At 65.1% G+C, this 53,484-nt stretch carries 60 protein-coding genes and 2 tRNA genes (2 of these 62 only partly in view); 30 read left to right on the forward strand and 32 right to left on the reverse strand.

Going from position 1 to position 53,484, the window contains the following annotated elements; all coding sequences use genetic code 11:
• A protein-coding gene (locus AC3ANW_RS18575; RefSeq protein WP_488342312.1) for a tripartite tricarboxylate transporter substrate-binding protein crosses the window boundary here: on the reverse strand, positions 1–326 show its beginning. 661 nt of this gene lie to the left of the window's left edge; only the first 326 of its 987 coding nucleotides appear in the window; its start codon is at positions 324–326; its stop codon lies beyond the left edge, outside the window.
• A gap of 30 nt (positions 327–356) precedes the next feature.
• A complete protein-coding gene (locus AC3ANW_RS18580) occupies positions 357–1,031 on the reverse strand; it encodes an HAD family hydrolase (protein ID WP_488342313.1) in 675 nt (224 codons plus the stop codon).
• A 72-nt stretch (positions 1,032–1,103) separates the two neighbouring features.
• On the opposite strand from AC3ANW_RS18580, the gene AC3ANW_RS18585 reads away from it, so the two are divergent.
• The 4 genes from AC3ANW_RS18585 (at position 1,104) to AC3ANW_RS18600 (ending at position 4,313) form a co-directional block, all read left to right on the forward strand.
• Positions 1,104–2,057, forward strand: coding sequence for a LysR family transcriptional regulator (locus tag AC3ANW_RS18585; RefSeq protein WP_488342314.1), 954 nt, complete (start codon positions 1,104–1,106; stop codon positions 2,055–2,057).
• A gap of 278 nt (positions 2,058–2,335) precedes the next feature.
• On the forward strand, positions 2,336–3,331 hold the full coding sequence (locus tag AC3ANW_RS18590; RefSeq protein ID WP_488342315.1) for a hypothetical protein: 996 nt from the start codon (positions 2,336–2,338) through the stop codon (positions 3,329–3,331).
• 68 nt (positions 3,332–3,399) lie between these two features.
• Entirely contained in the window at positions 3,400–3,663 is a 264-nt protein-coding gene (locus AC3ANW_RS18595) for a hypothetical protein (protein WP_488342316.1), read from the forward strand.
• Complete coding sequence (locus AC3ANW_RS18600; RefSeq protein WP_488342317.1) at positions 3,660–4,313, forward strand: hypothetical protein; 654 nt, start codon at positions 3,660–3,662, stop codon at positions 4,311–4,313. Before AC3ANW_RS18595 ends, AC3ANW_RS18600 begins: the two co-directional genes overlap by 4 nt.
• A 136-nt stretch (positions 4,314–4,449) precedes the next feature.
• Here the strand turns inward: AC3ANW_RS18600 and AC3ANW_RS18605 are convergent, their stop codons facing one another.
• On the reverse strand, positions 4,450–4,782 hold the full coding sequence (locus AC3ANW_RS18605) for a hypothetical protein (RefSeq protein WP_488342318.1): 333 nt from the start codon (positions 4,780–4,782) through the stop codon (positions 4,450–4,452).
• Between the two features lie 182 nt (positions 4,783–4,964).
• Between AC3ANW_RS18605 and AC3ANW_RS18610 the strand changes: the two genes are divergently transcribed.
• Positions 4,965–5,297 carry a hypothetical protein gene (locus AC3ANW_RS18610; protein ID WP_488342319.1) on the forward strand — a complete coding sequence of 111 codons (333 nt, stop codon included), beginning with the start codon at positions 4,965–4,967 and terminating at the stop codon, positions 5,295–5,297.
• Positions 5,298–5,314: 17 nt separating this feature from the next.
• On the opposite strand, the gene AC3ANW_RS18615 is transcribed toward AC3ANW_RS18610, so the two are convergent.
• The 6 genes from AC3ANW_RS18615 to AC3ANW_RS18640 form a co-directional block, all read right to left on the reverse strand.
• A tRNA-Ile gene (locus AC3ANW_RS18615) sits at positions 5,315–5,391 on the reverse strand.
• 35 nt (positions 5,392–5,426) lie between these two features.
• Positions 5,427–6,584 (reverse strand): acyl-CoA dehydrogenase family protein, encoded by a 1,158-nt coding sequence (locus AC3ANW_RS18620; protein ID WP_488342320.1) that lies wholly within the window; start codon positions 6,582–6,584, stop codon positions 5,427–5,429.
• A 4-nt stretch (positions 6,585–6,588) separates the two neighbouring features.
• Positions 6,589–7,659, reverse strand: a complete 1,071-nt coding sequence (locus AC3ANW_RS18625) for an enoyl-CoA hydratase/isomerase family protein (protein ID WP_488342321.1) — start codon at positions 7,657–7,659, stop codon at positions 6,589–6,591.
• A 2-nt stretch (positions 7,660–7,661) separates the two neighbouring features.
• Entirely contained in the window at positions 7,662–8,561 is a 900-nt protein-coding gene (mmsB, locus tag AC3ANW_RS18630; protein WP_488342322.1) for a 3-hydroxyisobutyrate dehydrogenase, read from the reverse strand.
• A 50-nt stretch (positions 8,562–8,611) separates the two neighbouring features.
• Entirely contained in the window at positions 8,612–9,388 is a 777-nt protein-coding gene (locus AC3ANW_RS18635; RefSeq protein WP_488342323.1) for an enoyl-CoA hydratase, read from the reverse strand.
• A 25-nt stretch (positions 9,389–9,413) separates the two neighbouring features.
• Positions 9,414–10,943, reverse strand: coding sequence for a CoA-acylating methylmalonate-semialdehyde dehydrogenase (locus AC3ANW_RS18640; protein ID WP_488342324.1), 1,530 nt, complete (start codon positions 10,941–10,943; stop codon positions 9,414–9,416).
• Between the two features lie 120 nt (positions 10,944–11,063).
• On the opposite strand from AC3ANW_RS18640, the gene AC3ANW_RS18645 reads away from it, so the two are divergent.
• On the forward strand, positions 11,064–11,975 hold the full coding sequence (locus tag AC3ANW_RS18645) for a LysR family transcriptional regulator (protein ID WP_488342325.1): 912 nt from the start codon (positions 11,064–11,066) through the stop codon (positions 11,973–11,975).
• Between the two features lie 3 nt (positions 11,976–11,978).
• On the opposite strand, the gene hrcA is transcribed toward AC3ANW_RS18645, so the two are convergent.
• The gene (hrcA, locus tag AC3ANW_RS18650; protein WP_488342326.1) at positions 11,979–12,983 is read right to left on the reverse strand and encodes a heat-inducible transcriptional repressor HrcA; all 1,005 of its coding nucleotides are present in this window, start codon (positions 12,981–12,983) and stop codon (positions 11,979–11,981) included.
• A gap of 37 nt (positions 12,984–13,020) precedes the next feature.
• Here hrcA and AC3ANW_RS18655 point away from each other — a divergent pair, with 37 nt between their 5' ends.
• Genes AC3ANW_RS18655 through rapZ form a run of 3 tightly spaced genes read left to right on the forward strand, consistent with a single transcriptional unit; the run spans position 13,021 to position 16,476 of the window.
• On the forward strand, positions 13,021–13,911 hold the full coding sequence (locus AC3ANW_RS18655; RefSeq protein WP_488342327.1) for an NAD kinase: 891 nt from the start codon (positions 13,021–13,023) through the stop codon (positions 13,909–13,911).
• Between the two features lie 4 nt (positions 13,912–13,915).
• The gene (gene recN / locus AC3ANW_RS18660) at positions 13,916–15,613 is read left to right on the forward strand and encodes a DNA repair protein RecN (protein WP_488342328.1); all 1,698 of its coding nucleotides are present in this window, start codon (positions 13,916–13,918) and stop codon (positions 15,611–15,613) included.
• Positions 15,610–16,476: an RNase adapter RapZ gene (gene rapZ, locus AC3ANW_RS18665; RefSeq protein WP_488342329.1), complete on the forward strand. Its 867-nt coding sequence runs from the start codon at positions 15,610–15,612 to the stop codon at positions 16,474–16,476. The genes recN and rapZ overlap by 4 nt, the downstream gene beginning before the upstream one ends.
• Here rapZ and mutY read toward each other — a convergent pair.
• The 3 genes from mutY to mutM form a co-directional block, all read right to left on the reverse strand.
• Positions 16,473–17,552, reverse strand: coding sequence for an A/G-specific adenine glycosylase (gene mutY / locus AC3ANW_RS18670; protein ID WP_488342330.1), 1,080 nt, complete (start codon positions 17,550–17,552; stop codon positions 16,473–16,475). The two genes, rapZ and mutY, sit on opposite strands and share 4 nt — an antisense overlap.
• 22 nt (positions 17,553–17,574) lie before the next feature.
• A complete protein-coding gene (locus AC3ANW_RS18675; RefSeq protein WP_488342331.1) occupies positions 17,575–19,482 on the reverse strand; it encodes a dynamin family protein in 1,908 nt (635 codons plus the stop codon).
• 68 nt (positions 19,483–19,550) lie between these two features.
• Entirely contained in the window at positions 19,551–20,366 is an 816-nt protein-coding gene (mutM, locus tag AC3ANW_RS18680) for a bifunctional DNA-formamidopyrimidine glycosylase/DNA-(apurinic or apyrimidinic site) lyase (protein ID WP_488342332.1), read from the reverse strand.
• A 121-nt stretch (positions 20,367–20,487) separates the two neighbouring features.
• On the opposite strand from mutM, the gene AC3ANW_RS18685 reads away from it, so the two are divergent.
• The 6 genes from AC3ANW_RS18685 (at position 20,488) to AC3ANW_RS18710 (ending at position 25,662) form a co-directional block, all read left to right on the forward strand.
• Positions 20,488–22,368, forward strand: a complete 1,881-nt coding sequence (locus AC3ANW_RS18685) for a tetratricopeptide repeat protein (protein WP_488342333.1) — start codon at positions 20,488–20,490, stop codon at positions 22,366–22,368.
• Positions 22,369–22,382: 14 nt separating this feature from the next.
• Positions 22,383–22,874 (forward strand): lipoprotein insertase outer membrane protein LolB, encoded by a 492-nt coding sequence (locus AC3ANW_RS18690; protein WP_488342334.1) that lies wholly within the window; start codon positions 22,383–22,385, stop codon positions 22,872–22,874.
• 14 nt (positions 22,875–22,888) lie between these two features.
• Positions 22,889–23,746, forward strand: coding sequence for a 4-(cytidine 5'-diphospho)-2-C-methyl-D-erythritol kinase (ispE, locus tag AC3ANW_RS18695; protein ID WP_488342335.1), 858 nt, complete (start codon positions 22,889–22,891; stop codon positions 23,744–23,746).
• Positions 23,747–23,782: 36 nt separating this feature from the next.
• Positions 23,783–23,859: transfer RNA gene (locus AC3ANW_RS18700), tRNA-Gln, on the forward strand.
• Positions 23,860–23,933: 74 nt separating this feature from the next.
• Entirely contained in the window at positions 23,934–24,905 is a 972-nt protein-coding gene (locus AC3ANW_RS18705) for a ribose-phosphate pyrophosphokinase (protein WP_488342336.1), read from the forward strand.
• Between the two features lie 124 nt (positions 24,906–25,029).
• Entirely contained in the window at positions 25,030–25,662 is a 633-nt protein-coding gene (locus tag AC3ANW_RS18710; RefSeq protein ID WP_488342337.1) for a 50S ribosomal protein L25/general stress protein Ctc, read from the forward strand.
• A 92-nt stretch (positions 25,663–25,754) separates the two neighbouring features.
• Here the strand turns inward: AC3ANW_RS18710 and AC3ANW_RS18715 are convergent, their stop codons facing one another.
• The 4 genes from AC3ANW_RS18715 to AC3ANW_RS18730 all read right to left on the reverse strand — a co-directional run bounded on the left by AC3ANW_RS18715 (position 25,755) and on the right by AC3ANW_RS18730 (position 28,083).
• Positions 25,755–26,744: an NAD(P)H-dependent glycerol-3-phosphate dehydrogenase gene (locus AC3ANW_RS18715; RefSeq protein WP_488342338.1), complete on the reverse strand. Its 990-nt coding sequence runs from the start codon at positions 26,742–26,744 to the stop codon at positions 25,755–25,757.
• Between the two features lie 6 nt (positions 26,745–26,750).
• Positions 26,751–27,215, reverse strand: a complete 465-nt coding sequence (secB, locus tag AC3ANW_RS18720) for a protein-export chaperone SecB (RefSeq protein WP_488342339.1) — start codon at positions 27,213–27,215, stop codon at positions 26,751–26,753.
• A 139-nt stretch (positions 27,216–27,354) separates the two neighbouring features.
• On the reverse strand, positions 27,355–27,615 hold the full coding sequence (gene grxC, locus AC3ANW_RS18725) for a glutaredoxin 3 (RefSeq protein WP_488342340.1): 261 nt from the start codon (positions 27,613–27,615) through the stop codon (positions 27,355–27,357).
• A 57-nt stretch (positions 27,616–27,672) separates the two neighbouring features.
• A complete protein-coding gene (locus tag AC3ANW_RS18730) occupies positions 27,673–28,083 on the reverse strand; it encodes a rhodanese-like domain-containing protein (protein ID WP_488342341.1) in 411 nt (136 codons plus the stop codon).
• A 100-nt stretch (positions 28,084–28,183) separates the two neighbouring features.
• On the opposite strand from AC3ANW_RS18730, the gene gpmA reads away from it, so the two are divergent.
• The 3 genes from gpmA to AC3ANW_RS18745 all read left to right on the forward strand — a co-directional run bounded on the left by gpmA (position 28,184) and on the right by AC3ANW_RS18745 (position 31,351).
• Complete coding sequence (gene gpmA, locus AC3ANW_RS18735; RefSeq protein WP_488342342.1) at positions 28,184–28,927, forward strand: 2,3-diphosphoglycerate-dependent phosphoglycerate mutase; 744 nt, start codon at positions 28,184–28,186, stop codon at positions 28,925–28,927.
• Positions 28,928–29,043: 116 nt separating this feature from the next.
• On the forward strand, positions 29,044–30,483 hold the full coding sequence (locus AC3ANW_RS18740) for a S41 family peptidase (protein WP_488342343.1): 1,440 nt from the start codon (positions 29,044–29,046) through the stop codon (positions 30,481–30,483).
• A gap of 70 nt (positions 30,484–30,553) precedes the next feature.
• A complete protein-coding gene (locus AC3ANW_RS18745; RefSeq protein WP_488342344.1) occupies positions 30,554–31,351 on the forward strand; it encodes a HesA/MoeB/ThiF family protein in 798 nt (265 codons plus the stop codon).
• Here the strand turns inward: AC3ANW_RS18745 and AC3ANW_RS18750 are convergent.
• Both AC3ANW_RS18750 and AC3ANW_RS18755 read right to left on the reverse strand, forming a co-directional pair.
• Entirely contained in the window at positions 31,348–33,360 is a 2,013-nt protein-coding gene (locus tag AC3ANW_RS18750; protein ID WP_488342345.1) for an AsmA family protein, read from the reverse strand. The two genes, AC3ANW_RS18745 and AC3ANW_RS18750, sit on opposite strands and share 4 nt — an antisense overlap.
• Positions 33,357–33,968 (reverse strand): lipocalin family protein, encoded by a 612-nt coding sequence (locus AC3ANW_RS18755; protein WP_488342346.1) that lies wholly within the window; start codon positions 33,966–33,968, stop codon positions 33,357–33,359. The genes AC3ANW_RS18750 and AC3ANW_RS18755 overlap by 4 nt, the downstream gene beginning before the upstream one ends.
• Positions 33,969–34,254: 286 nt before the next feature.
• Here AC3ANW_RS18755 and AC3ANW_RS18760 point away from each other — a divergent pair, with 286 nt between their 5' ends.
• Positions 34,255–34,683: a response regulator gene (locus tag AC3ANW_RS18760; protein ID WP_488342347.1), complete on the forward strand. Its 429-nt coding sequence runs from the start codon at positions 34,255–34,257 to the stop codon at positions 34,681–34,683.
• A 94-nt stretch (positions 34,684–34,777) separates the two neighbouring features.
• Here the strand turns inward: AC3ANW_RS18760 and AC3ANW_RS18765 are convergent, their stop codons facing one another.
• Entirely contained in the window at positions 34,778–35,410 is a 633-nt protein-coding gene (locus tag AC3ANW_RS18765) for a response regulator (RefSeq protein ID WP_488342348.1), read from the reverse strand.
• 126 nt (positions 35,411–35,536) lie between these two features.
• On the opposite strand from AC3ANW_RS18765, the gene AC3ANW_RS18770 reads away from it, so the two are divergent.
• The 7 genes from AC3ANW_RS18770 (at position 35,537) to AC3ANW_RS18800 (ending at position 40,314) form a co-directional block, all read left to right on the forward strand.
• Positions 35,537–36,877 carry a CHASE3 domain-containing protein gene (locus AC3ANW_RS18770; RefSeq protein WP_488342349.1) on the forward strand — a complete coding sequence of 447 codons (1,341 nt, stop codon included), beginning with the start codon at positions 35,537–35,539 and terminating at the stop codon, positions 36,875–36,877.
• 167 nt (positions 36,878–37,044) lie between these two features.
• The gene (locus AC3ANW_RS18775) at positions 37,045–37,209 is read left to right on the forward strand and encodes a DUF1328 domain-containing protein (protein ID WP_488342350.1); all 165 of its coding nucleotides are present in this window, start codon (positions 37,045–37,047) and stop codon (positions 37,207–37,209) included.
• 49 nt (positions 37,210–37,258) lie between these two features.
• Entirely contained in the window at positions 37,259–37,654 is a 396-nt protein-coding gene (locus tag AC3ANW_RS18780; RefSeq protein ID WP_488342351.1) for a hypothetical protein, read from the forward strand.
• 53 nt (positions 37,655–37,707) lie between these two features.
• Positions 37,708–38,082, forward strand: coding sequence for a hypothetical protein (locus AC3ANW_RS18785; RefSeq protein ID WP_488342352.1), 375 nt, complete (start codon positions 37,708–37,710; stop codon positions 38,080–38,082).
• On the forward strand, positions 38,079–38,564 hold the full coding sequence (locus tag AC3ANW_RS18790; RefSeq protein ID WP_488342353.1) for a hypothetical protein: 486 nt from the start codon (positions 38,079–38,081) through the stop codon (positions 38,562–38,564). The genes AC3ANW_RS18785 and AC3ANW_RS18790 overlap by 4 nt, the downstream gene beginning before the upstream one ends.
• 113 nt (positions 38,565–38,677) lie before the next feature.
• On the forward strand, positions 38,678–38,992 hold the full coding sequence (locus AC3ANW_RS18795) for a BON domain-containing protein (RefSeq protein WP_488342354.1): 315 nt from the start codon (positions 38,678–38,680) through the stop codon (positions 38,990–38,992).
• A gap of 155 nt (positions 38,993–39,147) precedes the next feature.
• Complete coding sequence (locus tag AC3ANW_RS18800; protein WP_488342355.1) at positions 39,148–40,314, forward strand: zinc-binding metallopeptidase family protein; 1,167 nt, start codon at positions 39,148–39,150, stop codon at positions 40,312–40,314.
• Between the two features lie 6 nt (positions 40,315–40,320).
• On the opposite strand, the gene coaD is transcribed toward AC3ANW_RS18800, so the two are convergent.
• The 4 genes from coaD to AC3ANW_RS18820 are packed head-to-tail and all read right to left on the reverse strand — an operon-like array spanning position 40,321 to position 44,286.
• Positions 40,321–40,806: a pantetheine-phosphate adenylyltransferase gene (gene coaD / locus AC3ANW_RS18805; protein ID WP_488342356.1), complete on the reverse strand. Its 486-nt coding sequence runs from the start codon at positions 40,804–40,806 to the stop codon at positions 40,321–40,323.
• 8 nt (positions 40,807–40,814) lie between these two features.
• Positions 40,815–41,435: a 16S rRNA (guanine(966)-N(2))-methyltransferase RsmD gene (gene rsmD / locus AC3ANW_RS18810; protein ID WP_488342357.1), complete on the reverse strand. Its 621-nt coding sequence runs from the start codon at positions 41,433–41,435 to the stop codon at positions 40,815–40,817.
• A complete protein-coding gene (locus AC3ANW_RS18815) occupies positions 41,432–42,766 on the reverse strand; it encodes a M16 family metallopeptidase (RefSeq protein ID WP_488342358.1) in 1,335 nt (444 codons plus the stop codon). Before AC3ANW_RS18815 ends, rsmD begins: the two co-directional genes overlap by 4 nt.
• A 17-nt stretch (positions 42,767–42,783) precedes the next feature.
• Complete coding sequence (locus AC3ANW_RS18820) at positions 42,784–44,286, reverse strand: M16 family metallopeptidase (protein WP_488342359.1); 1,503 nt, start codon at positions 44,284–44,286, stop codon at positions 42,784–42,786.
• Positions 44,287–44,313: 27 nt separating this feature from the next.
• On the opposite strand from AC3ANW_RS18820, the gene ftsY reads away from it, so the two are divergent.
• The 3 genes from ftsY (at position 44,314) to AC3ANW_RS18835 (ending at position 47,734) form a co-directional block, all read left to right on the forward strand.
• On the forward strand, positions 44,314–45,567 hold the full coding sequence (gene ftsY / locus AC3ANW_RS18825) for a signal recognition particle-docking protein FtsY (protein WP_488342360.1): 1,254 nt from the start codon (positions 44,314–44,316) through the stop codon (positions 45,565–45,567).
• Between the two features lie 122 nt (positions 45,568–45,689).
• On the forward strand, positions 45,690–46,631 hold the full coding sequence (gene rpoH / locus AC3ANW_RS18830) for an RNA polymerase sigma factor RpoH (protein WP_488342361.1): 942 nt from the start codon (positions 45,690–45,692) through the stop codon (positions 46,629–46,631).
• A gap of 122 nt (positions 46,632–46,753) precedes the next feature.
• Positions 46,754–47,734, forward strand: a complete 981-nt coding sequence (locus AC3ANW_RS18835) for a Bug family tripartite tricarboxylate transporter substrate binding protein (RefSeq protein ID WP_488342362.1) — start codon at positions 46,754–46,756, stop codon at positions 47,732–47,734.
• On the opposite strand, the gene AC3ANW_RS18840 is transcribed toward AC3ANW_RS18835, so the two are convergent.
• The 5 genes from AC3ANW_RS18840 to AC3ANW_RS18860 are packed head-to-tail and all read right to left on the reverse strand — an operon-like array spanning position 47,731 to position 51,876.
• The gene (locus AC3ANW_RS18840; protein ID WP_488342363.1) at positions 47,731–48,327 is read right to left on the reverse strand and encodes an SCO family protein; all 597 of its coding nucleotides are present in this window, start codon (positions 48,325–48,327) and stop codon (positions 47,731–47,733) included. The genes AC3ANW_RS18835 and AC3ANW_RS18840 overlap by 4 nt on opposite strands.
• An 11-nt stretch (positions 48,328–48,338) precedes the next feature.
• Positions 48,339–49,253 (reverse strand): heme o synthase, encoded by a 915-nt coding sequence (gene cyoE / locus AC3ANW_RS18845; protein ID WP_488342364.1) that lies wholly within the window; start codon positions 49,251–49,253, stop codon positions 48,339–48,341.
• Positions 49,250–50,410, reverse strand: a complete 1,161-nt coding sequence (locus AC3ANW_RS18850; protein WP_488342365.1) for a COX15/CtaA family protein — start codon at positions 50,408–50,410, stop codon at positions 49,250–49,252. Before AC3ANW_RS18850 ends, cyoE begins: the two co-directional genes overlap by 4 nt.
• 13 nt (positions 50,411–50,423) lie before the next feature.
• Entirely contained in the window at positions 50,424–51,164 is a 741-nt protein-coding gene (locus tag AC3ANW_RS18855; protein ID WP_488342366.1) for a hypothetical protein, read from the reverse strand.
• A complete protein-coding gene (locus AC3ANW_RS18860) occupies positions 51,124–51,876 on the reverse strand; it encodes an SURF1 family protein (RefSeq protein WP_488342367.1) in 753 nt (250 codons plus the stop codon). Before AC3ANW_RS18860 ends, AC3ANW_RS18855 begins: the two co-directional genes overlap by 41 nt.
• Before the next feature lie 15 nt (positions 51,877–51,891).
• On the opposite strand from AC3ANW_RS18860, the gene AC3ANW_RS18865 reads away from it, so the two are divergent.
• The gene (locus AC3ANW_RS18865; protein WP_488342368.1) at positions 51,892–52,113 is read left to right on the forward strand and encodes a twin transmembrane helix small protein; all 222 of its coding nucleotides are present in this window, start codon (positions 51,892–51,894) and stop codon (positions 52,111–52,113) included.
• 48 nt (positions 52,114–52,161) lie between these two features.
• Here AC3ANW_RS18865 and AC3ANW_RS18870 read toward each other — a convergent pair whose 3' ends face one another.
• The 3 genes in view from AC3ANW_RS18870 to AC3ANW_RS18880 are tightly spaced (at most 37 nt apart) and all read right to left on the reverse strand, a layout consistent with a single transcriptional unit that may run on beyond the window.
• Positions 52,162–53,052, reverse strand: coding sequence for a cytochrome c oxidase subunit 3 (locus AC3ANW_RS18870; RefSeq protein ID WP_488342369.1), 891 nt, complete (start codon positions 53,050–53,052; stop codon positions 52,162–52,164).
• Between the two features lie 37 nt (positions 53,053–53,089).
• Positions 53,090–53,263, reverse strand: coding sequence for a DUF2970 domain-containing protein (locus AC3ANW_RS18875; protein WP_488342370.1), 174 nt, complete (start codon positions 53,261–53,263; stop codon positions 53,090–53,092).
• On the reverse strand, positions 53,260–53,484 hold the final stretch of the coding sequence (locus AC3ANW_RS18880) for a cytochrome c oxidase assembly protein (RefSeq protein ID WP_488342371.1). The gene runs 348 nt beyond the window's last position; 225 of the gene's 573 nt are visible here — the last part of the coding sequence; its start codon lies off the right edge, out of view; it ends in the stop codon at positions 53,260–53,262. Before AC3ANW_RS18880 ends, AC3ANW_RS18875 begins: the two co-directional genes overlap by 4 nt.

Consider the following 53,484-nt stretch of genomic DNA (forward strand, 5'->3'; position numbering starts at 1 on the left):
TTCTTGTACAGGGCGAGGTTGGCGACATGGGTGCCGATGCCGCCGAAGGCGATGGTGTAGCCGTCGGGCGCGGCTTTCATCGCCTTGCCCAGGCCGATGACGCCGTTGGCCCCACCGAGGTTTTCCACGACGATGGGCTGGCCCAGGTCGGCGGCCATCTTGTGCGCCACGCCACGGGCCAGCGCGTCGCTGGGGCCGCCGGGCGGAAAGGGCACGATCAGCGTGATCGGACGGACGGGCCAGGCCGGCTGCGCGTGGGCGAGCGGCGTCGTCAGTGCGGCGAACACGGCAGCGAGGGCGGCGATGAAGGGATAGATGCGGAGCATGGTCGGGTCTTCGGGATCGATTCGGAACGTTCAGGCGGCTGTCGCCATGAAACCGCGCAGCCAGGGCAATGCGGCGTCGAGCGTGGGCGATTCGAGTTCCGCGGCGGGCGCGCCCTTTGGCCGGGCCAGGCCGACCCGGTTGTGCCAATAAGTGCGCAGGCCGACCGCGCTGGTGCCGAACACGTCGTAGCCCGAGCCGGCCACGAAGGCCGCCTGGTCGGGCGCGACATCCAGCCGCGCCAGCGCCAGCCGGTAGGGGCGCGGATCGGGCTTGTAGAAACCCGCTTCTTCCGACGTCACCACCACGTCCCAGTCGATGCCCAGCCGCGCCGCGGCACGTTCACCCAGACGCTGCGAGCAGTTGGTCACCACCGCCAGCCTGCAATGCGGCTTCAGCGCCCGCAGGAGTTCCGTGGCGCCGCTCCAGGCCGGCAGTTCATCCCAAAGGTCGTCCAGCGCCTGCGGTGCGCTCGCCGGCAGCCCCACCGTCGAAGCAGCTTGGCGCACCAGTTCCTCGTAAGGGACGTAGGCACCGCAGCCGTAGGTCAGCCGCAGGTATTCGGCACGCCAGGTGCGGCCCATCTGCTCCGAACCGGCGGCAGCGTTCCACACGGTCCATGAATCGAGCAGCGCCGTGAGAAGGTCGAACAACACGGCGCGGGGATAAGCGTCGGCCGTCGCGAGGGGAGTCGAGGTGTTTTGCATGGCCTCGACTCTAGGTCCGGCCGGCCCATCGTGTAGTTCACTCTTTGGTCATCAATGGTTAAGCTGCGCTGAATGATGCAGATAGAAGACCTCCGCCTGGCCGCCGCCCTGCTGCGCGAAAGCTCGCTTAGCGCCGCGGCGCGTTCGCTGGGTGTCACGCCGCCCGCCTTGTCGATGCGGCTGCGCAAGCTCGAAGCCTCGCTGGGCTTGGTGCTGGCCAACCGCACCGCACGCAAGCTGCAACTGACATCCGAGGGCGAACGTTTCGGCCGCGAGGCGTACGAGTTGCTGCTGAAGTTCGACGGCCTGCGCGAATCGCTCCAGCGCGACGACAAGCGCCTGACCGGAACCCTGCGCATCGCCGCGCCCTTTGGATACGGCCGTACCCATGTCGCGCCGCTGCTGGCGCGTTTCTCGCGGCTGCATCCGGCCCTGCGGCTGCAGCTGGACCTGCGCGAAACACCCTGGCCCGACCAGCACGACTCCGACGCGGTGGTGCATGTGGGCGCGGTGCGCGACTCATCCTGGGTCGGCCACACCCTGGCGACCAACGACCGCTGGCTGTGCGCCGGCCCGGCCTATCTGCGCGAACACGGCACACCCGGTAGCCCGGCCGACCTGGCCTACCACTCGTGCATCTGCATCCGCGAGAACGACGAGGACGTGACGCTGTGGCACATGCGCCCGGTCGGCAGCGCCACACGCAGAAACGAAACCCTGCGCATCAACCCGGCCTTCGTGACCAACGATGGCAGCGTGGCCCGTGCCTGGGCGGAAGACGGCCTGGGCCTGGTGCTGCGCTCGCAATGGGATGCGGAAGCCGCCATCGCAGCCGGCCGGCTCCAGCGGGTGATGGCCGACTGGGATTTCGGCAGCGCGCCCGTCGTGGTGCTGGTGCCGACCCGCAAGGGACGCAGCGCGCGGGCGCAGGCGCTGGTGGCCTTTCTGCTGGAAACCGCGGGCGGTCGAGGCGCCCCCCGGACAGCCAGCGCGCTGCAGGCATCGAGCGACGGGGAAAAACCATGAACCTCACCACCGTGGCGGCCTGTCAGCCGGAACGTTTTGCACCGGGCCGGTTCGAAACACCGCACCGAAACCTATGCCGACGCGACCTGCCTCCGCCGAACGCGGCTGGGCAGCGTTGCTGGCGCTGTTCGAATTCGCGCTAGTGCGTTAGGGCCCGTCACCTGGGCCGTTCCGGTGGATCGGAACAGTGTCTGCGAGCAAATACTCGCGGCTGTCACCTTTTCCATCCGAACGTATACCGGTGCCGGTCCCGACCCGCCACCAGAGCTGGAATCCCGTTGAACCCGGCCTTGCGCGACACCCTCACCAGCGCCCAGTCGCACAAGCGCCTGGGCCAGTCCGACCGCCACGCCGAATGCTTGAACACCGCGTTGGCCGACAAGGAGCTGCCCGCTGCGATGAGGGCCGCCGCCCTGGCCGAGCTGGCCGACCTTCAGCTGAACGCCTTCGGTGATGCCCGCGCCGCCGCCGCCTCGCTGCAAATGGCCGCCCGGGCAAATCCTGAACTCGCGCTCGAAGCCACGCTGGCCGGCCTGGTCGCCGACCTGTACGACGGCAAACGCGACCGGCGTCACATCGCCCAGGGGTTTGCCGACCTCGCCGCCACGCTGCAGCACCCCGATCCGCCGCGTGTACACAGCATCAGGCCGGCAGGCAGCCGGTTGCGCATCGGCCTCGTGGCCAGCCAGTTTTGCGCATCGCCCGTGGGTTTCCTGACGCTGGGTGCGCTCACCGCCCTGGCGCGCAAGGCCGACCTCATCTTTTTCGACCGGGGCTCCAAGGCCGACTGGGCACAGGCCGGCTTCAAGGGCATCGCCCACCGCTGGCTCGCCTGCGCCGGCCTCGACACCGCCACCCTGCACCGGCTGATGGTCGCGGCCGACCTGGACACCCTGATCGACCTCGGCGGCTGGACCGACCCCGGCGCCTTGGCCGCAGTCGCCGGCCGCCCCGCCCGACGCCAATGGAAATGGGTGGGCGGCCAGTCGCTCACCACCGGGCTGGCGTGTTTCGACGGTTTCATCACCGACCGCCGCCAGACGCCCATCGATGCCGAAGGTCTGTACGCCGAACCACTGCTGCTGGCCCGGCACGGCTATGTGAGCTACACCGCGCCGCCCTACGCACCCGACCTGGCAGCCGCCACCGCCGGGCCACCAGCACCGGCAGGCCGGCCCGAAGCCGGTGTGTTTGCCTGGTTTCCAACCCTGCCAAGATCAGCGCCGCCACCGCTACCGCCCTGCAACGACTCAAGCCCCGCCGCCTGCTGCTGATCGACCAGCGCTGGCGCCATGAGGGCACACGCCACGCCGCGCAGGCACGGCTGGGCAGCCTGACGGACGTGGCCGAGTTCATCATCCCCGCCAACCATCCCGAATACCTGCAGACCCTGCGCGAAACCAACGCCGCGTTTGTCGACACCACGCCGTATGCCATGGGCCTGACCGCCATCGAATTGCGGCTGCTGGGCAAACACATCGTCACCCACCGCCGTCCTGCCGGTGGCCTGATGTGCGAGCGGCATTGCGTCGGCCATGTCGGCGCCGGACGTTTCGACCACCACGAAGGGCTGGCCTGCCAGTTGCTGGAATGGCAGGGGCGATGAGCGCCATCCGCTGGACCAGGCTGTCGCGACTTCGGCAGCAGGCCGCCGCAGGCGAATGTGTGCTGGATGCGCCCGTCATCGCCGTGCTGCCCTGGCTGCGCCGCGCCGCCGCCCGGCGCGCCGCCGAACTCATGGTCAGCCGTGCAGCCGCACCGCTGCAGATACTGGCGGTGCAGGACGACGTGGCCGGCGGCCCGGTGGAAATATGGAACACCGCCATCCGCCACAGCCGGGGCGCGTTTGTCATCTATTGCGCCGAAGACGCCTTTGCAGGCCGCTACTGGCTGCGGTTCGCGCTGGAGGCGCTGCAGCAGAATCCCGACGCCAGCCTGTTGGCCTTCAACGACGGAAAGTGGTTCGGCCAGCTGGCAGCCTTCGGCCTGGTGCGGCGCAGCTGGTTGACGCCGCTGTACGGCGGCGCCCTGTTCCACCCCGGCTATGCCCGGCATTACGGCGACACAGAACTGACCCTGGTCGCCCGGCAGCAAAACGCCCTGGCCTACCACCCACATTCGCTGCTGGTGGAAATGGACCACGACAAGGACGGCAAGCCGGTCGACCCGCAGGACAAGGCGCTGTTCGGAACCCGTGCGCGGCAGGGTTTCGACGGTCGGGTGCGCGACCCCGCACTGCTGGGCGCCTTCAGCTGATCAGGCCAGGCGGGGGCGGCATTCAGTGCTCGCCGGAGTCGAACGATTTCGGAATGGCTGAACGTCGGCACCACCGCTTCGCGCCGCTTTTCATGTGAACAAGGCTCGTGTCGGCCTTACGAGGTGAACCGGAGGGCTACCACCGGATGGGGCCCCGCTCTGAAATGCGCCTATTGGCCTCGGCCTTCGACAACACTTCGAATGCAGCAAACCGAGGCGCATACAGGGCGAAGCCGGCCTGCCTCGGCGCCAGCCTCACCTCTACCTCGAACAGGCTGCCGACCGGCTGCGAATTTCGCATCTGCGTGCAGCAATCGACCCGCATATCAACGGGCAGACCTTGACCATCGACAAGCCGAACGTGCGGCGCGCGACGGCTCTGGCCGACTGCGTCGAACGTTTCCAGAATCACGGGGAATGTGCCGGCAGCCACTTCGATACCTCCTTTTGTGGAGGCAGAGATTGCCAAGCCGCGGAGCCTTGACGCGTAGGCCAAATTCCAATCGCCGATATGCCGCGGCTATCTCTGCGATTGAAGTTTTCTCCCCCTGTCTTTCAGAGCATATGGCTGACGAAAAGATTGCCTGACGGCTCACCGAACCGGCGTGAATGGCGGGGACACTGAGGCCCCGTCCAAAAAAAGGAGAAGCCATGCACATCGAATTAAGCGGTTTCGTCGTTATCACGTACACCCTCAGGGGCACGAATGATGAACTCGCCTTGACGTTTCCGGCGGACGAGTTTTCCAGCCCGGACAGCGAAAGCGGATTCGACAACTCGTCAGGCGAGCTGGTTTACCGTGGCGTGTGGAATGCCTTCGAAGAAAACGTCTTCGTTCGTCTGTCGTTTACTGCGACAAGAGACGGAATGACAGACAAAGCCTGGCACATCAGTGGCGGCAGCGATGACCCGATGAACAAGGCCCGGGTTGCAGAAGACAGGATCACCGCCGAATTCGTCGAGGAACCCGATTCGGCTCGCTAGGACGCAGATGAAGAATTTGGTAGGCCGTGACAGACTTGAACTGTCGACCAAAGGATTATGAGTCCTCTGCTCTAACCAACTGAGCTAACGGCCCGCCAGCCTTCGATTATCACATCCTCCGACCCGGCCTCAGGCGGCGATGTCGTAGTCCTGCAGGCTGCGAGCGATGACCAGGCGCTGGATCTCGCTGCTGCCTTCGTAGATCTGGGTGATGCGGGCATCGCGGTAATAACGCTCCACGCCGTAGTCCTCCAGGTAGCCGTAGCCGCCGTGGATCTGGATGGCGTGCGAACACACCTTTTCGGCCATTTCCGATGCGAACAACTTGGCCTGAGACGCTTCCGACAAACAAGGCAGTCCCGCCGTTCGCAACTGCGCCGCATGCAGCACCAGCAGCCGGGCTGCGTTGATGCGTGTATGCATGTCGGCCAGCATGTTGGCGATGCTCTGGTGTTCGCCGATGGCCTTGCCGAACTGTTGGCGTTCGCGGGAATAGGCCAACGCTTTCTCGAACGCGGCACGTGCGATGCCCACCGCCTGGGCGGCGATGCCGATGCGGCCGCCTTCCAGGTTGGAGAGCGCAATGGCCAGTCCCCGGCCGCGTTCGCCCAGCATCGCGTCGGCCGGCACGGTGCAGTCGTCGAGCGCGATGGCACAGGTATCGGATGCGCGGATGCCCATCTTGTGTTCGACCCGCTGGACGATGAAACCGGGCTCGTCGGTAGGCACCAGGAAGGCCGATATGCCCTTCTTGCCGGCTTCGGGGTCGGTGACCGCGAAGACGATGGCCAGGTGCGCGCGTTTGCCGTTGGTGACGAATTGCTTGGCGCCGTTCAGCACCCAGCGGCCGTCCTTCAGCACCGCCCGGGTCTTGAGGTTGTGGGCCTCTGAACCGGCCTGGGGTTCTGTCAGGCAAAAACACGCGATGGCTTCGCCGACGGCGAGTTTGCCCAGCCATTCGGCTTTTTGTGCATCGCTGCCGTACCGCAGGACCGGGCCGCAGCCGACCGAGTTGTGCACGCTCATCAGGGCGCCCAGCGCGCCGTCGGCGGCGGAGATTTCCTCGACCGCCAGCGCGTAGGCGGTGTAATCGGTGAAGGAGCCGCCGTGTTCTTCGGGCACCACCATGCCCAGCAGGCCGAGCTGTCCCATCTGCGCGACAACGGTTTCGTCGATCCAGCCGGCCTGCGCCCAGGCTTCGGCCCGCGGGGCGACTTCGCCGCGGGCGAAGTCACGCGCCATGTCGCGCACCATGCGTTGTTCTTCTGTCAGCAATGGGTCGTGCATGGCTTCAGTTCCGCTCGGGATGCTGGGGGAAAAAGGACTGGACGAGTTCGTCGTCCACCGCATCGAGCGACTCGCGGCTCCAGCGCGGTTGCTGGTCCTTGTCGACGATGAGGGCGCGCACGCCCTCCATGAGGTCGCCGCGCGGAAACCAGGCCTGGTCGAGCGTCAGTTCCATCTGCAGGCATTCGGCCAGCGGCAGCGCGGAACCCCGGCACAGCAACTCCCAGGTGACGGCCACGGCCAGCGGCGACCGTTTGGCGATCAGCGCCAGCGTGTCCTGCGCCCATGGCTTGAATTCCGGTCGTTCTTCGGTGCGCAGCGAGGCGACGATGGCCGCCGCACCCTTGTGGCTGAAATGCGTGGCGATGGGTTCACTGAAAGGCGCCAGCGGCGGTTGGCCGACGTCGGCCTGGCCGCTCCAGGCGGCGATGCGTTGTTTGGGCGGCCGGTGCCACGACACCGAGCCGAGCCGGCGGGCCAGCGTGGTGTTGTCGGCGGCCTCGGCTGCCGGGATGGCAATGTCGGCCAGATTGGAGAACAAGGCGTCTGCCGCGCCGATCTGCACACCGGTCATGCCGAGGTAGAACCCCAGGAAACCTGGCAGGCGCGGCAGGAAGTGGCTGCCTCCGACGTCCGGGAAATATCCGATGGCGACTTCGGGCATGGCCATCCGGGTGCGCTCGGTCACCAGCCTCAAGGCAGCGGGCTGGCCGATGCCCATGCCACCGCCCATGGTGTAGCCGTCCATCAGCGCGATGTAGGGCTTGGGATAATCGGCTATGAACAGGTCGAGCGCGTACTCTTCTTCGAAGAAACGCAGCCACTGCCCGTCGTCGGCCAGATAGCTGTCGCGCAGGGCGCGGATGTCGCCGCCGGCGCAGAAGGCTTTTTCCCCGGCGCCGCGCACCAGCACCGCTCGCACCCTCGTGTCGTCGACCCAGGCTGCCAGCCGTTCGTGCAGGCCACGCACCATGGCGAGCGACAGCGCGTTCAGGGCCTTGGGCCGGTCCAGCGTCAGAACGCCGATGCCTTCGACGATCTCGGCGAGGATGCCGCCCTGGTCGGTTGCCGTCATGTTCATGGAGCCTTCTTTCCCTGTACCTGCCGGATGATGGCCGAGAAGTCCAGCCCGCCATGACCCTGAGCGCTGAAACCCTGATACAGCTGCTGCGCCAGTGCACCCATGGCGACCGGCAGTCTGGCGGCGCGGGCGGCTTCGGTCGCCAGGCCCAGGTCCTTCAGCATCAGGTCGGTGCCGAAACCGCCGCTGTACCCGCGCGATGCGGGTGCATTGGGCAGCACGCCGGGATAGGGGTTGTAGGTGTCGGTGCTCCAGCACCGGCCGCTGCTGGTGTTGATGACACCGGCCAGCACCTGCGGGTCCATGCCCAGCGACACACCCAGCGCCATCGCCTCGGCCGCGCCGATCATCGAGATGCCCAGCAGCATGTTGTTGGCCACCTTGGCGACCTGGCCGTTGCCGGCGCCGCCGCAGTGCACGATGTTGCGGCCCATCTGCGCCAGCACAGGCTGCACACGGGCGAAGTCAGGCTCGGTTCCGCCGACCATGAAGGTGAGGGTTCCGGCCTCGGCCCCGCTGGTGCCGCCCGATACCGGCGCATCGACCATGGCATTGCCCTGCCTGGCCGCCGCGGCCGCCACCTCACGGGCGGTCATCGGGTCGATGGTGGACGAATCTACCAGCGACACGCTCTTGTCGACCACCGCCAGCAGCCCGTCTTCACCCAGATAGACCGAACGCACATGCGGCGCGGCGGGCAGCATGGTGACGAGCATTTCGAGGCCTTCGGACTGCGCCAGCGCCTGCACCGAAGTGGCAGCCTGCGCACCCGCCGTTTGAAGTGCCTGAACCGCCGTAACCACCGGGTCGAACACCACCAGGGCGTGGCCGGCCTTGACCAGGTTGAGTGCCATGGGGCGGCCCATGTGGCCCAGCCCGATGAATCCGATCTTCATTGCTTGTCTCCTGTCTTTTTTTACACCCGGCGGCGTCTGCCGCTCGGAGATCAGCGGTTCTTGAACACCGGCTTGCGTTTTTCGGCAAAGGCGGCCATGCCTTCCTTCTGGTCTTCGGTGGCGAAGGTCGAATGGAACAACCGGCGCTCGAAACGCACGCCTTCCGAGAGGGTGGTTTCGAAGGCGCGGTTGACGCTTTCCTTGGCCATCATCACCACCGGCTGCGACAGCTCGGCGATGCGCGCGGCCGTCTTCAGGGCGTCTTCGATGAGGTCGGCGGCCGGCACGATGCGCGACACCAGGCCGCAGCGCTCGGCTTCGGCGGCGTCCATGGTGCGGCCGGTCAGCACCATTTCCATGGCTTTCGACTTGCCGATGAAACGGGTCAGGCGCTGGGTGCCGCCCGCACCGGGAATGGTGCCGATGGTGATCTCGGGCTGGCCGAACTTCGCCGTGTCGGCGGCCAGGATGAAGTCGCACATCATGGCGAGTTCACAGCCGCCGCCCAGGGCGTAACCGGCCACCGCGGCGATGGTCGGCTTGCGGCATTGCGCCACCCGTTCCCAGGTGGCGGTGATGAAGTCGGCCTGGTACACGTCCATGTACGACCAGTCCTTCATGGCCTTGATGTCGGCACCCGCGGCGAACGCTTTTTCGCTGCCGGTGATGACGATGGCGCCGATGGCCTGGTCGGCTTCCAGGTCATCCAGCGCATGGGCCAGTTCGGCCGTCAGGTCGGGCGACAGCGCGTTGAGCGCCTTGGGCCGGTTGAGGGTGATCAGCGCAACGGCGCCGCGGCGTTCGAGGAGGATGTCGGTGTATTCCATGGACTGCATTCTGGCTGCGCTTCGACTATTTGAGGCTGATGGTGGTGTTGACGCCGCCGCCCGCGCTGCCGTCTTCGAACCAGCGCTGGGTGATGGTCTTGGTCTGGGTATAGAACAGCACCACCTGCTTGCCGTAGGGGCCCAGGTCGCCGAGCTTGGAGGCACGCGAACCGCTGAACGAGAAAAGCGGCACCGGCACCGGGATGGGCACGTTGATGCCGACCTGGCCGACGTCGACGTCTTCCTGGAACCTGCGGGCCGCCGCGCCCGACTGGGTGAACAGCGCCGTGCCATTGCCGTTGGGGTTGGCGTTGATGAAGGCGATGGCTTCGTCCAGGGTTTCCGCCGAACTGAGCGCCAGCACCGGGCCGAAGACTTCCTGGTCGTACACCGAATGGCCGGGCGTGACGCCGCTGAAGATGGTCGGGCCGACGAAGTTGCCGTCTGCGTAGCCTTCGACCGTCGCCTCGCGGCCGTCGAGTTCGAGTTTTGCGCCATCGGCGATGCCGCGTTCGATGAGGCTCTGCACCCGTTGCAATGCGGCGCGGGAAACCAGCGGGCCGACATCCGTTCCGGCCTCGATGCCCGCACCCACCTTGAGTGTCTTGGCGCGCGCCACCAGCTCGGGAATCCACTCACGGGCCTGGCCCACCAGCACCGCCACAGACACCGCCATGCAACGCTGGCCGGCGGCACCGAAGGCCGCGCCGAGCAAGGCGTTGATGGTCTGTTCCTTGTTGGCGTCGGGCAGCACAACCGCATGGTTCTTGGCGCCCATCATGCATTGGGCACGTTTGCCGGCGAGGGTGGCGCGCTGGTAGACATGGGTGCCGACCCTGGTGGAACCGACGAACGAAATCGCCTTGATGTCGGTGTGATCGCACAACGCGTTGACCACCTCCTCGCCGCCGTGCACCACATTCAGGACACCGGGCGGAACGCCGGCCTGCAGTGCCAGTTCCACCAGGCGCATGGTGACCATCGGGTCCTGTTCGGACGGCTTCAGCACGAAGGTGTTGCCGCAGGCGATGGCCATGGGGAACATCCACAACGGAATCATCGCGGGGAAGTTGAAGGGCGTGATGCCGGCGCAAACGCCCAGCGGCTGCATCAGGGTGAAGGTATCCACGCCGCTGGCCACGTTGTTGGCCAGTTCGCCCAGCTGCAGGTTTCCGATGGCCGAGGCGTGTTCGACCACTTCGAGGCCGCGGAACACATCGCCTTCGGCATCGGCCAGGGTCTTGCCCTGTTCTGCGGTCAGCAGCGCCGCCAGTTCGGCCATGTTCTCGCGAATCAGCTGCTGGTATTTGAGGAAGATGCGGGCCCGCGCGCCGATGGGTGTCTTGCGCCAGGTGACAAAAGCCCGCTTACCGCTGGCGACGGCGGCATCGACTTCCGCGGGGGTGGCGAAAGGTACTTGCGCCAGCACCTCCTGGGTGGCCGGGTTGACCACGTCACGCCACTGCGTGGTGGCCGAGTCGACGAACCTGCCATCGATCAGGAGTTTGACCGTGGGGGCCTGGGCATGCGGCAGCGAGGCCGGCAGAGCGGACATGTCTTGTCTCCAGTCATTGTTGAATCGAGCCATCCTATGCCTGCAAATTTGTCGCCACAACAGGGAAAATAGCAGCCCGCTCTTGCAGATTTGCAGGGGTCGCCACTCACCGGATTTGCCATGGACTGGGACAACCTGCGTTTTTTCCTGGAGACCGCCCGCGCCGGCACGCTGGCTGCCGCCGCGCGTCGTCTGGAGGTCGACGACACGACGGTTTCGCGGCGCATCCAGGCGCTGGAAAAGTCGCTGGGCCGGCCATTGTTCGTGCGCAGCGCGACAGGTTTCACCGCCACCGAGGCAGGGCGCGAACTGCTGCCGCATGCCGAAGCGATGGAGGCTGCCAGCCGCGCCATCGATGCCGACCGGGCTGCCCATCGGCCTCCGGGCGAACTGGCGGGCACGGTACGTATCGGCACCACCGAGGGTTTCGGCGCGGCGGTGCTGGCACCCCGGCTGGCCGGGCTTTCGACCCAGCAGCCACGCCTCGTGGTCGACCTGCTGGCGGTGCCCCGCACAGTGAACCTGGGCCGACGCGAAGCCGACATCGTGGTGGCGCTGGAACGGCCGGCGCGCGGCGAAGTGATCGCCGTGCGGCTGTGCGACTACACCCTGCGGCTGTACGCGTCACGCGACTATTTGCTGAGCCACCCGCCGATCCGCCAGACGGAAGACCTGCAACAGCACCCCTTCGTGGGTTATATCGACGACCTGATGTTCAGCCGCGAACTGCAATACCTGCGCGAGATGGGGCCACCCCGCCGGTTCGCCTTGCGCAGCACCAGCATCGTGGCGCAATGGCAGGCGGTGGCGGCGGGCGCGGGACTGGGGGTCTTGCCGGCATTTCTGGCGGGGGCCGATCCGCGGCTGCGGCCGGTGTTCGACGCTGCGGGTCAGGCCGAGTTCACCCGCACTTTCTGGATGTCGATGCCGGCCGAAAACCGGGGTCTGCCGCGCATGCAGGCGGTGTGGGAACTGCTCAAGCAGATCGCCGCCGACAGCGCGCCCCTGCTGCGCGGCGAGCCGTCGGCCTGACGTTTATTTGGGGTGGCTGAGCGCGTTGCTCAGCAGGCGGGAGGTGATGTCGACGATCTGGATCATGCGGTCGTAGGCCATGCGGGTCGGCCCGATCACACCCAGGGTGCCGACCACCTGGCCGTTGACTTCATAGGGTGCGCTGACCACCGACAGTTCCTCGATGGGCACGATGCGGCTTTCGCCGCCGATATAGATGCGCACGCCTTCGGCCTGGCTGGAGTTCTCGAGCAGGCGCATCAACTGGGTCTTCTGCTCGAACAGGTCGAAGGCCCGGCGCAGCTGGCCCATGTCGCTGGAAAAGTCGCTGACCGCCAGCAGGTTGCGTTCACCGGAAATGACGACTTCGTCGGCCTGCTGCATGGCGTCGGAGCTGGCGTCGACCGCCGCCTGCATCAACGCAGCGATTTCGTCGCGCAGCGCCTGCACTTCGGACTTGATGCGTTCACGCACCTGTTCCATTGCCAGGCCGGCGTAGTTCTGGTTGAGGAAGTTGGCTGCCTCGATCAGTTGCGGCTGGGCGATGTCGGTCTCGGTGATGATGACCCGGTTCTGCACGTCGCCCTCGGGCGACACGATGATGACCAGGATGCGGCGTTCGGACAGCCGCAAAAATTCGATGTGCCGGAACACCGAACTGCGGCGCGGCGCCATCACCACACCGACGAACTGCGACAGGTTGGACAGCACCTGTGCGGCGCTGGCGATGACCTTCTGAGGCTGGTCGGCCAGCAGCGCCGGCTGCTCGGCCAGCGCAGGACGTTGCGCGGTCAGCATGGTGTCGACGAAAAGGCGGTAGCCCCGGGCGGTGGGAATACGGCCGGCGGATGTATGGGGGCTGGCGATGAGGCCCAGGTCTTCCAGGTCGGCCATCACGTTGCGTACGGTGGCCGGCGAAAGTTCGATGCCGGTGGCACGCGAAAGTGTGCGCGAACCCACCGGCTGGCCATCGGCGATGTACCGTTCCACCAGGGCTTTCAGCAGCAGCTTGGCGCGGTCGTCTAGCATGGACGGATTCTAGAGGCTGCCGTGTTGTAATTTCCTGATGAATAAGCGTTTTCGCCACGTTGCCCTGGTCGGCAAATACTTCTTGCCCATCGGTGAAGCGGTGGCCGATGCCTCCCGGGCGACCATGGCCGAGATTGCCGCCTTTCTCGAATCCCAGGGCTGCAAGGTCTCGATGGAAGCCGCCACCGCCGCCGGCAGCGGGCTCGACTATCCCGCGCTGGATGCCGCAGGCATTGGCCGCGAATGCGACCTGGCGCTGGTGGTCGGCGGCGACGGCACCATGCTGGGCATCGGCCGCGAACTGGCGCGCTACGGCACGCCGCTGATCGGCATCAACCAGGGCCGGCTGGGTTTCATCACCGACATTCCGCTGGACCACTTTGCCGAGGCGCTCGCCCCCATGCTGGCCGGCGAATACACCGAAGACCGCCGCAGCCTGATGGAAGCGCAGGTGATCCGTGAAGGCCGGGTGGTGTTCGAGGCGCCGGCCATGAACGACGTGGTGGTCAACCGTGGTGCCACTTCCGGCATGGTCGAACTGCGGGTGAAGGTCGATGGTTATTTTGTTGCCAGTCAGCGCGCCGACGGCTTGATCATTGCGTCGCCCACCGGCTCGACGGCTTATTCGCTGTCGGCCGGCGGGCCCATGCTGCATCCGTCGCTGCCGGGCTGGGTGCTGGTGCCGATCGCGCCCCACATGCTGTCCAACCGTCCGCTGGTGCTGGCCGACGCTGCCGAGATCGAGGTCGAACTGGTCGCCGGCCGCGGCGCCAGCGCCAATTTCGACATGCAGTCGCTGGCTTCGCTGCTGCATGGGGACCGGGTGGTGGTGCGCAGGTCCCGGCACCAGGCACTCTTCCTGCATCCGCAGGGATGGAACTATTTCGACACCTTGCGCAAGAAACTGCATTGGAACGAGGGAGGCTGAACCTGTGGCTCTGAAACGCATCGCCCTGCGCGATTTCGTCATCGTGCGGGCGCTCGAACTGGACCTCTCAGCGGGTTTCAGCGTACTGACCGGCGAAACCGGTGCCGGCAAGTCGATCCTGATCGACGCGCTGCAACTGGCGCTCGGCAGCCGTGCCGATGCGGGTGTGGTGCGTGAAGGCGCGGCGCGGGCCGAGATCAGTGTCGAATTCGACGACACCGGTGCGCTGACCGGCTGGCTGGAAGATGCGGGCTTCGATGTCGGAGACAACCTGCTGCTGCGTCGCACGGTGGATATCCAGGGCAAGAGCCGGGCCTGGGTCAACGGCAGCGCCGCCACCGCCGCCCAGTTGCGTGAACTGGGCGAACGGCTGGTCGACATTCACGGCCAGCATGCCTGGCAGAGCCTGACCCGGCCCGAAGCGGTGCGCGGCCTGCTGGACGCCTATGCCGGTATCGATGTTGCGCCGATGGCGGCGCGTTGGTCGGCCTGGCGGGCGGCACAACGCACCCTGGACGAGGCACGTTCGGCGCAAGAGTCGTTGCAGCGCGAACGCGAGCGCCTGGCGTGGCAGATCGGCGAGGTCGACAAGCTGGCCCCCACCGCGCAGGAATGGCCCGAACTCAATGCAGAACATACGCGGCGCTCGAACGCACAGGCGCTGATCGATGCCGCCGGTCGCGCGCTGGAGGCACTCGAAGGCGATGTCGGCGGCGCCACCACCGGCCTGGCACGGGCGCATGCCCTGCTGCAGGAACAGGACGGGATCGACCCCGAATTCAAGGCCCTGGCCGATGTGCTGGCGGGCAGCCTGGCGCAGGCCGAAGACGCAGTGCATTCCCTGCACGCCTGGCTGCGCCGCACCGACCCCGATCCCAAGGCGCTGGCCGCACTGGACGACCGGCTGTCGCTCTGGATGTCGCTGGCGCGCCGTTACCGGCGTACGCCCGAGGAATTGCCGGTGCTGCTGGCCGGCTGGCGCGAGGAACTGGCCCGGCTGGATGCGGCGACCGATCTCGCCAAGCTGGAAGACGCCGAACGCAAGGCGTCGGAAGCCTTCCGCAGCGAGGGCCGCAAGGTGTCGCAGGCGCGCGCCAAGGCGGCTCCGCGACTGTCGCGCACTGTCACCGAAGCCATGCAGGGCCTGGGCATGCAGGGCGGGCGGTTCGAGGCCGCGCTCCAGGCCGTCGACACACCGACTTCCGGCGGCATGGAAGAAGTGGCCTTCCTGGTCGCGGGCCATCCGGGCAGCTCGCCCCGGCCGGTCGGCAAGGTGGCTTCGGGCGGCGAGCTTTCGCGTATCGCGCTGGCCATCGCGGTGACCACCAGCCGCCTGGGCACGGCGCAGACGCTGATCTTCGACGAGGTCGACTCGGGCGTGGGCGGGACGGTGGCCGACACCGTCGGCCAGCTGATGCAGCAGCTCGGGCACGACCGGCAGGTGATGGCGGTGACCCATCTGCCACAGGTCGCGGCCTGTGCCGACCACCATCTGGTGGTCACCAAGCAGCGAACGGCATCCGGCACCGGCAGTACGGTCGTCACGGTGGCGGGCGAAGACCGGGTGGCCGAGCTCGCCCGCATGCTCGGCGGCGACCGACCTTCGGGCACCAGCCGGGCGCATGCGCGCGACCTGCTGCTGCACGCCGGGAACGCCGCTGTAGCGGCCCGTTCCGACAGTGCCCAACTGAACCTTCCATGACCCACACGCCGCTCGATCTCATCCTCATCACCGGGCTTTCGGGCTCGGGAAAATCGGTGGCACTGCATGCGCTGGAAGACGCCGGTTATTACTGCGTCGACAACCTGCCGCCCGAACTGCTGCTGCCGTTCGTGGCACTCGAGCAGCGCCAGAAGGCCAGGAAGGTGGCGGTCGCCATGGACGCCCGCAGCGCCAGCGCCCTGCCGCAGGTGCCGCAGCAGGTGGCCGTGCTGCGGGCGCAGGGCGTGGCGGTGCGGCTGATCTTCCTGGACGCCGGCAACGACACGCTGATCCGCCGTTATTCGGAAACCCGGCGCCGCCATCCGCTGTCCCGGAAAGACATCGCCGACCAGCAACTGGCGCTGGTGCAGGCCATCGAACTGGAACGCGAACTGCTGACCGACCTTCGCGAGCAGGCGCATGTCATCGACTCCAGCCTGATGCTGAGCGCAAAACTGCAGGGTTACGTCAAGACCGTCATCACCGCGCCGGCCGATCAGCTGCTGCTGGTGTTCCAGTCTTTCGCGTTCAAACGCAGCATTCCGGTGGACGCCGATTTCATCTTCGACGTACGCATGCTGCCCAATCCGCATTACGACCCGGTGCTGCGCCCGCTGAACGGACGGGACGAACCAGTGGCGGCATTCCTGCGCGCGCAGCCCGAGGCCGAGCGGATGTTCGGAGACATCGCCGGTTTCATCGGCGGCTGGCTGGAACCGATGGCGCGTGACCACCGCAGCTATGTGACGGTGGGCATCGGCTGCACCGGCGGGCAGCACCGTTCGGTCTACCTGGTGGAGCGGCTGGCGGCGCATTTCAGCAGCCGCTGGACCACCCTCAAGCGGCACCGCGAGCTGGATTAACCGGCCGCCTGAAGCTCGGTCAGCAAACGGCGGACCGGCGTCGGCAAACCCAGTTCGGCCCAATCCCCGGCCAGCGCCCAGCGCACGCCGTCCTGCTCGGCGGCGTCTTTTGGCGCCGCCGGCGGAAGCTGCGCCATCACAGGATGCAGGTGCAGGTCCTTGTGGGTCAGCACATGCAAAAACACGGGCAGGTCCTTCAGCGATGCGCCGGCATATCGCGACGCGGCCGCATCCATCGCAGCGCGGTCGGCGAACACCGGCAGGCTGTAAAGGCCCGCCCATATGCCGCTGTCGGGGCGTCGCTGCAGCAGCACCCGGCCCTCGGCGTCGCGCAGCATCAGCAACCACCACGATTCGGAACTGCGTTTCAAAGTCCTGGTCTTGACCGGATAGGCCTGGGGATTGCCTTCGGCCCGGGCTGCACAGACGTCTTCGACCGGGCACAACAGGCACAGCGGCTGGCGCGGCACGCAGACGGTGGCGCCCAGGTCCATCAGGCCCTGGGTGTAGCGCGGCATCAGCCGACGCAGTGTTTCGGTATCGCCGCGCGGCAGCAGTTCGGTGGCGACGTCCCACAGCGCACGTTCGTTGGCGGGCCGGGCCAGGTCGGCACCGTAGGCCATGACCCGGGTGAGCACCCGTTTGACGTTGGCGTCGAGGATGGCAGCGCGTTCACCGAAACAGAAGGATGCGATGGCCGCGGCGGTGGACCGGCCGATGCCCGGCAAGGTGGCCAGCAGTTCGGCACTGCGCGGGAACTCGCCGCCGAAATCGGCCATCACCATCTGCGCGCATTTGTGCAGGTTGCGGGCCCGGCTGTAATAACCCAGGCCGCTCCACAGGCCCAGCACCACGTCGGCCGGCGCCTCGGCCAGCGAACGCACATCGGGCAGGCGCGCGAGGAAACGCGGAAAGTAGTCCAGCACCGTCGCCACCTGGGTCTGCTGAAGCATGATTTCGGACAGCCACACCCGGTAAGGGTCGTGGGTGTCTTGCCAGGGCAGGCCGCTTCGGCCGTGGGCCGACTGCCAACAGGTCACACGCAGGGCGAAGTCCTGCCGTTGCGAGGCACTCATATGCAGAATTTTCGGATCTTGGTCATGCCGTCCAGTTGCGCAGCTGGTCTTCCAGGGCTGTGAGGTTGTTGACCTGGGAGGTCAGTTCTTCCATGCGCTCGCCCAGTCCGGAAGCGGCATTCTGTATGCGGTCGATGGCTTCGATGCGCCGCACGAAACCGCTGCGACGTTCGAGCAGTTGGTGTTCGACCGGCGCCATCGCCGCATCGCCCCAGTTGCGGATGTCTTCGGCCGCCTCGGCCAGCACGGCACGGATGCGGGTTTCGAGCGCGCCGGCCAGCCGCGCACCGGCCGCCGCCTGTGCCAGACGCAGTGTCTGGCCGACACCGACATAGGCCGCATGGGCGCGGGCGACGCGTTCGATCTCTTGCGCCCACATGCCGATGGCCGGCAGCGCCGGAACCTGCAGCGCAAAGCCGTATTCGGTGTTCAGCTGGCGGAAGCTGGCCGTCAGCATGGCGTGGATTTCGCCGACCGCCGTTTCGGCGCGCCGCACCCGCTCGATGGTGCGCACGAAGGCTTCCTGGTAGGCCCGCCGCACGCCGAGTTTCATACCCTGCTGGCTGAGCAGCGCACGCAGCGCGACGAAGCTGGCGGGCAGTTCTTCCCCCAACCCGGCCAGAGCGTCCTGCTGCAGCTTGTTGCGGACGGTGTGCAGCGCCTGCACCCGTTTTTCGCTGGCTTCGAAGTCCTGCTGTTCACGCTCGACGCGATAACGCATGCCGGCGATGACGTTGCGGTTCTTGCCGCGCAGACTGCGCAATTCGATCACCTGTTCGTCGATCTCGCGGCGGCGCACGGTGAGCAGTCGGGCGCAGTCGTTGCGCACCCGCGCCAGGGCGACGTCCACCGAGTCCCGCAGGATCGCATGGCGTCGTTCGACGATGCCTTCGGCCAGCACCGCTTCCAGCAGGGGCAGTCCGCTGGCCTGGAGCAGCGCGGCGTCGTGGTTGATCCGCGCGACGAGCCCGCGCTGCGCCGAAACCGGGATCACCCGCGCCGCAGGAACGCCCAGCAGCGCCGCCGAATGCAGTCGCTGCTTTTCGGTTTGCGCGTGCACCTGCCGCGAGTTGCTGATGCCGTCCCACAGCACATCGATCTTGTTGAGCACCACCACCCGGCTGTCGCTGTGGATGCCGTCGTCCTGGCGTGGCGCCAGGTACTGGCGCCACAGCTGCAGGTCGGAACGGGTGACACCTGCGTCGGCTGCCAGGATGAAGACGGTGGCATGCGCTTCGGCCAGCAGCTGCACCGTCAGATCGGGCTCGGCGCCGACGGCGTTGAGGCCGGGTGTGTCAAGCACCACCAGCCCCTGGCGCAGCAGCGGATGGTCGATGTTGACCAGCGCGTGGCGCCACATCGGCACCTCGACCAGCTTGTCGGCGCCGACCAGGGGGTTGTCGTCCGGCAGTTCGTCGTCCCAGAAACCCAGGTCGCGGGCCATGTCGACCGAAACCCGCCGCACCTGGGCCACGGTTTCGAGCGCCCGTGCCATCTGCACCGGGTTGTCGGCGTCCAGCGGCAGCAGTGTCCAGGCGGCGTGCTGGTCGCGCCAGGCCGACAGGGGCCGGGGGTCCATGCGGGTTTCGACCGGTAGCAGGCGCAGGCTGGGCGGCTCGCCGGGCTCATGGCCGAGTTCCGTCGGGCACATGGTGGTGCGACCGGCGCTGGCGGGCACGATGCGACGGCCGCGGTCGGCGAAGAAGATGGCGTTGATCAGCTCGGACTTGCCGCGCGAGAACTCGGCGACGAAGGCCACCAGCACCTTGTCATGCTCCAGCCCTTTGACGATGTGGGCGAGCCGGGCCAGCAAGGGGCCGTCGGCGAGCTGCTGCTCGACCAGCCATGCGGAAAGCTGGTGGATACGGTCGGCCGTGCCGGATCGCCATGCGCCGTGCCGGTCCAGCGGTTCGGAAAATGAGGTGCTCACAGGCGGCGCGGAGGTGGTTTTTGACTATATCACCGGGTTTTTATGCACCAGATTTCTGGTTTTCAGCATCAAGACTTCTGGCACTTGGGGCAAAAGAAGGTGGAACGCTGGCCTTGCCTGATCGCGCGGACCGGCGTGGTGCAGACATGGCAGGGCAATCCTTCACGCCCGTAGACCATGGCCTGCAACTGGAAATAGCCGTTGCGTCCTTCGGCGTTCGAGAAATCCCGCAAGGTGCTGCCGCCTGCCTCGACCGCCCGCGCCAGCACCTCGCGGATGGCCCGCCAGAGACGCTCGGACCGCGGCCGGCTGATTTTCGAAGACGCCAGCGTCGGGCGAATGCCGGCGCCGAACAGGGCCTCCGACGCATAGATGTTGCCGACGCCCACCACCAGTTCTCCACCCAGCAGCACCTGCTTGACCGCGGTATCGCGTTTGTGCAGCCCCGCAAAAAATCGTGCCGGGTCGAAATCGTCGGATAGCGGCTCCACGCCCAGACGGCCCAGCAGCTTTTGCGCGATGGGCGAGTTTTCGCCCGGCGCATGGACCACGGCCCCGAAACGGCGTGGGTCATGCAGGCGCAGCAGCCCGCGGTCGGTGCACAGGTCGAAATGGTCGTGCGGGCCTGGCAGCGGCTGAAGGTCCGCGAAGGACAGGCTGCCGGACATGCCCAAATGCACCAGCAGCAAGCCCTCGTCCATCTCGATCAACAGGTATTTGCCGCGCCGTCGCACCTGCAGCACGGTGCGGCCGGCAAGTTCGAACGGATCGATGCCAAGCGCCCAGCGCAAGGGTTTGCCGATACGAGCCGACAGCACACGAGCTCCGGCGATGCGGTCGGCAAAACTGAGGCGGGTGACCTCGACTTCGGGTAGTTCGGGCATGGCTTTGGAGAAGGGTGAACCTGTGTCCGGATATCGGGCCTTTACAGGGCGTTTGCAAGCACGGTCGGCAATGCCTACGACGGGTAACGCAGGTTAATAGGCGTTGAATTATTATGGGTCGATGCAGCTTCATCGCATCGCCGCCGCGGCCCTCATCGCCTGTCTTGCAGGTGCTTCGCAGGCCCATACCAACCCCATGCCGACGGCGTCTCCGGACCATCCGGAAGGTTTCGTGAGGCTGGCACAGGCCAGCACCACCGACACCACCGGCCAGACCGCATTGCCGAGCGCCACCACTGCCGAAAAGGTGGAAAAGGTGCCCGACGACCCGGACGTTTCCGAACAACGCAACGCCGAGCTCATGTACGAGGTGCTGGTCGGCGAGATCAGCGCCAACGGAGGCGACCCGGGCAGCGCCTTCCAGTTGCTGCTGGACGCGGCACGCAAGAGCGGCGACGACCGCCTGTTCCGCCGCGCCGCCGAAGTCGCCCTGCAGGCCCGTGCAGGCGATTCGGCACTGGTCGCTGCACGCGCCTGGAAAGACGCCAAGCCGGCGTCGCGCGAAGCCAACGGCATGGTCCTGCAGATCCTGGTCGCACTGAACCGCGTCGAGGAATCCGCCCTGCCTCTGGCACGCGAGATCGCTCTTACCGAGCCGGCTGAAAAAATCCGTGCCTACAACGCCCTGCCCTCGCTGTACGCACGGGCAACCGACAAGAAAGCCGCACGCGCGGTGGTCGAGAAGGCGCTGGCGCAAGACCTCGAAAAGCCTGCGATTCCGTCAGAAGGCGCAGCTGCCTGGGTGGCGGTCGGCCGCATGCGCCTGGGCGCCGGCGAGCTCGACGGCACGCTGGACGCGGCAAGCCGCAGCCAGGCGCTGGACAGCCAGTCCGAAGGCGCCGCCATCCTGGCGCTGGAGTTGATGGCCGCCAAGCGCAACGACGCCGAAAAAGTGGTGAAACGCTATCTCGACAGCGCCAAGCCGCCGCTTCCCGAAATCCGCCTTGCTTACGCCCGCGGCCTGCTCGACGCCATGCGCAACGGCGAAGCCACTCGCGAGATCCAGACCATCACCGTCGAAAGCCCGCGTTTTCCGGACGGATGGCTGTTGCGCGGCTCGCAGGAGGCCCAGGACGGCCATTTCAACGATGCCGAACAATCCATCAAGACCTTCCTGGAACTGCTCGCTGCAGCGCCTGCATCGACCAACCCCGCGGTTGCGGCAGCCGTGGCACGAGGGCGTGACCAGGCCTACCTGACGATGGCACAGGTCGCAGAAAAACGCGGCGACGCCACTGCGGCCACCGCCTGGCTCAACCGGGTTTCCAGCCCGCAGGCGCTGGCCACCGCTCAGTTGCGCCGCGCTTCGCTGCTGGCCGGCCAGGGCAAGCTGCCGGAAGCCCTGGCCCTGCTGCGCAGCCTGCCTGAACGCGACGCCGGCGATGCCCGCGTGAAGCTGATGGCAGAGGTGCAACTGCTGCGCGACAACCAGCGCCCCCAAGAGGCCTACCAGCTGCTGTCCGAAGCCCACGCCAAGGCGCCGGACGATGTCGACCTGACCTACGACCTGGCCATGAACGCCGAGAAGATCGGCCGCAACGACGAGATGGAAAGGCTGCTGCGGGAGGTCATCGCCCGCAAGCCGGATTTCCAGCATGCGTACAACGCGCTGGGTTATTCGCTCGCGGATCGCGGCGTGCGCCTGCCAGAAGCGAAAGAACTGATCCAGAAAGCCTTGAGCTTCGCGCCGGACGATCCGTTCATCCGAGACAGCCTCGGCTGGGTCGAGTTCCGCATGGGTCGGAACGAGGAAGCGCTGCGCATTCTCGAAGCGGCCTACAAGACCCGACCGGATGCAGAGATCGGCGCGCATCTGGGTGAGGTTCTGTGGGTGTCCGGCGAGAAGGAGCGCGCGGTCGCCATCTTCAAGGAAGGCCTGCTGCTGAGTCCGGGCAACGAATCGCTGCTGGCGGTCATCAAGCGGCTGCGGGTCAAGCTGTGATGCGGCCTGTTTCGATGGCGGCGGCTCTTTGCCTGGCCGCCGCGATGGCCGGCTGCGCCACACCTGCCCCACCGACAACGGCCGAAAACGCAGCGGCTGCTCGCCAGGGAGAACGCTGGAGCGGCAGGTTGGCCCTGCAGGTCGAGGACGCGCCTTCGCAATCGTTCTACGCATCCTTCGAGCTGACCGGCAATGCGCACGCCGGCGCGCTGACCCTGCTGACACCCATCGGCAGCACCGTCGCCGTGCTGCGCTGGGAGCCCGGCAGCGCCAGCCTCCAGCAAGGCAGCCAGGCGGCCCAGCGGTTCAGCTCGCTCGACGAACTCGCAGAACGCGCCATCGGCACCGCCATTCCCGTTGCTTCGCTATTCGACTGGCTTTCCGGCAAGGCCACCCAGGTGCCGGGCTGGTCGGCCGACCTGTCGGCACAGCCCGAAGGCCGCATCATCGCCACCCGGCAACAGCCCCTGCCGGCGGCCACGTTGCGTGTGGTGCTCGACCGCTGAATCCTTCCTGCCGCATGCGCGCCATCTACGACGTTCCGGCTCCGGCCAAGCTGAATCTTTTCCTGCATATCACCGGCCGGCGCCCCGACGGTTATCACCTGCTGCAGTCCGTCTTCATGCTGATCGACTGGAGCGACACACTGCATTTCGAGTTGCGCAGCGATGGGCAGCTCAACCGTGAAGACCTGACGACAACCCTGCCTCCGGATGACCTGGTGCTGCGTGCAGCGCGCGCGTTGCAGGCGCACACCGGATGCACGGCCGGCGCGCATATCGGCGTGGCCAAACACCTGCCCGCTCAGGCCGGGATGGGCGGCGGATCGTCCGATGCGGCGTCGTGCCTGCTGGCGCTCAACCGGCTCTGGAAGCTTGATCTGCCGCTTTCGGCGCTGGAAACCATCGGCCTGAAACTGGGTGCGGACGTGCCGTTTTTCCTGCGCGGCCACAACGCCTGGGTAGAAGGCATCGGTGAGCAGATCACCCCGCTGGAAGGCGCCAACGCGCTGCGTCGCCGTCGTTTCGCGGTGCTGAAACCGGATGCGGGAATCGAAACGCCGACAATTTTTTCGTCGAAATATTTGAAACGTGATTCAAACCCTGCTACAGTCGAGGGCTTCGCTGCAGACGAAAACGGTTTTAACCGAAACGACTTGCAGCCCGTTGCTGAAAAGCTTTGTCCAGCTGTCTCGCAAGCCCTTGAGTGGTTTGTTTCGCAAGGACTCGAAGCAAGAATGACGGGTTCAGGAAGTGCAGTATTTGCAGCGGCATCGCAAGACGTCGATTGGAGCACGGCCCCGAGTGGCAGCATCTTTCGGCAGTGCGATAATCTGGAAATCCACCCTCTGGCCGGGTGGGCGTCCAGCGATAGATAAAGGTTGGTAGCAGCGTTCGTTGCTTCCGACCCGTGTAGGGGAGTCGCCAAGCTGGTTAAGGCACTGGATTTTGATTCCAGCATGCGAAGGTTCGAATCCTTCTTCCCCTGCCAACCACCCATATGCCACCGCGGCGCTAAAGCGGTTGGCATGCAGGCAGTTTTTCTTAGGTCGCCGGAACCTCCTCATGCAGGCTAATCACCCTGACTTTCTCGTCTTCACTGGCAACGCCAATCCTGGCATGGCCGGTGAGCTGGCAACCCATCTCGGCATCGAACTGGGCAGCGCCAAGGTAGGCCGCTTCTCGGATGGTGAAATCACCGTCGAGATCAACCAGAACGTCCGTGCCCGAGACGTGTTCGTGGTGCAGTCCACCTGCGCTCCGACAAACGACAATCTGATGGAACTGCTGGTGATGGTCGACGCGCTGCGTCGTTCGTCGGCCGAGCGCATTACCGCCGTCATCCCCTACTTCGGTTACGCCCGCCAGGACCGCCGCCCGCGTTCGTCGCGTGTGCCGATCTCGGCCAAGGTGGTCGCCAACCTGCTGCAGACCGTGGGTGTCGACCGCGTATTGACCATGGATCTGCACGCCGACCAGATCCAGGGGTTCTTCGACATTCCGGTCGACAACATCTACGCATCCCCCACCCTGCTGGGTGACCTGCGCCAGAAGAACTACGAAGACCTGATGGTCGTGTCGCCCGACGTTGGCGGGGTGGTGCGTGCCCGTGCGCTGGCCAAGCAGCTCAATTGCGACCTGGCCATCATCGACAAGCGCCGCCCGAAGGCCAACGTCAGCGAAGTGATGAACGTCATCGGCGAGATCGACGGCCGCAACTGCGTGATCATGGACGACATGATCGACACCGCCGGCACGCTGGTCAAAGCAGCCGAGGTGCTCAAGGAGCGCGGCGCCAAGAAGGTCTATGCCTATTGCACCCACCCTGTGTTCTCGGGCCCGGCAGTCGACCGCATTACGGCTTCGGCACTCGACGAAGTGGTCGTCACCAACACCATTCCGCTGTCGGATGCAGGCAAGAACTGCACCAAGATCCGCCAGCTGTCCATCGCCCCGTTGTTTGGCGAAACCATCCAGCGCATCGCCAAGGGCGAGTCGGTGATGAGCCTGTTCACGGACCAGGACGATCTGTTCTAAGTTTCCAGAGTTCGGCGGACGCCCCAGGGCGCCCGCTTCGCAAGTGGCGCTCTCCTCGCGGATGAGCGCCTTTTTATCAACGGAGCCGCACTGGTCGCGGTCGGCTTCCACAGGAGTAATCAACATGAAGTTCGTCGCTTTCGAACGCAGCAAGCAGGGCACGGGTGCGAGCCGCCGTCTCCGCAATTCGGGCAAGGCCCCTGGCATCGTCTACGGTGGTGAAGGCCAAGAGCCCAAACTGGTGGAGCTGGACCACAACGCACTGTGGCACGCTCTGAAAAAGGAAACCTTCCACGCTTCCATCCTCGACATGGAAATCGGCGAAGCCACCACCAAGGTGCTGCTGCGTGATGTGCAATATCACCCGTACAAGCAACAAGTGCTGCATGTGGATTTCCAGCGCGTGGACGCCAAGACCCGCATGCACATGAAGGTGCCGCTGCACTTCGTCGGCCAGGAAGAATCGCCTGCCGTCAAGACCCACGCCAACCTGATCAACCACACGTTGACCGAACTGGAAGTGGCTTGTTTCCCTGGCGATCTGCCGGAATTCGTCGAAGTCGACCTGTCCAAGCTGGACAACGCCGGCACCGTGACCGTCAAGGACATCAAGTTCCCCAAGGGCGTCAAGTTCGTCGTGCATGGCAACAAGCTGAACCCGGTGGTGGCTTCGGCTGTCGCACCGGTGGTCGAAGAAGAAATCGTGGCCCCCGTGGTCGCTGCCGCTCCTGAAAAGGGCAAGGGCAAGAAGAAGTAATTCTTCTATCTCTTCTGCCTGCACCTTGCGTGCGGGCAACAAAAAAGGGCCTTTTGGCCCTTTTTTCTTTGGCGAATCACCTGCCCTGTTGGTCAGCAGGATTCGGCGACAGGTGTGCGCTCCATCAGGGCGGCCACCGCTTCGGCGGGACGAAGATGGCCGTCCAGCAAGGCGACAACGCTTTCGGAGATCGGCATCTCGACACCCAGCGTCCTTGCCCGCGCCGCCACGGTGCGGGCGCAATAGACGCCTTCGGCCACATGGCCCAGCGACGCAACGGCGGCATTCTGGTCCATGCCCTGCGCCAGCAAAAGGCCGACCTTTCTGTTGCGGCTGAGATCGCCGGTGGCGGTCAGCACCAGGTCGCCCAGGCCGGAGAGACCATGGAAGGTGTCTCCGCGGCCCCCCAGCGCGATACCCAGCCGCATCATTTCGACGAGGCCCCGCGTGATCAGCGCGGCACGGGCATTGAGCCCCAACTGCAGGCCGTCGCACAAGCCGGTGGCGATGGCCAGAACATTCTTCACGGCGCCGCCGACCTCGATGCCGACGATGTCGTCGTTGGCGTAGATACGCAGACTGGAACCATGGAAAGCCGCCACCAGCGCGTCCCGCACGGACGCATGGGCACTACCGGCTACCAGCGCCGTCGGGCATTCGCGTGCGACTTCCTGGGCAAAACTGGGGCCACTCAAAACCCCGGCACCGAGATTCGGCGCCACTGCGGCGCAGACCTCGTGCGGCAGCAGTCCGGTTTCGTTCTCGAAACCCTTGCAGAGCCAGGCGACCGGCGCACGGCAATCGCCCAGTGCCAGCAACATGCCGCGCAGGGCGGCCACCGGCGTCGCGACGATGACGAGATCGGCATTTGTGACCGCAGACGCGATATCGCCGCTTGCGAGCCGCAAGGATTCGGGCAAACGGGTTCCGGGGAGATAACGGGTGTTTTCGCGGGCAGACTGCGTGGCCCGGGCTTGGGCGCCGTCCCGCGCCCACAAGACCACATCGTGATCGCCGCGCCGGCTGGCGGCGATCGCCAAGGCGGTGCCCCAGGCACCCGCCCCCAGCACGGCGACACGCATGGATTCTTACTGCGGCAGGCCGGCAGGCGCCGAGCCGGCAGCGGCAGCCTGTGCCTGCTGCTGTTCGTACATGGCCTGGAAGTTGATCTCGGCCAGGTGAACCGGCGGGAAACCGCCGCGCTGGATGACATCGGCCACGTTGCCGCGCAGGTACGGATACACGATCTGCGGGCAGGCAATGCCCAGCAGCTGACCGACCTGTTCTTCGCCCAGGTTGCGGATCTCGAAGATACCGGCCTGTTTGGCTTCGACCAGGAACACGGTCTTGTCCTTGATCTTGGTCTGCACCGTGGCGGTCACGGAAACTTCGTAGATGCCTTCGGTCACCATGGTGGCGTCCACACCCAGCTGGATGTCGACGCTGGGCTGTTCCTGCTCCAGCAGGATGCCGGGCGAATTCGGTTGCTCGAGCGACAGGTCCTTCAGGTAGACACGCTGAATCTGGAAGAGGGGTTCTGCTTGGTCAGCCATGGATGCAATTCCGGTACGGTTGGGCGCAGCTTTGCGCCAGAGATGAAAGACTGCTGGTGATGAGTAGTCAAGACAAAGCCTGCAGGGACGAACCGTCCCGGCAGGCGTCGAGCCAAAGATTATGGCAGGCCGGAAATTCTCAGGCCGTCTGCAACAGCGGTGCCAGGGCACCCTTGCTGTCGAGCGCCATTAGGTCGTCGCAGCCGCCGACATGGGTGTCGCCGATGTAGATCTGCGGCACGGTGCGCCGGCCGGTGCGTTCCATCATGGCGCTGCGGGCGGCCGGGTCCGTGTCGATGCGGATTTCCTGGATGTTCTCGACACCCCTGGATTTGAGGATCTGCTTGGCGCGAATGCAATAAGGGCAGACGGCCGTGGTGTACATGGTGACGTTTTGCATGGGGCGATTTCGCTGTATGTCTGGCGGCTTGTACAGCCCGGCACGATTGCCGGCGCTTCAGGCCTTGTCGAGAGGCAGGTTAGCTTCTTTCCAGGCCTTGAGCCCGCCGGCCAGCACTTGGGCCTGTTCGTAACCCAGTTTTTTGGCCACGGGCAAGGCGCGCGACGCACGGCCGCCGGTGGGGCATACCAGGATCACCGGCAATGCCTTGTTCCTGGCGACTTGCGGCAGGCGGGCTTCCAGTTCGGCCAGGGGAATGTTCCTTGCGCCGTTAATCCGTGCGCCGGTAGCGAATTCCTCGGTTTCGCGGACATCCACGACGACCGCCTTCTGCTGGTTGATGAGTTGCACGGCCTTGTTCGGCGTCAGGCTTCCGCCCAGGCTGCCGCGCAGCAACGGCCACACCAAAAGTGCGCCGGAGACGATGGCAATAAGAAAGAGCGACCAGTTGTCGATGACGAATTTCACGCGGATCCTTCGAGGGCTAAGCCCGCGATTCTAGAATGTGGCGTTTTACCGTCCGCCGACCGGGTGACGGAGCCCCCATAAAAGTATCGAAAGGCGTCCCTTGTACAAGCTCGTCCTGATCCGCCACGGCGAATCCACCTGGAACCTCGAAAACCGTTTCACCGGCTGGGTCGATGTCGACCTGACCGAGACCGGTGTTGCGCAGGCCAGGGCTGCCGGCCAATTGCTGAAGGCCGAGGGCTATGACTTCGACGTCGCCTACACCAGCGTGCTGAAGCGCGCCACCCGCACCCTGTGGCTGACCCTGGACGAACTCGACCGCACCTGGCTGCCGGTCGTGCACAGCTGGCGCCTCAACGAGCGCCACTACGGCGGCCTGCAGGGCCTGAACAAGGCAGAGACGGCCAAGAAGTATGGCGACGACCAGGTGCTGGTCTGGCGCCGCAGCTACGACACCCCGCCGCCGCCGATGAGCGCAGATCAGGCTGCCAGCGAAGCGGGCGATCGCCGCTACGCCAAGATGGCCGCCGGAGAAATGCCCCTGACCGAATGCCTGAAAGACACGGTCGCCCGTGTGCTGCCGTTCTGGAACGAAGCCATGGCACCCGCCATCAAGGCCGGCAAACGGGTCGTGGTCGCTGCGCACGGCAACTCCATCCGGGCACTGATCAAATATCTGGACGATGTTTCCGAATCCGAAATCGTCGGCCTGAACATTCCCAATGGCATTCCGCTGGTCTACGAGCTGGATGAGGACCTGAAGCCCATCCGCCACTATTACCTGGGCGACCAGGAAGCCGCAGCCAAGGCCGCGGCGGCAGTTGCGGCGCAGGGAAAACGCTGACCACTGCGTTTTAGTTGCTCCAAGCTGTATCTCAATGGAACCCTTTCGATACACCCGATTCCTAGGTGTATATTGGTTTGGGCTTTAAGCCTCCGCATAGGTAGCACAGGGTTTCTATGAGCCAGAAATTGAAGACGGCAGGCTGGATCACGGTGGGCGTTCTTGCCGGCGCACTCACCACCGTATCGCTGCAAACCGTCGCGCGTGGCGCGATGACTCCGCTCCCGCTTGAAGAGCTGCAGCAATTGGCAGCCGTATACGGCATGGTCAAGACCGACTACGTCGAGCCGGTGGACGACAAGAAACTGATTTCCGATGCGATTTCAGGCATGGTCGCCAGCCTTGATCCGCACTCCCAGTATTTCGACAAGAAGTCCTTCAAGGAATTCCGCGAAGGTACGACGGGCAAGTTCGTCGGCGTCGGCATAGAGATCACCCAGGAAGACGGCCTGATCAAGGTGGTGTCGCCCATCGAAGGTTCGCCTGCCTTCCGTGCCGGTATCAAGACGAACGACCTCATCACCAAGATCGACGACACCGCGGTGAAGGGGCTGGCCCTCAACGATGCGGTCAAACGCATGCGCGGCGAGCCCGGTACCAAGGTCACGCTGACCTTGTTCCGCAAGGACGAGTCCCGCACTTTCCCGGTCACCATCACCCGCGAGGAAATCCGCACGCAGTCGGTCCGGGCCAAGATGATTGAACCGGGTTACGCATGGATCCGCCTTTCGCAGTTCCAGGAACGCACCGTCGACGATTTCGTCACCAAGATCGACGAGCTTTACAAGCAGGATCCCAACATCAAGGGCATCGTGCTCGACCTGCGCAACGATCCCGGTGGCCTGCTCGATGCGGCGGTCGCCGTCTCGGCTGCCTTTTTGCCGGAAAACTCCACCGTGGTCTCGACCAACGGGCAACTGGCAGAAAGCAAACAGATCTACAAGTCGACGCCGGAGTTCTACCAGCGCCGCACCGGACCCGACCCGCTGCGCAGCCTGCCGGCAGCGCTCAAGACGGTCCCGCTGATCGTGTTGGTGAATGAAGGCTCGGCATCGGCCAGCGAAATCGTCGCAGGAGCGCTACAGGACCACAAACGCGCCACGCTGATGGGCAACCAGACTTTCGGCAAGGGCTCGGTTCAAACGGTGCGTCCACTGGGTCCTGACACCGGCCTGAAGATCACGACGGCGCGTTACTACACCCCCAGCGGCAAGTCGATCCAGGCTACCGGCATCGTGCCCGACGTCATGCTCGACGAAACTGCCGAAGGTAACCTGTTCGCCGCACTTCGGACCCGCGAAGCGGATCTGGAAAAGCACCTGAACAGCGGCCAGGGTGCCGAGAAGAAGGACGAAGCCCGGGAAAAGGCACGCGAAGAAGCTCGCAAGCTGCTGGAAGCCGATGCGGAAGCCAAGAAGCCGCCTCCGAAGATGCCCGAGTTCGGAACGGCCGACGACTTCCAGCTCAAGCAGGCCTTGAACCGCTTCAAGGGCCAGCCGGTGATCGCCAGCAAGACGCTGGTGGAACGCAAGGAAGAAAAGAAGGAAACCCAGTAAACCTGGGCTGCCATGGCCGAAAGCCCCGCACGGACCCACGGTCCTGCGGGGTTTTCTTTTTTTGAAGCCTATGAACGACAACCAACTGCTGCGTTATTCCCGCCACATCCTCCTGGACTCCATCGGAATCGAAGGGCAGGAGCAGTTCAGCAAGGCCCATCTGATGATCGTCGGCGCGGGCGGACTGGGCTGCGCAGCGGCCCTATACCTGGGCGCGGCAGGGGTCGGAATGCTTACCCTGGTGGACGACGACGAGGTCGACCTGACCAACCTCCAGCGTCAGGTGGCACACACCACGAAGCGTGTCGGTGAAGCCAAGGTCGATTCGTTGGCCGAGGCCATCACCGCGATCAATCCCGAAATCCGGTTACGCCGCGAACGGCGCCGGGTGGATGCCGGCTGGCTTGACCGTCAACTTGCCGAGATCGATGTCGATGTCGATGTCGTGCTGGATTGCACCGACAACTTCCGGACCCGTCATTTCATCAACGCAGCCTGCGTGAGGGCGCAGATACCGCTGGTGTCTGGCGCGGCTCTGGGTTTCGATGGGCAACTGGCGCTATACGACAGCCGCCAGTCGGGCAGCCCTTGTTATGCCTGCATATTTCCTGCAGACGATGCGGTCAGCGAGGTCGCCTGCTCGACCATGGGTGTATTTGCGCCGCTGGTCGGCATGGTCGGCACGTCGCAGGCTGCGATGGCGCTACAAGTACTTCTCGCCGCTCTCGCTGCACCGGGCAAGGCAGCCGCTTCGACTCAACCAGGCTTGTTGCGCATGATCGACGCCCAGGCCATGGAATGGTCACAGATGCGGACGGCGCGAAACCCGCATTGCCTGGTCTGTGGCACCAGGGGCCTGCCCGCTTAACGATTGACCGGTTTCGGTGCATCTGTCTGCACCAGCAGACGCTGGCAATCGGCATCCTCGCCCGGGCCGGTCTCGATGGTGGCTGCCAGGGCGAGAAAGGGATTGATCAGGCCCAGCGCCACGGCGGCAGCAGCCCGGCCAGCAAGGGCGCCCTTGTCCGGGAAGGCCGAAGGATCACCCAGCGTTCCCTGGATGATCAGGGGCGAACGCAAACTCAGGATGCTCTTGTCCTTCGGCTTGGGTCGCAGCGTGATGTAGAGGCTTTCGTCGGCCAGATTGATACGGCCATCGCCGTTGACGACCGTGTCGTTGGTGTCAAATACGATGCCCTTGCTGGTCATGAGGCCGTCCTTTACGTCGAAGGCGGCCGCACCGCAGCGCATGCGCACTTCGCGGTCGCCACGCAGGAAAAACTTGATCACCTCGCCGCCGTCGAGGCCCACGAACTCCAGCAAAATGTTGCTGAACTGTCCGCTGCCGACCAGAAGCCCGGTTTCGCCATTGGCATGAGCCAGCAGTTCGGCGACCGAACTACCGCGCGCCTTCAAGTCCACTCGCAGGCTCACGTTCCCGAGGCTCGCCTTGCTTTGTTTGATGGCCGGAAACAGGCGATTGATCTGCAAAGCCCTGGCCTCCAGCCGGGTGCTGACGTCAGGCGGAGTCTTGCCGCCATCGACCTTGATATTGCCGACGATGTGTCCGCCGGCGACGCCCAGATCCAATGGATCGAGCACCAGCAGGCCATCGGTCAGGGTGACATGCACCTTTCCGCTGTCCAGTGGCAGTTCGGTCACGTGCTGGATCTTCGCCGCGCTGTATTTCACGTCAGCGTTCATGGCATTGAGTTTTTCCAGGTCGAGCTTGGCCGTCGGCAGCACCTTGCCGCCGGAACGTTTGCCTTTCCGGGCAGCGGCGGCGGTCACTGCGGGCACCGTTCCTGCCTCGGTCTGGCGACTTCCCTTGGTCGGCGACGGCGCCAGGCCGATGACCGGGGCCAGGTCGTTGAAGTCGAGCAGTTTCGATTGCACCTCGCCGGAAAGCCGACCCTTCTTGTCGCCCGCCTCGTAGCGCAAATGACCACCCAGGTCCGAACTGCCCAGTTTGCCCTGTAGTCCTGCGACATCCCATGCGTCGCCCTGCTTGCGCAACCGGCCTTTCAGCGCGTATGGCGGCGTATCGGGCAGCACCACGCCGATCAGTTGGTACAGGTCGGCCAGGTTCTGCCCCTGCATCTGCACCTCGGTGTCGATACCCTCGAGCGTGGACAGGTTGCCGATGCTGCCCTTGGCACTGAGGCGAGTCTGCCCGGCGGAAGCCTTGACCTCGACAGGAAACGGCGCCGTCTGCGCGCCGGGTGAAAGCTGCAGGAGGCTGCCGGTCCGGCCGCTGGCGGCAAAAGGCTGCTTCTTCCAGGTGCCCTTGGCGTCATAGCTGAACGGCATGGCACCCGCTACGTCCTTGTCGACCTGCTGATCGATTCCGAAAGCCACACGAATGTCTGCACCCTTGTGGCTCGCCAGGAAATGCAGGCGGCCGCCATCGACCAGAAGATGCCCGATATCCGGCGTGGTGCTGGTGTCGGAAGTGTCCTTGCCAAAAGCCCATGTGCGGCGGCCGTCCGGCTCCATCTGCAGGCCGATTTCCGGCTGTTGCAGAACGACCGACGGAAGCACGATCTTGCGGCCGAGCAGCGGCCACAGGCGAATTCCGATCTCCGCCCTTTCGGCCTTGACCAGATAGGGATCCTGGGCCCAGCCAGGGTTGGCGAACTCGATCCCGTCGGCGATGACAGTCGCCGTGCGGCCCAGTTTCACGTCGAGGTGGCGGGTGATGGCGAAATGGCGTCCGGTCTTGTCGCTCACATACCGGTTGATGGGGCCGCGAAGCAGATCCCAAGGGAAAAAGATCACCAAGAGCACCAGTGCCAGCAATAGCACCACGAAGCCCACGAGCAAACGCAAGGCCCAAGAGCGGCGAGGTGGCAAGGAGGCTGAAGTGCTGGCTTTCATGGGGCGTTCTCTGCAGTCTGTCTGGTCAACATTACCCGCGAAATGTCGAAGCCCATGGCGGATGCACGCATCAGCCACGGCTCGATCTCGGCAGAACTGCGCTGGGGCTTACGCGACAGTAACCACAGGTATTCGTGGTCGGGCGTTCCCACTAGCGCGGTCTGGTATTCCTCGTCGATCGCCAGCACCCAGTAATCGCCCCAGACAAGCGGAACCCACGCCAGCCAGCGCGGCGCGAACCGCACCTTCAGCCGACCGTCCTCGTTGTTCACCTTGTGCGCCTCGCCCATCGCGCTTTCGACCGAACCGTCGTCGCGGCGACAGGTGTTCAGCACCTGCAATCGTCCTTCGGCGGCAGCCGAATACTGGGCGGTGACATCGCTCACGCACTTGCGCTGGAAGGAGTTGGGAAGGCGGGCCAGTTCGAACCACTGGCCGCCATAACGTTGCCAGTCGACGTTCTTCACGCTGGTAACAGGCGCGTTGGCTTCGGTAAATGACTGGGCCCAGACGCCCGTGGCAGCTACTGCCAGCAGGCATACGACAGCCTTGTGCCAGCGGCTGACGGGGACGGGTCGGGACGGCTTTACCGGAGGCGAAATCAGCATGTATTCGTTCTTTGTCTGGTCGGATTCGAAGGAACGGAGTATCCGGTTGGCACCCCGGGATGCCGGTCGTCCCATGCGTGTTCCGGGCGTCGTCCCTTGCCTACAGTTTTTTCAAACCGATAGCGGGGTACGCGAGACGCGAAAACGGGCCTGTAGGAGCCGACGCACAATCACGAATTCGTACCGCTGGCACAATTGAAAGCACTACCGCACAATGATTCAAGGCTGGTGCTCCGGAAGACCCGCGGCCCGAAGCACCGCGCCATACCCTCGACGGACTAGCACCTTGGGATTAAGAACGTACATCGTCGAAGACAACGTCACGATTCGCGAGAACCTCATCGGTACCCTCGAAGAACTGGCGCGCATCCAGACGGTCGGCATCGCCGAAACCGAGAACGAAGGCCGCCACTGGCTGGAACACCACCGCAACGAATGGGATCTGGCGATCGTCGACCTATTCCTGAAGCAGGGCAGCGGTCTCGGCATCCTGGCAGCCTGCAAGCAGCGCCTGCCCCACCAGAAGGTGGCCGTTCTGAGCAACTATGCGACTCCCGATATCCGCACCCGCTGCGCGCAGTTGGGCGTAGATGCGGTGTTCGACAAGTCGAATGAAATCGATGCCCTGGTCGACTACTGCATCCAGCACAGCGCCCGCGCGGTGCACGAACGGACCGTGGATCACCCCGAACCCACACAGCCCAGCACGCCCTGATTTTCACTGCGGTCGCGCGGCCACTCGGACAACACAAAGCCCTGCCGGCAGCTGCCGGCAGGGCTTTTTTGGTGGCAACGAACCGACTGTCCGATCAGTCGATCAGCTTGTTCTTCAGTGCGTAGTAGGTCAGGTCGCTGTTGGAAGCGAGATTCATCTTTTCCATCAGGCGGGTGCGATAGGTGCTCACCGTCTTGACGCTGAGTGACAGCGATTTGGCGATGTCGCCGGCGGTTTCACCCTTGGCCAGCTTCAGGAAAACCTGGAACTCGCGTTCGGAGAGAAGCTCGTGCGCAGGCGCATCGTCCTTCCGGTTGAGTTGCTGTGCCAGCAGGTCGGCCACGGCGGGCGTGATGTAGCGCCTGCCCAACGAGATGGTGCGCACCGCGTTCACGATTTCCATCGGATCGCATTCCTTGTTCAGGTAACCGCTGGCGCCTTGGCGGATGAGGTTCATCGCGTAGTGCTCTTCCGGGTACCCGCTCAGGATGAGGATTCCCACATCGGGCGCCTTGGCGCGGATCATGCCCAGAGCATCGAGACCGGTCTGGCCGGGCATGGACAGATCCATCACCAGCACGTCGATCTCGGTGTTGCGGATCAGGTCGATGGCCTCACGACCGTTGGAAGCTTCGCCGACCACACGCAAATCCACGTGGTCCGAGAAAAACTGCTTGAGACCAGAGCGCACGATGGCGTGGTCATCCACAATTCCGATTTTGATCATTTAGAGTGTTCCTAGGATGCCGCCACATGATGCGGGCACAATGCCCAGCACACGTGCTGCACCAAGCCCTGGTTGAGCATTCACGTCGATTATTCACGAAATATCCTGCAGTTCTTCGAGTTTTCGATGCGAAGGTTCTCCCTACCAAAATTGGTCATCAGTCTGACCGCGGCCATCCTGGCGGCGGCCATCCTGATCGGGATCAATGAAACCGGGTATCGCCGATCGAACGAGGCGCTGCAGGAAATCGAGCGGGCGCAGCAGACCCGGGTCGAACTCAGCCGCCTGCTGCAGCAGATGCTGGACGCCGAAACCGGGCAGCGTGGTTTCCTGCTCACCGGCGACGAACGTTACCTGCAGCCCTACAGCGAGGCGACGGCCGGGCTGAACCAGACGATCGACACCTTGCGGGCCTCGTACGGGCGCAACCCGGACGGACTCGCGCAACTGGCCGAACTGTCGCGCAACGTTTCGCGCAAGCTGGCCGAAATGGACCTGAGCGTCCGCCTGCGCAAGCAGGGCAACGACGAGGCCTGGCGCTTCGTCATGCTCACCGACGTCGGCCGCGAGCATATGGACTCGATCCGTGCACAGACCTCGAAACTGGTGGACGAACGTTCGCGTGCGGTCGAACGCGGCCAGAAGGAAGTCGTTCACGCCCTGCAGTTTTCACGCCTCGGAATCGCAGTCATCGCGCTGGTGGGCCTGATCGCCTTCTACATGTACCTGCGCCAGACCCGCGCGCTCGAAATGGTCGGCCGCAGGCAGCAGGAAGCGCTCGAGATGGAACGCGACCGGCTCGGCGACCAGGTCCGCGAACGCACCGCATCGCTGGCCGAACTGGCCACTCACCTGCAGCAGGTGCGCGAGGAAGAACGCGCTTACCTGGCGCGTGAACTCCACGATGAACTGGGTTCGCTGCTGACCGCCGCCAAGCTCGACGTGGCCCGCATCAAGTCGAAGATCGGGCAGGACGCGCCCGACCTCCAGGACCGGTTGAAACACCTGACCGAAACCCTCAACAGCGGTATTGCACTCAAACGCACCATCATCGAAGACCTCCGGCCTTCATCGCTTTCCAACCTGGGTCTCGTGGCCGCGCTGGAGATCCTGGCGCGCGAGAGCGGCGAACGCAACGGCCTCGCCATCCGCTGCCAACTCGACGCCGCGCCGCTGGATGCATCGGCTCAGCTGACGGTCTATCGGGTGGTGCAGGAATCGCTGACCAACATCACCAAATACGCCAACGCACAGAACGTTCAGGTGCTCTTGAAGACCGGGCCGCGTGAGGTGACCGTTGCGGTGCAGGACGACGGAATCGGTTTCGACGTCGCGCATATGCACCCCGGGACCCATGGACTGCACGGCATGCGCCATCGGGTCGAAGCTGCTGGCGGGCGGCTCACCATCACCTCTTCGGCCACTGGCGGCACGCTGGTTTCGGCCACCCTGCCACATTCGGCCTGACGGCCCGGCCGGCCATCGTCGGCCAACTCCTACAGTACCCGGCCTCCCGGGATGACACCCCGGTGCGCCCGCTGCCGATCAGGGATCGCGGCCGACGGGACTAACCTCAAGGCCATGCAGTTCGGAACCGTCCGCACTGCGAGAACCAACCTTCCGAGGAGATGAACATGCTGCATTACGCCGTCGTGTTTCTTGTAATTGCCTTGATCGCGGCCATCTTCGGTTTCGGCGGTATCGCTGCTGGAGCCGTCGGCATCGCCAAGATCCTGTTCTTCGTGTTCGTGATCATGGCCATCGTCAGTTTTGTCGCCAGCATGATGCGGCGCCGTTAGACCTCGCTTTTACGTCCGTCCATCAATCAAAGCCAACCAGGAGCTCTCAATGACCATCAACACCACCAAAGCCGCCAACACCGTCCGCGACGCTTCCGATGAAGCGTTGCAAGGCGCCCAGAGCGCCGTCGAAACGACGCGCAGCTACGCCAACGACGCGCTCGACAAGGCAGGCGAAAAGGTGCGCGACCTGCGCGGCAGCGTGGATCCGCTGGTCGACCAGATCACGTCCAAGGTGCAACAGCTTGCTAGCCGCGGCATCGACTATGCAAACGATGCGAAGTCGCGTGCCCAGCAGCAACTCAACCGTTACGGCGACGTCACTGGCCGTTATGTGGCCGAGCAGCCCGTCAAGTCGGTGCTGATCGCCGCCGCCACCGGCGCGGCCATTGCAGCCCTGATCCTGATCGCCACCCGCAGCAACAACAACCGCAATCGCTACTGAGCACACTGTTGTCCCGAGCCATCTGACCATCCTGTCCATCTGCAAAGCCCGACATGCTCCACCCCCTGTTCACTGTTCTCATCCGCAAGCCTGAACTGGTGGTGGAACATCTCGCGGGCTACGGCGCGCTGGTGCATGAAGAAATGTCCGACCTCGGAGCGCAACTCGCCATGCGAGCCGCTGCCTGGGGTGCGACGGTGGTCATGGCTTTGGTGTTCATCACGCTGACTGGCGTATCCGTCATGCTGGGTTGCACCCTGCAAACATTCCATTGGGCATTGGTTGCGGTTCCCGCAGTAGCGTTGGTCGCGACCATTGCCTGTTTTCTCTATGCCCGCAGCTCGACGCCGGGCACTCGTTTCGAAGGGCTCAAAGCCCAGATCGAAGCCGATGTCCAAGCAATGCGCATTGCCGGAGAACGCAAGTGAGCGAAGAGACCGGACCGGTCCAGCCGACCGCCAAGCAACGCCTGCAAGCCACCCGCCAGGCGCTTATGCACGAACTGGTTCCCAGCACCCGCAACGACACAGCGCGCCGCATGGATGCACAGGCTCGACAGGATCAGCAACTGGCCTTCGATGCCGGCGAAACCGGGGTGCCGCCAGAGCCGCCGCCCGGCCAGCCGACATCGTTCAGCGGATGGCTGGCAGTTGCCAGGCATTCGGTGCGTGCATGGTGGGAATTCCACCCGGTTCGTGTCGTTGGAGCAGTCGCCGAGCCGGTATTGGTCGAATACGCCCGCCATCGGCCGATCAAGTTGATCGGGATCGCTGCCGGCATCGGCGCAGTGCTGGTGGTGACCCGGCCCTGGCGCCTGGTTTCGGTCGGCGGCCTGGCGGTTGCCGCGCTCAAGTCGTCGCAATTGTCGAATTTCGCGCTGTCATTCCTGAGTTCCCGCAAGAACCGGTAGCCAGCCCACATCAAACAACACTGGCTGCCGCGCGTCGTGCGACGCGGCAGCCGGTCCCACCCACTAGCGCACTGGCCTTTCGAACAGAACTCAATTTATCCGAGGACACCATCATGAAGTACGCACGCGCCCTTGCTTTTGCCGCCATCGCCGGCATCACCGTTGTCACGGCTGGCTGCTCGGTTGCCCGCCACCAGCAGACCGTCGGCTCCTATGTCGACGATGCAGCCATCACCACCGCCGTGAAGGCCAAGATGGCTGAAGACAAGTCGGTGTCCGCCACCTCGATCAGCGTCGAGACGCTGAATGGCACGGTGCAACTGTCGGGTTTCGCCAAGTCGCAAACCGAGAAGTCGCAAGCCGAAGTCGTAGCCCGCAGCGCCAAGAACGTGCGTGACGTGCGCAACAACATCGTCGTTCGTCCCTGATGCAGGACGCTCTGCGGCCGCTAACGGCTGCAGGGCACGACACTGAAACGCAGGCTGGAGCCTACAAGCTCCTCGCCTGCTTTTTTTGACCCTGCGTTACTTGAAGCCATCACTTTCGTCCCCGTTACCGCACCGCATCCAATAAAAAAACGACCATGAAAATCTTCAATTGCGACAACTGCGGGCATCCGGTGTTCTTCGAGAACGTGCAGTGCCTCAACTGCGGATGTGCGTTAGCCTTCCTGCCGGACCGGCTCACCATGGCAGCCCTGCTGGCGCCAGTGGAGCCGACGAACGAGGACGGTTCGCCGAGCCTCTGGGAACGCAGCCATCCGCCCGAAGGCGTGCCCGTGCAATATCGCATGTGCCTGAATCACGACCTGCACCAGAGCTGCAACTTCACGGTGCTGCCGGAAGACCCGAATCCGCTGTGTGTCTCCTGTCGCCAGACCCGTGTGCTGCCTGACCTTTCCTTCCCGGAAAACCGTGATCGCTGGTACCACATCGAGGTGGCCAAACGGCGCCTGTTCTATACGCTTGCACGCCTGGGACTGGCCTCCACCGACAGCACCGACGGTTCGCAGGATGGCCCGGTCTATGAATTCCTGGCAGAACTGCCGGGCGGGCCGCGGGTGATGACCGGGCACAACCAGGGGCTGATCACACTGAACATCGTCGAAGCAGACGACGCCGAACGCGAGCGCCGCAGGGTGGAACTCGGCGAGCCCTATCGCACGCTGCTCGGGCACCTGCGCCATGAGTCCGGCCATTTCTACTGGGACCGCCTGATCCGCGAACAGAACCGCCTGGACGCCTTCCGCCAGGTCTTCGGCGACGAATCACTGGACTACACGGAAGCCCTGAGCCGGCATTACGCCTCTGATCACAGCGCGTCCGAATGGCAGGACGACTTCGTCAGCGCCTATGCCACTTCGCACCCCTGGGAAGACTGGGCCGAGACCTGGGCTCACTACCTGCACATGGTCGATCTGCTGGAAACCGCGGCCGCTTATCGCACCACCGTCGAGATCCCGGGCAGCATGCCCTCCGAGTCCGACCGGGTGAGCAATCCGTTCGACTCGGCAGTGACCGATTTCGACCATCTGGTGCAGCAGTGGGTGCCGGTCACCCTGATGCTCAACAGCCTCAACCGCAGTCTCGGACAGGACGATGCATATCCTTTCGCCCTGTCGCAGGGCGCGCTGCACAAGCTGCGCTTCGTGCACGACGTGATCCATGACGCGGTCGACAAACCGTTGATCGACGACACGGACGACATGACCAAGGCGGCGGAGGGCTCGCCGATCGAAACGGCGGCGTGAAAGGCGCTAGCGGCCGACCTTGGTGAGTAGCCGGCTCAGCACCGGCGGCGAAACGAACTTGTCGACTTCGCCGCCGAGCTGAGCGATCTCGCGCACGAAAGTGCTCGAGATGAACTGGTACTTGTCGCCTGGTGTCAGAAACACGGTTTCAACGTCTGGCATGAGTGCGCGGTTCATGCCGGCGAGCTGGAATTCATAGTCGAAGTCGGTGACGGCGCGCAGGCCCCGCACCATGGCCTTCGCACCACGATCGACTACAAAATCGCGCAGCAGGCCGGCAAAGCTCTCCACCTCGACCTGCGGGTGCGGTGCCACCGCTTCCTTCACCATCGCCATCCGCTCCTCGAGCGAAAAAAGCGTCTTCTTGTGATGACCGGCGGCCACTGCCACGATCACCCGGCCGAAGAGCTGGGTGGCGCGGCGCACCACATCCTCATGGCCGAGCGTGATCGGGTCGAAGGTACCGGGATAGACAGCGATGAGAGGAGCCATGCGGCGGATTATGCCGAGCGGCTCAGCAGGTGGGCATGGACAGCGCCGGCACGCAGATGGCGTTCGAGTTTCCATCCCAGGTCCGCCAGCCGCGTCTCGTCCCAGGCTTCCGGCGCTTCCATGTAGAGGCGTCCGTTGGCCGTCAGTGCCCCGGCACCCGCCGACAGCGCGGCATCGAAAAGCCCGGCCTCGAAAGGCGGATCGACCAGCACCAGGTCCCAGGTTCCAGGTGCGGTACGCAAGGAAGTGATGCCGTCGCCGCGACGGACTTCCACATTGCCGGCGCCCAGCCGGGTGCAGACCTTTTTCAGCGCGGTGACCAGTTCAGGATCCTGGTCACACAGCAGCACCTGTGCCGCACCGCGAGACGCGCATTCCATGCCCAGGGCACCGCTGCCGGCGAAGGCGTCGATGCAGCGCCAGCCGGTCAGGTCCTGGCCCAGCCAGTTGAACAGCGTTTCACGCACGCGGGCCGGCGTCGGGCGCAGGCCCGGCCGGTCGGACACCGGCAGCGGCGTGCGTTTCCACTGGCCGCCGACGATACGCACCTCGCCTGCGCCGCCGTGCGGCCTAGCGGGTTTGCCGACGACCGGCCCCGCTGCCCGAGGCGCTGCCTTCCGGGCGCTCACGAAGCACCTCCGACCACCACCGTCACCATGCGGTCGGGCTGCAGCGCACGGCTGAAGGCCTTGCGGATGTCGGCAGCGCTGACCGCCCGCACCCGGTCGGTCCAGGTGTCGAGATAGGTCAGCGGCAGGCCGTACCAGGCGATGTTCGCAACATTGCCGACCAGCTTGGCGTTGCTGTCGATACGTAACGGGAAACCGCCGATCAGGTTGTCCTTGGCCGCAGTCAACTCGGCATCGGTCGGGCCGTCGGCTACGAAACCTGCCAGCACCGAACGCGCCACCTCCACGGCTTGACTGGCCTGATCGGGCCGTGTCTGCAGGCCGATGGTGAAGGCGCCGGCGCTCATGGCGGGTTCGAAGCCCGAATACACGCTGTAGCTCAGGCCGCGCTTTTCACGCACTTCCTGGGTGAGGCGCGAGACGAAGTCGCCGCCGCCCAGGATGTAGTTGCCGACAGTGAAGGCGAAGTAGTCGGGATCGGCCCGGCGGATGCCCGGCTGGCCGATATAGACATGGGCCTGCGCCGACTTGAAGGGCTCGCGGATGTCGCGTCCGGCTGCCAGCGGCTGCGTGTCGGCCACTGCGGGAAGGGCCGAGCATGTGGCGACCGGAAGCCGGCTGAGCAGTTGGCCGGCCAGGGCGTCCGCCTGGGCCCTGTCGAGCGCTCCGACGATGCTGACCTTGGCGCCGCAACTGCGCAGCTGCGCGTGGAATTCGCGAATCGCCTTGACGTCGATGGCGGCCAGCGTTGCCTCGGTGGTCAGGCGGCCATAAGGATGGTCGCCATAGACCGCCTGCTGGTAGAGCTTGCCGGCGCGGGTGCCGGGGCGTGTTTCGGCCTCGCGCAAGCCGGCGACGGCACGTTGACGCTCCACCTGCCAGACAACGTCCGGGATGGACGGCTCGCCGATTTCACGTGCAGCCAGCGCCGAGGCCCGGGCCAGCAGCGCGGGGTCGGCCAGCGAACGCAGGGAGAAACTGAACCGGTCGTTGCTGGCACCGGCACCGAACTGCGCGCCCAGATCGGCCCAGGCGTCGTCCAGCGCATTTTCGTTCAACGCCGGTTCGTTGCCATGGGCCTTGACGCCCTTGTCCAGCATGCCGGCGGTGGCACCGGCCAGGCCCGTCATGGCCGCGGGCTCGCGGCGACGGCCCGCGTCGAAATCGATCTGCGCATCGACGATGGGCACCGCCCGGCTTTCGACGAAGAACACCTGGGCACCGTCAGGACGATTCCAGTGCTGGATCGGCAATGCCGCGTGGGCCGCGGTACCGGCCAGGAGGCCGGCGACAGTGGTCGCCAGCGCGGGATGGGAGATAGAAAAAGCCATGGATATCCTGCGTCGGTTCAGTGCACAGCGCCGCCGGGGGCGCTGTCGTTGGCCTGCGGTCGCAGGGGCTTGGCCGGATCGGGCGGCATCGGAACCAGCGTGCCGACGGTCAACTGGTCATCGCCGAAATAACGGGAGGCAACCGACTGCAGCTGTGCAGACGTGACCAGGCCGAGACGGTCCAGCAACTGGCTGTCGGCGTCCAGAGGCAAGCCCTGCACCCAATTGCTGCCCAGGTCCTGCGCCTGCGAATTGACCGAATCGCGCTGGAAGATCTCGCCAGCGCGCCATTGAGTCTTGACCCGGCGCAATTCGGCTTCGCCGACGCCTTCCCGGGCGATGCGGGCGACTTCGCCGCGCAATGCCTTCTCGACCTCGGCGGCGGTGTGGCCGCGGGCGGGCACACCCGACAACATGAACAACTTGGGCCCGCGCGCCACCAGCGAATGCGAAGCATCGACGCTGTCCGCCACCCGCTGCGGGCCGCGCGCCAGGTTGCGTGACAGGCGGGCACCCGAATACCCGTCGAGCACCGCCGCCAGCACCGTCAGTGCCAGCGCGTCTTCGGCGTTGGGTGTACCGGCATCCATCGATTCGAGGCCTGGCACACGGAAAGCCATCATCACGTAGGCCTGTTCTGCCGGCGCGCGGAAATCGAAACGCCGCAGGCCGACCTGTTCGGGCTCGGGCCGCGGTTTGCGTGTCGGCACCGGGCGGGCCGGGATGCGGCCGTAGGTCTGTTCGGCCCAGGCCAGCACCTGCTGTGCATCGACGTCGCCGGCGATCACGATGGCGGCATTGGCGGGCACGTACCAGCGATGGTGGAAATCGCGAACGTCGTCCGCGGTGAAGGAAGCGATGTCACCCATCCAGCCGACCACCGGGCGGTGATACGGCGACGCCGTCCACACCTGCGCCTGCAGCGTCTCGTAGAGGCGGCTGCGCGGCCGGTCTTCGGTGCGCATGCGGCGTTCCTCGGTGACGACCTGGCGCTCTTTCAGGAACTCGGCGTCGGGCCAGGTGTTGTTCTCGAAACGGTCGGCCTCGAGTTTCATCACGTCCTGCAGGCGGTCGGCTGGCACCTGCTGGTAATAACCGGTGTAGTCGGCGGTGGTGAAAGCGTTCTCACGCCCGCCCAGCGCTGCAACCCTGCGCGAGAACTCGCCGACCGGCACGGTGGGCGTGCCCTTGAACATCATGTGTTCGAGCATGTGGGCAATGCCGGAGGTGCCGTCCACCTCGTCCATGGCACCAGCGCGAACCCACACCATGTTGACCGCCGTCGGGGCCCGCCGATCGGTGCGCACGATGAGGGTCATGCCGTTGGAAAGCGTGAACTGCCAGGTGTCGCTCCTGGCGCCAGTCTTGGGCAGATCGGTCGAAACCGGGTTGGAGGGAGGCGTATCGGGCCCGCTGGGCTGGGCCTGTACGGCCCCCGCCAGCAGGCTGATCGACAGCACGGAAATCAGCCCGCGCAAGGCGGCACGGGCGGCGGTGCCGCGGTCTGGAGCTCGTTTCATAGAATGGTTGATTCTAAGAACGCATTCATGTTCAGTTTTTTCAAGAAAAAACCCTCCGCCAACCCGCCCGAAGCCGCTGAAACCGGCGTTCCTGCGGTCCAAAGCCCACCGCCCGCGCCGGAGGGCGCTCTGGGCTGGCTGAAAAGCCAGCTCGGGCTGGCGCCGACGCCGGTCGACGAGGTCCCGGTCATACCGGCCGAGGCGATGGTGGTGGCCGCTCCGGCACCCGCTCCGGTTTCGGCACCGCCCCCTACGCCTACGCCTACGCCTACGCCTTTGCCTTTGCCGATACCGGCGCCAGCGGTTGTGGTTCGGCCCCCGGTTACGCCGACCCCGGCAGCGCCTTCGGCACCCGAACCGTCCGCCAAACCGGAATCCGGTGAACGCAGCGGCTGGATGCAGCGCCTGCGCGGTGGCCTTCGCAAGACCGGTGGCAGCATTGCCTCCGTGTTCGTTTCCGCGAAGATCGACGAGGCCCTCTACGACGAACTCGAAGACGCACTGCTGATGGCCGACACGGGTGTGAAGGCCACCCAGCATCTGCTGGACGACCTCAGGCGCCGGGTGAAGGACCAGCGAGCGACGGACCCGGTCGCCGTCAAGGCGCTGCTGGCCGACGCCATCGCCGATCTGCTGAAACCGCTCGAGAAGAACCTGGTCATCGGCCAGCACACGCCTACCGTCATCATGGTCGCGGGTGTCAACGGTGCAGGAAAGACGACCTCCATCGGCAAGCTCACCAAACACCTGGCCGAAGCCGGTGCCGGAGTGCTGCTGGCGGCTGCCGACACGTTCCGTGCCGCCGCGCGCGAACAACTGGGTGTCTGGGCCGACCGCAACCTGGTGGAAATCATCGGCCAGCAGGGCGGCGACCCGGCTGCCGTCAGCTTCGACGCGGTCACCGCCGGCAAGGCGCGCGGCAAGGACGTGGTGCTGGTCGACACCGCCGGCCGCCTGCCCACCCAGCTGCACCTGATGCAGGAACTGCAGAAAATCAAACGGGTCGTACAAAAGGCCGACCTCAGCGCGCCGCACGAAATCCTGCTGGTGATCGACGGCAACACCGGCCAGAACGCCCTGGCCCAGGTGCGGGCCTTCGACGACGCGCTCGGGTTGACAGGCCTGATCGTCACCAAGCTCGACGGCACCGCAAAAGGTGGAGTGCTGGCAGCCATCGCGCAGGAAAGGCCGATTCCGGTGTATTTCGTAGGGGTGGGCGAAAAGCTGGAAGACCTGGAAACGTTCAATGCACGTGAATTCGCGCAGGCGTTGCTGGGCTGAAAGCAGACGTCCGGTTACGTAACCGTCCCTATCGGCCTCATAGAATTTCTGCGGAACTTGGCGCTTAGCACTCTCTCTAACCGAGTGCTAATATGTATCGCCATGAGGAAAGGATCCCCGGTATGAACTACCCAACTGGAGCCGCCACCACCGTCGCTGCCGCAAATCCGTGGTCGATGGTGCCGCCCCTGGGCAACCTCGATGCCTATATTTCTGCAGTCAACCGATTGCCCCTGCTGACGCTCGAGGAAGAGCAGCGTTATGCCCGTGAACTTCGTGATGACAACAACGTTGAATCCGCCGGCCGGATGGTGTTGTCGCACCTGCGTCTCGTCGTTTCGATCTCGCGCCAGTACCTGGGTTATGGGTTGCCGCACGGCGATCTGATCCAGGAAGGCAACGTCGGGCTGATGAAGGCCGTCAAGCGTTTCGATCCCGAACAGGGTGTGCGCCTGGTGAGTTACGCCATGTACTGGATCAAGGCCGAGATTCACGAATACATCCTGAAGAACTGGCGAATGGTCAAGGTGGCGACCACCAAGAGCCAACGTAAGCTGTTCTTCAATCTGCGTTCGATGAAGCAGTCTTTCAAGGCCGACGCGGCATTGGCCGGCGACTTGCCGACCCATGCCGAAACGCTCAGCGCCGGCCAGGTCGAGACCATGGCGGAGCGGCTGAACGTCAAGCCTGAAGAAGTCAAGGAAATGGAAATGCGGCTGGCCGGCGGCGATGTGCTGCTGGATCCGTCTCCGTCCGACGACGGCGAACAGGCCTACGGCCCCATCGCCTACCTGGCCGACGCGGCACACGAACCCACCGCAATGATCGAATCGCATCAGCGTGACGTTCTGGCCACCGACGGCATCGCCACCGCACTCGAAGCACTGGACGACCGCAGCCGCCGCATCGTCGAGGAACGCTGGCTCAAGGTAAACGACGACGGTTCGGGCGGCATGACGCTGCACGAACTCGCCGCCGAATACCATGTCAGCGCCGAACGAATCCGCCAGATCGAATCGGCGGCGATGAAGAAAATGAAAAAGGCGCTGGCCGAATACGCCTGAGCTTTTCGCTCCTCATTCTTCCCGGTTCATCCGGGTTAGTCCGCAAGAAGGGCCGTCCTCCAGAAGGACGGCCCTTTTGTTTTATGCGGCAAACTTCAAGACCGCCTTTTTTCGTTCGAGTCATGACTGTTTCTACGCTGCGCCGCGCCGTCCTTGCCGCTCTCCTGCTGACCGGCGCTTCGTTCGCCCAGGCCGAGGCGCCCTCCGCCTGGCCCACGCGGCCGGTTCATATCGTGGTGGGTTTCCCGGCCGGCTCGTCGCCCGACATCACGGCGCGCACACTGGCCGAGCCGCTGTCGCGTGCCCTGGGCCAGCCGGTGATCGTGGACAACAAGGTGGGCGCAGGCGGCAACATCGCCGCCGAGTTCGTGGCCCGCGCCACCGACGACCACACCATCGGGCTGATGATCAACGGCAACATGACGATTGCCCGGTTGCTCAACCCCAAGCTGGGTTACGACCCGCTGAAGGATTTCGCCCCTGTCAGCCTGATCGGCATCTCGCCGCTGGTGCTGACCGCGCCGGTCGACGCACCCGGTGCCGACGCCCGTGCCTTTCTGCAGGCGGCTCGCGGCGCAGGCGACAAATGGAGCTACGGCACACCCGGCGTGGGAACGGTGGGCCATGTGGGGATGGAATTGCTGAAACGGCGCATCCATATCGACCCGGTCCATGTGCCCTACCCCGGTTATCCGCAGGTGGCCAACGCCATGATCGGCGGCCAGCTGCAGCTCGCGCTGCTGCCGCCGAGCCTGGCCGCCGCTCAGGCGCGTGCGGGAAAGCTGCGTGCGATCGGTGTCACCGCCCGCACCCGCAGCACACTGGTGCCGGAGATCCCCAGCCTGGCCGAAGCCGGCATCGAGGATTTCAACCTGGAGATCTGGAACGCGGTGGCGGCGCCCACCAACATGCCCAAGCCGGTGGTGGCGCGGCTGTCGGCGCTGTTTTCCGAAATCACCCGCTCGCCCGACATGCGCGCCAAGCTGTTCCAGCAGGGCTGGCAGGCGGTCGGCAGTTCTTCTGAAGGGCTGGCCAACCGCATCCAGGCAGACGCGAAAACCATGGGTGACGTGATCCGCAGCGCGCGGATCACCGCCGACTAGGCTTTTTGCTCGAGCAGCAGCTTGATGTCGGCCAGAAGCGGCGCGCTGCCGGTGCCGTACTTGCTGTAAAGCCGAAGCCGGCCTTGCGGATCGTAAAGGTAGGTGGCGGCGGAATGGTCCATGGTGTAGGTGCCGGGCGCCTTGCCGTCGACCTTCTTGAAATACACCTTGAAGTCCTTGGCGACCGCTGCCAGCTGCTCGGCGCTGGCGGGCCGGAGCGCGATGAAACCCGGGTCGAAGTTGGCCATGTATGCCGACAGGATTTCCGGCGTGTCGCGCTCGGGGTCAACGCTGATGAAGACCGATTGCAGCCGGTCGCCATCGGCGCCCAGCTGGCGTTTGATGTCGGCCATTTCGGCCAGAGTCGTCGGGCAGACATCCGGGCACTGGGTGTAGCCGAAGAACACCGCCACCACCTTGCCACGGAATTCCTCGAGCGTGCGGACACGCCCTTGCGAATCGGGCAGGCTGAAGCTCCTGGCGTAGTCGGCGCCGGTCAGGTCGACCGCCTGGAAAACCGGGCCGGGCGCTGCCTTTGAACAGGCCGCCAGGGCCGCTGTCAGCCCGAGGGCCAGGAAGGAACGTTTCTGCATCTGCGCGGACCTCAGAACAGGTAGTGATCGACCAGCAGCGCCACGAACAGCAGGCTGAGGTGGATCAATGAAAAACGGAAGGTGCGGCGCGCCAGGCCGTCGGAATAATTGCGCCAGAGGGCGAAGGCATAGCCGCAGAAACCGATGGAAAGCGCCACCGCCACCACCAGGTAAAGCCACGAACTCATGCCATAGGCGAACGGCATCATGCAGCTGGCGAACAACACGAAGGTGTAGAGCAGCACCTGCAGCCGGGTGAACTCGTTGCCGTGGGTCACCGGCAACATCGGCAGGCCGGATTTGCGGTAGTCCTCTACCCGGTACAGCGCCAGCGCCCAGAAGTGCGGCGGAGTCCACAGGAAGATGATCAGGAACAGGATCAGCGCCTCCGGCGAGACTTCGCCCGTCATGGCGGCCCACCCCAGCACCGGCGGCATCGCACCCGATGCGCCGCCGATGACGATGTTCTGCGGCGTCAGCGGCTTCAGAATCACGGTGTAGACCACCGCATAACCGACGAAGGTGGCGAAGGTGAGCCACATCGTCAGCGGATTGGTCCAGGTATAGAGCACCAGCGAACCGCCCACGCACAGCAGCACGGAGAAAAGCAGGGTCTGGCCGTCACCCAGTTCGCCCCGTGCGGTAGGCCGCCAGGCGGTACGGCGCATGCGGGCGTCGATGCCCTTTTCGACCAGGCAATTGAAGGCGGCCGCAGCGCCGGCCACCAGCCAGATGCCGAAACACGCGATGGCGGCCTGCCGCACATCGGCCCAGCTCGGTACACCCGGAACCGCCAGCACCATGCCGATCAGCGCGCAGAAGACGATGAGTTGCACCACCCGCGGTTTGGTCAGCGCATAGAACTGCCGCACCCGCGAAGGCGGTGCGACGGACGGCGGCAGGGTGGCGGGGGTAGCGGGATTCATGCAGGGATCGAAGATAAACGACCGGACGGCGATGGCACCGAACGGCAGGAAGAGAGGGCCCAGACCAGCGCGGACACCAGGGCGGCGGCACCGCCGGTGTGCAGCACCGCGGCCACCAGCGGCCAGTCGAGCACGACGTTCGACAAGCCGGTGGCCAGTTGCAGCGCGGCCAGTACGGCGACGGCACGAACCGGCCCGCGCAGTGCGCCGACCGGCCACAGCCGCCACGAGACTGCGAGCAGCAGGGCAAAAACCACGTAGGCGAACAGCCTGTGGACGTAATGGATGGCCGTCAGCGCCTCGAAGGTGATCATGCTGCCGTCGGCCAGTTGACCCAGCGGGCGCCAGAGCTCGAAACCGCGCGAGAAATCCATCGGCGGCCACCACCGGCCCTGGCAGGTAGGGAAACCGTCGCAGACCAGCACCGCGTAATTGGTGCTGACCCAGCCGCCCAGCAACACCTGCAGCGAGACAGCGACCAGCGTGAGCAGCAGCAGTGCGCGCCGGCCCGGCGTCACCTCGACCAGGCGCAGGCCGTGCTGCGCCAGGGCGTGGCGTGCCGCCTGGCGCGCAAGCAAGGCCAGCAGCACCACACCGCCCGCAAGATGCATGACCACGATGGCGGGGAAGAGCTTGAGGGTCACGGTCCAGGCGCCGAATGCACCTTGCAGGCACACCCAGAAAAGCGTGGCGGTGGGCCACCACGGATGCACCGGCGGCAAGGCGTCGCCGCGCCGCTGGCGGCGCCAGGCCACCCAGGTGGCCAGGGTCAGCACGATGATCAGCACGCCCACGCCGGTCGCCAGGTAGCGATGGACCATCTCGACCCAGGCCTTGCGATGGGTGACCGGGCCGTCGGGCATGGCGACTTCCGCTGCTGCGATCTGTACCTTGGCAGCCACCGGATGGGCTTCGCCATAACAGCCGGGCCAATCCGGGCAGCCCAGGCCGGAGTCGGTCAGCCGGGTGAAGGCACCGAACAGCACCAGGTCGAAAGTGAGGAAAAGCGTCATCACCGTCAGCGCCTGCAGCCGGCGCGACGGGCTGGCACGGCGGTTGCGGAACGCCAGCCACAGCAGCGGACCGAGCGCGATGACGATGCCGGTCAGCATCATCTGCACCACCGGCGAGTAGTCGTAGAGGGGCGTGATGGTCATGCGGATCTAGCGGTCAGCGGCCGGCCTCGTCCCATGATGCCGAGGCGCGCAGCAACCGGTCGAGATCGCGTTTGGCCCTGGCGGCACCGGCCATGTCCATGTCTGCCGGAAACCGCATCATCCAGTGGCCCATGGGATCGACCAGGTAGATGTGTTCGGCCAGGGCATGGCCGGGCGCGGGTTTCAGCCAGCCGGCGATTCCGGCGGCCGGTACCCGCAGCACCGCGGCCTGCCGCAATGCGGGTTGCAGGCCGGCCGGCACCGGCGCTTCGTCGTCGATCAGCCACAGCCAGTCGACCCGGTCGCGTTCCTTGCCGAGGCTCTCCCGCAACTGGCGCTGCAGGTAGAGATGCTGTTCGCAGGCCCTGTCGCAGGCACCGCCGCCCACGCTGACCAGCAGCCACTGGCCGGCCAGCGCAGGCAGGCGGGCGACGGTGCCGTCGAGGTTGCGGGCGGCCAGGTCGGGCAGTGCGGGCTGGTCGGCCACCAGCTGGCCATAACCGGCGCGGCCGGTCGGCTGCACGACGTAGTAGGTGAAATACGAAGCAACCACCGGCGCGGCGCACATGGCCAGCACCAGCAGCATCTTCCAGCGGCCGCGGGCAGTGCGTGTGGCGCCCTCCAGGTCCTGGGCGGCCTGGCCCGGCTGCGGCATGGTGTGCACCGCCATGTCCAGCAGGTGGTCGCTCGCGCCGGGCAACGCAGCAGCTGCGTCAGGCAGCGCGCGGGCGTCGGATGAATTGGAACCAGGCATATAGGAAGACGATGAGGGCACAAAGCCCGAACCATTGGAAGGCGTAGCCGTAATGGCGCTCGACGCCGGTGGTCACTGCGGGCCACTGGCGTTGCAGCCCTTCGCTGGCACCGCCGGTCTGCACGGCCGTCCATGACGCCAGTGGCAGACCGGTCTCGCGCCGGAAGACCGCAAGGTCCAGATTTTGCCGGATCGGGGAATTCCCCTGTTCGTCTGCCGCAAAGTCATACAGCCGCGAGGGGGCGGGGGCGATGCGGGCGGTGATTTCCACCGGCCCGTCGGGTGTCGCCACCGGTTCCAGCCGCGACCGGTCCTCGAAATTGCGCGCGACCCAGCCGCGCTGCACCAGGACGGCGCGGTCCGGTGACAGCTGCAGCGGTGTCACAACAAAAAAACCGGGCCGGCCGTACATCTGGCGGTTGTCGAGGTACACCGTTTTCTGCGCCACCCAGCGGCCGCGCAGCAGTACGCGCCGGTGCATCAGCATGGTTTCCTGCTCAGGCTCCTGCAATGCCAGCGATGCACCGTCCAGCATCGGCAAGGCCTGGCGTTGTTCGATGGCGGCTTCGATGGCTTCCTTCTGCGCCGCTCTTGCCAACTGCCAGCGCCCCAACAGCGCGGTGACCACGATGCCGACCAACGCGGCCAGCGTGATCCACCAGAAACGCCGGCCGCGGCGTGGAAAACCCGGGACTTCCGCGACGCCGCTCATCGGATAATTCGCGGCATGAAAGTCATGGTCGCCCTCGCCTTCCTGGCCATCCTCGCCAGCCTGGGCGCCGCCCTGTTCTTCATGCTGCGCGACGGCCGCGAGGGGCGGGCCAAGACCAGCAACATGGCGCGTGCGCTGGCGCTGCGGGTTGGGCTGTCGGTGCTGCTGTTCATCTGCATCCTCGTCGCCTGGAAACTGGGCTACATCCGGCCGACCGGCCTGCCGGTGGGACAGTAGGAAAAAAGGCGCCTCGCGGCGCCTTTTCTGCGGGTCGGCCGATTGCCATCACATCCAGTAGACCAGGGTGTACAGGCCCAGCCAGACCACGTCCACAAAGTGCCAGTACCAGGCCGCGCCTTCGAAGCCGAAATGGCGTTCCGGCGTGAAATGTCCCTTGCGCAACCGCAGCGTGATGAAGAACAACATCAGCATGCCGATGAAGACGTGGAACCCGTGGAAACCGGTCAGCATGAAAAACGTCGAGCCATAGACGCCCGATGTGAGCTTGAGGTTGAGTTCGCTGTACAGGTGGTGGTATTCGTAACCCTGCACCGCCAGGAACACCACGCCCAGGATCACCGTGACCCACATGAAGGCCAGGGTGCGGGCGCGGTGGCCCTCACGCAGCGCATGGTGGGCGATGGTGAGGGTGACACCCGAAGTCAGCAGCAATGCGGTGTTGATGGTCGGCAGCCAGAACGGACCGACCGTCTGGAAGGGTTCGATCAGGCCGCCGGGCGCGGCAGTGGCGCCGGCCGCCATGCTCGGCCAAACGGCCTTGAAGCCGGGCCACAGCAGCGCGTTGTCGAGGCTGCCCAGCGCCGGCACCGAATGCGAGCGTGCCCACCACAAGGCGGTGAAGAAGGCGCCGAAGAACATCACCTCCGAGAAGATGAACCACGACATGCTCCAGCGGAAGGACAGGTCGATCTTGTGGCCGTACAGGCCGCCCTCGCTCTCGGCCACTGCGTCGCGGAACCACTGGTAGAGAACGAACAGCCAACCCATCATTCCGAAGGCCAGCGAATACATGCCCCATCCGTGGCCGTTGATCCACTGCGATGCGCCCAGGATCACGAAGAACAGCCCGGCCGCTGCCAGCGCCGGATGGCGCGACGCGGCAGGCACGAAGTAGTACGGCGCCGAACGGGCGGGGGTCGCATGGGTCGAACTCATGGGGTTCTTGCTCCTGGAATTGTTTTATTCATCGTCTTCAGACCATCCACCGCACCAGCGCCATCAGGCCCAGCACCAGCACCACCACCGCCGCGATGCCCGCCGCGACAATATGCAGCGGGTGGATGTGCGTGTCTTCCTCCAGCCCGCTGGACTTGCGAAGCCCCACGAAGGACCAGGCCACCGCCCTGATGGTTCGCAGCAGGCTCACAGGCTGCCCTCGGGCGCTGCCGGGGTGCGACCGCCGACCTCGAAGAAGGTGTACGACAGCGTGATGGTGGTGACGTCCCTGCTGAGCTTGGGGTCGATGACAAAGGCCACCGGCCATTCCTTCTTCTCGCCCGGATCCAGCGTGTACTGGTTGAAGCAGAAGCACTGCAGCTTGTTGAAGTACGGCATGGCCTGCTGCGGCGCATAGCTGGGAATGGCCTG

The organism is Xylophilus sp. PBN-3R (genome assembly GCF_057747805.1).

What these genes read in the sequence shown, in the direction of transcription:
- cyoE (WP_488342364.1), bottom strand. Translation starts at nt 49,253, where the DNA reads ATGAATCCCGCTACCCCCGCCACCCTGCCGCCGTCCGTCGCACCGCCT.
- AC3ANW_RS18580 (WP_488342313.1), bottom strand. Translation starts at nt 1,031, where the DNA reads ATGCAAAACACCTCGACTCCCCTCGCGACGGCCGACGCTTATCCCCGC.
- AC3ANW_RS18625 (WP_488342321.1), bottom strand. Translation starts at nt 7,659, where the DNA reads ATGACGGCAACCGACCAGGGCGGCATCCTCGCCGAGATCGTCGAAGGC.
- mutM (WP_488342332.1), bottom strand. Translation starts at nt 20,366, where the DNA reads ATGCCCGAACTACCCGAAGTCGAGGTCACCCGCCTCAGTTTTGCCGAC.
- coaD (WP_488342356.1), bottom strand. Translation starts at nt 40,806, where the DNA reads ATGGCTCCTCTCATCGCTGTCTATCCCGGTACCTTCGACCCGATCACG.
- AC3ANW_RS18865 (WP_488342368.1), top strand. Translation starts at nt 51,892, where the DNA reads ATGAAAGTCATGGTCGCCCTCGCCTTCCTGGCCATCCTCGCCAGCCTG.
- AC3ANW_RS18705 (WP_488342336.1), top strand. Translation starts at nt 23,934, where the DNA reads ATGCAGGCTAATCACCCTGACTTTCTCGTCTTCACTGGCAACGCCAAT.
- AC3ANW_RS18690 (WP_488342334.1), top strand. Translation starts at nt 22,383, where the DNA reads ATGGCGGCGGCTCTTTGCCTGGCCGCCGCGATGGCCGGCTGCGCCACA.
- AC3ANW_RS18795 (WP_488342354.1), top strand. Translation starts at nt 38,678, where the DNA reads ATGAAGTACGCACGCGCCCTTGCTTTTGCCGCCATCGCCGGCATCACC.
- grxC (WP_488342340.1), bottom strand. Translation starts at nt 27,615, where the DNA reads ATGCAAAACGTCACCATGTACACCACGGCCGTCTGCCCTTATTGCATT.
- mutY (WP_488342330.1), bottom strand. Translation starts at nt 17,552, where the DNA reads ATGAGTGCCTCGCAACGGCAGGACTTCGCCCTGCGTGTGACCTGTTGG.
- AC3ANW_RS18835 (WP_488342362.1), top strand. Translation starts at nt 46,754, where the DNA reads ATGACTGTTTCTACGCTGCGCCGCGCCGTCCTTGCCGCTCTCCTGCTG.
- AC3ANW_RS18820 (WP_488342359.1), bottom strand. Translation starts at nt 44,286, where the DNA reads ATGAAACGAGCTCCAGACCGCGGCACCGCCGCCCGTGCCGCCTTGCGC.
- AC3ANW_RS18710 (WP_488342337.1), top strand. Translation starts at nt 25,030, where the DNA reads ATGAAGTTCGTCGCTTTCGAACGCAGCAAGCAGGGCACGGGTGCGAGC.
- AC3ANW_RS18855 (WP_488342366.1), bottom strand. Translation starts at nt 51,164, where the DNA reads ATGCCTGGTTCCAATTCATCCGACGCCCGCGCGCTGCCTGACGCAGCT.
- AC3ANW_RS18645 (WP_488342325.1), top strand. Translation starts at nt 11,064, where the DNA reads ATGGACTGGGACAACCTGCGTTTTTTCCTGGAGACCGCCCGCGCCGGC.
- AC3ANW_RS18655 (WP_488342327.1), top strand. Translation starts at nt 13,021, where the DNA reads ATGAATAAGCGTTTTCGCCACGTTGCCCTGGTCGGCAAATACTTCTTG.
- AC3ANW_RS18755 (WP_488342346.1), bottom strand. Translation starts at nt 33,968, where the DNA reads ATGCTGATTTCGCCTCCGGTAAAGCCGTCCCGACCCGTCCCCGTCAGC.
- ispE (WP_488342335.1), top strand. Translation starts at nt 22,889, where the DNA reads ATGCGCGCCATCTACGACGTTCCGGCTCCGGCCAAGCTGAATCTTTTC.
- mmsB (WP_488342322.1), bottom strand. Translation starts at nt 8,561, where the DNA reads ATGAAGATCGGATTCATCGGGCTGGGCCACATGGGCCGCCCCATGGCA.
- AC3ANW_RS18815 (WP_488342358.1), bottom strand. Translation starts at nt 42,766, where the DNA reads ATGGCTTTTTCTATCTCCCATCCCGCGCTGGCGACCACTGTCGCCGGC.
- AC3ANW_RS18870 (WP_488342369.1), bottom strand. Translation starts at nt 53,052, where the DNA reads ATGAGTTCGACCCATGCGACCCCCGCCCGTTCGGCGCCGTACTACTTC.
- AC3ANW_RS18635 (WP_488342323.1), bottom strand. Translation starts at nt 9,388, where the DNA reads ATGGAATACACCGACATCCTCCTCGAACGCCGCGGCGCCGTTGCGCTG.
- AC3ANW_RS18740 (WP_488342343.1), top strand. Translation starts at nt 29,044, where the DNA reads ATGAGCCAGAAATTGAAGACGGCAGGCTGGATCACGGTGGGCGTTCTT.
- rapZ (WP_488342329.1), top strand. Translation starts at nt 15,610, where the DNA reads ATGACCCACACGCCGCTCGATCTCATCCTCATCACCGGGCTTTCGGGC.
- AC3ANW_RS18785 (WP_488342352.1), top strand. Translation starts at nt 37,708, where the DNA reads ATGCTCCACCCCCTGTTCACTGTTCTCATCCGCAAGCCTGAACTGGTG.
- AC3ANW_RS18800 (WP_488342355.1), top strand. Translation starts at nt 39,148, where the DNA reads ATGAAAATCTTCAATTGCGACAACTGCGGGCATCCGGTGTTCTTCGAG.
- AC3ANW_RS18620 (WP_488342320.1), bottom strand. Translation starts at nt 6,584, where the DNA reads ATGCACGACCCATTGCTGACAGAAGAACAACGCATGGTGCGCGACATG.
- AC3ANW_RS18640 (WP_488342324.1), bottom strand. Translation starts at nt 10,943, where the DNA reads ATGTCCGCTCTGCCGGCCTCGCTGCCGCATGCCCAGGCCCCCACGGTC.
- rpoH (WP_488342361.1), top strand. Translation starts at nt 45,690, where the DNA reads ATGAACTACCCAACTGGAGCCGCCACCACCGTCGCTGCCGCAAATCCG.
- AC3ANW_RS18745 (WP_488342344.1), top strand. Translation starts at nt 30,554, where the DNA reads ATGAACGACAACCAACTGCTGCGTTATTCCCGCCACATCCTCCTGGAC.
- hrcA (WP_488342326.1), bottom strand. Translation starts at nt 12,983, where the DNA reads ATGCTAGACGACCGCGCCAAGCTGCTGCTGAAAGCCCTGGTGGAACGG.
- AC3ANW_RS18860 (WP_488342367.1), bottom strand. Translation starts at nt 51,876, where the DNA reads ATGAGCGGCGTCGCGGAAGTCCCGGGTTTTCCACGCCGCGGCCGGCGT.
- secB (WP_488342339.1), bottom strand. Translation starts at nt 27,215, where the DNA reads ATGGCTGACCAAGCAGAACCCCTCTTCCAGATTCAGCGTGTCTACCTG.
- AC3ANW_RS18685 (WP_488342333.1), top strand. Translation starts at nt 20,488, where the DNA reads ATGCAGCTTCATCGCATCGCCGCCGCGGCCCTCATCGCCTGTCTTGCA.
- AC3ANW_RS18750 (WP_488342345.1), bottom strand. Translation starts at nt 33,360, where the DNA reads ATGAAAGCCAGCACTTCAGCCTCCTTGCCACCTCGCCGCTCTTGGGCC.
- AC3ANW_RS18585 (WP_488342314.1), top strand. Translation starts at nt 1,104, where the DNA reads ATGATGCAGATAGAAGACCTCCGCCTGGCCGCCGCCCTGCTGCGCGAA.
- AC3ANW_RS18600 (WP_488342317.1), top strand. Translation starts at nt 3,660, where the DNA reads ATGAGCGCCATCCGCTGGACCAGGCTGTCGCGACTTCGGCAGCAGGCC.
- AC3ANW_RS18840 (WP_488342363.1), bottom strand. Translation starts at nt 48,327, where the DNA reads ATGCAGAAACGTTCCTTCCTGGCCCTCGGGCTGACAGCGGCCCTGGCG.
- AC3ANW_RS18765 (WP_488342348.1), bottom strand. Translation starts at nt 35,410, where the DNA reads ATGATCAAAATCGGAATTGTGGATGACCACGCCATCGTGCGCTCTGGT.
- AC3ANW_RS18610 (WP_488342319.1), top strand. Translation starts at nt 4,965, where the DNA reads ATGCACATCGAATTAAGCGGTTTCGTCGTTATCACGTACACCCTCAGG.
- AC3ANW_RS18850 (WP_488342365.1), bottom strand. Translation starts at nt 50,410, where the DNA reads ATGACCATCACGCCCCTCTACGACTACTCGCCGGTGGTGCAGATGATG.
- AC3ANW_RS18770 (WP_488342349.1), top strand. Translation starts at nt 35,537, where the DNA reads ATGCGAAGGTTCTCCCTACCAAAATTGGTCATCAGTCTGACCGCGGCC.
- AC3ANW_RS18780 (WP_488342351.1), top strand. Translation starts at nt 37,259, where the DNA reads ATGACCATCAACACCACCAAAGCCGCCAACACCGTCCGCGACGCTTCC.
- AC3ANW_RS18715 (WP_488342338.1), bottom strand. Translation starts at nt 26,744, where the DNA reads ATGCGTGTCGCCGTGCTGGGGGCGGGTGCCTGGGGCACCGCCTTGGCG.
- ftsY (WP_488342360.1), top strand. Translation starts at nt 44,314, where the DNA reads ATGTTCAGTTTTTTCAAGAAAAAACCCTCCGCCAACCCGCCCGAAGCC.
- AC3ANW_RS18775 (WP_488342350.1), top strand. Translation starts at nt 37,045, where the DNA reads ATGCTGCATTACGCCGTCGTGTTTCTTGTAATTGCCTTGATCGCGGCC.